At 42.6% G+C, this 57,671-nt stretch carries 50 protein-coding genes (2 of these 50 cut by a window edge); 41 read left to right on the top strand and 9 right to left on the bottom strand.

The features are described from left to right. Nucleotides 1-519, bottom strand: the 5' portion of a protein-coding gene (locus VSQ61_RS04260; RefSeq protein WP_334343200.1) for a glycosyltransferase. 510 nt of this gene lie to the left of the window's left edge; the window shows 519 of its 1,029 coding nt (coding positions 1-519); the start codon lies at nt 517-519; its stop codon lies beyond the left edge, outside the window. 132 nt (nt 520-651) lie between these two features. Here VSQ61_RS04260 and VSQ61_RS04255 point away from each other — a divergent pair, with 132 nt between their 5' ends. Continuing rightward, nucleotides 652-1,758 carry an acyltransferase gene (locus tag VSQ61_RS04255; RefSeq protein ID WP_334343199.1) on the top strand — a complete coding sequence of 369 codons (1,107 nt, stop codon included), beginning with the start codon at nt 652-654 and terminating at the stop codon, nt 1,756-1,758. Between the two features lie 86 nt (nt 1,759-1,844). Here VSQ61_RS04255 and VSQ61_RS04250 read toward each other — a convergent pair whose 3' ends face one another. Further along, complete coding sequence (locus VSQ61_RS04250; protein WP_334343198.1) at nt 1,845-3,446, bottom strand: hypothetical protein; 1,602 nt, start codon at nt 3,444-3,446, stop codon at nt 1,845-1,847. Nucleotides 3,447-3,598: 152 nt separating this feature from the next. Between VSQ61_RS04250 and VSQ61_RS04245 the strand changes: the two genes are divergently transcribed. From VSQ61_RS04245 to VSQ61_RS04215, 7 genes are all read left to right on the top strand, one after another. Next, on the top strand, nt 3,599-4,819 hold the full coding sequence (locus tag VSQ61_RS04245) for a glycosyltransferase family 4 protein (protein ID WP_334343197.1): 1,221 nt from the start codon (nt 3,599-3,601) through the stop codon (nt 4,817-4,819). Then, nucleotides 4,794-5,909: a glycosyltransferase family 4 protein gene (locus VSQ61_RS04240; RefSeq protein WP_334343196.1), complete on the top strand. Its 1,116-nt coding sequence runs from the start codon at nt 4,794-4,796 to the stop codon at nt 5,907-5,909. Before VSQ61_RS04245 ends, VSQ61_RS04240 begins: the two co-directional genes overlap by 26 nt. Nucleotides 5,910-5,944: 35 nt before the next feature. Continuing rightward, the gene (locus tag VSQ61_RS04235; protein ID WP_334343195.1) at nt 5,945-6,772 is read left to right on the top strand and encodes a glycosyltransferase family 2 protein; all 828 of its coding nucleotides are present in this window, start codon (nt 5,945-5,947) and stop codon (nt 6,770-6,772) included. Further along, entirely contained in the window at nt 6,769-7,437 is a 669-nt protein-coding gene (locus VSQ61_RS04230; RefSeq protein WP_334343194.1) for an acyltransferase, read from the top strand. The genes VSQ61_RS04235 and VSQ61_RS04230 overlap by 4 nt, the downstream gene beginning before the upstream one ends. Continuing rightward, entirely contained in the window at nt 7,434-9,173 is a 1,740-nt protein-coding gene (locus VSQ61_RS04225) for an ABC transporter ATP-binding protein (protein ID WP_334343193.1), read from the top strand. The genes VSQ61_RS04230 and VSQ61_RS04225 overlap by 4 nt, the downstream gene beginning before the upstream one ends. A 206-nt stretch (nt 9,174-9,379) precedes the next feature. Beyond that, nucleotides 9,380-10,222, top strand: coding sequence for an O-fucosyltransferase family protein (locus VSQ61_RS04220; protein WP_334343192.1), 843 nt, complete (start codon nt 9,380-9,382; stop codon nt 10,220-10,222). A 6-nt stretch (nt 10,223-10,228) separates the two neighbouring features. Beyond that, nucleotides 10,229-11,098 (top strand): alpha-1,2-fucosyltransferase, encoded by an 870-nt coding sequence (locus VSQ61_RS04215; protein ID WP_334343191.1) that lies wholly within the window; start codon nt 10,229-10,231, stop codon nt 11,096-11,098. On the opposite strand, the gene VSQ61_RS04210 is transcribed toward VSQ61_RS04215, so the two are convergent. Both VSQ61_RS04210 and VSQ61_RS04205 read right to left on the bottom strand, forming a co-directional pair. Beyond that, on the bottom strand, nt 11,076-12,497 hold the full coding sequence (locus VSQ61_RS04210) for a sugar transferase (RefSeq protein WP_334343190.1): 1,422 nt from the start codon (nt 12,495-12,497) through the stop codon (nt 11,076-11,078). The two genes, VSQ61_RS04215 and VSQ61_RS04210, sit on opposite strands and share 23 nt — an antisense overlap. 22 nt (nt 12,498-12,519) lie before the next feature. After that, the gene (locus tag VSQ61_RS04205) at nt 12,520-13,866 is read right to left on the bottom strand and encodes a DUF3329 domain-containing protein (protein ID WP_334343189.1); all 1,347 of its coding nucleotides are present in this window, start codon (nt 13,864-13,866) and stop codon (nt 12,520-12,522) included. Nucleotides 13,867-14,016: 150 nt separating this feature from the next. Here VSQ61_RS04205 and VSQ61_RS04200 point away from each other — a divergent pair, with 150 nt between their 5' ends. From VSQ61_RS04200 to VSQ61_RS04130, 15 genes are all read left to right on the top strand, one after another. Next, nucleotides 14,017-15,246 (top strand): O-antigen ligase family protein, encoded by a 1,230-nt coding sequence (locus VSQ61_RS04200; RefSeq protein WP_334343188.1) that lies wholly within the window; start codon nt 14,017-14,019, stop codon nt 15,244-15,246. Next, the gene (locus tag VSQ61_RS04195) at nt 15,243-17,111 is read left to right on the top strand and encodes a glycosyltransferase family protein (RefSeq protein ID WP_334343187.1); all 1,869 of its coding nucleotides are present in this window, start codon (nt 15,243-15,245) and stop codon (nt 17,109-17,111) included. The genes VSQ61_RS04200 and VSQ61_RS04195 overlap by 4 nt, the downstream gene beginning before the upstream one ends. An 86-nt stretch (nt 17,112-17,197) precedes the next feature. Continuing rightward, complete coding sequence (locus VSQ61_RS04190; protein ID WP_334343186.1) at nt 17,198-18,811, top strand: hypothetical protein; 1,614 nt, start codon at nt 17,198-17,200, stop codon at nt 18,809-18,811. 9 nt (nt 18,812-18,820) lie between these two features. Continuing rightward, nucleotides 18,821-19,600 carry a glucose-1-phosphate cytidylyltransferase gene (gene rfbF / locus VSQ61_RS04185; protein ID WP_334343185.1) on the top strand — a complete coding sequence of 260 codons (780 nt, stop codon included), beginning with the start codon at nt 18,821-18,823 and terminating at the stop codon, nt 19,598-19,600. Between the two features lie 60 nt (nt 19,601-19,660). Further along, the gene (rfbG, locus tag VSQ61_RS04180; RefSeq protein WP_334343184.1) at nt 19,661-20,743 is read left to right on the top strand and encodes a CDP-glucose 4,6-dehydratase; all 1,083 of its coding nucleotides are present in this window, start codon (nt 19,661-19,663) and stop codon (nt 20,741-20,743) included. Nucleotides 20,744-20,745: 2 nt separating this feature from the next. Next, nucleotides 20,746-22,089, top strand: a complete 1,344-nt coding sequence (gene rfbH / locus VSQ61_RS04175; RefSeq protein WP_334343183.1) for a lipopolysaccharide biosynthesis protein RfbH — start codon at nt 20,746-20,748, stop codon at nt 22,087-22,089. Further along, nucleotides 22,082-22,510: a GtrA family protein gene (locus VSQ61_RS04170; protein WP_334343182.1), complete on the top strand. Its 429-nt coding sequence runs from the start codon at nt 22,082-22,084 to the stop codon at nt 22,508-22,510. Before rfbH ends, VSQ61_RS04170 begins: the two co-directional genes overlap by 8 nt. 6 nt (nt 22,511-22,516) lie before the next feature. Continuing rightward, a complete protein-coding gene (locus VSQ61_RS04165; protein ID WP_334343181.1) occupies nt 22,517-24,127 on the top strand; it encodes an aldolase catalytic domain-containing protein in 1,611 nt (536 codons plus the stop codon). A gap of 88 nt (nt 24,128-24,215) precedes the next feature. Continuing rightward, on the top strand, nt 24,216-24,881 hold the full coding sequence (locus tag VSQ61_RS04160) for an SDR family NAD(P)-dependent oxidoreductase (RefSeq protein WP_334343180.1): 666 nt from the start codon (nt 24,216-24,218) through the stop codon (nt 24,879-24,881). Next, nucleotides 24,878-25,942, top strand: a complete 1,065-nt coding sequence (locus VSQ61_RS04155; protein WP_334343179.1) for an AroB-related putative sugar phosphate phospholyase (cyclizing) — start codon at nt 24,878-24,880, stop codon at nt 25,940-25,942. The genes VSQ61_RS04160 and VSQ61_RS04155 overlap by 4 nt, the downstream gene beginning before the upstream one ends. Before the next feature lie 14 nt (nt 25,943-25,956). After that, nucleotides 25,957-27,756 carry a thiamine pyrophosphate-binding protein gene (locus tag VSQ61_RS04150; RefSeq protein ID WP_334343178.1) on the top strand — a complete coding sequence of 600 codons (1,800 nt, stop codon included), beginning with the start codon at nt 25,957-25,959 and terminating at the stop codon, nt 27,754-27,756. Nucleotides 27,757-27,800: 44 nt separating this feature from the next. Continuing rightward, complete coding sequence (locus VSQ61_RS04145) at nt 27,801-28,724, top strand: NAD-dependent epimerase/dehydratase family protein (protein WP_334343177.1); 924 nt, start codon at nt 27,801-27,803, stop codon at nt 28,722-28,724. Next, nucleotides 28,721-29,653, top strand: coding sequence for a glycosyltransferase family 2 protein (locus VSQ61_RS04140; protein ID WP_334343176.1), 933 nt, complete (start codon nt 28,721-28,723; stop codon nt 29,651-29,653). The genes VSQ61_RS04145 and VSQ61_RS04140 overlap by 4 nt, the downstream gene beginning before the upstream one ends. Beyond that, nucleotides 29,650-31,605 (top strand): hypothetical protein, encoded by a 1,956-nt coding sequence (locus tag VSQ61_RS04135; protein ID WP_334343175.1) that lies wholly within the window; start codon nt 29,650-29,652, stop codon nt 31,603-31,605. Before VSQ61_RS04140 ends, VSQ61_RS04135 begins: the two co-directional genes overlap by 4 nt. 28 nt (nt 31,606-31,633) lie before the next feature. Further along, nucleotides 31,634-32,872: a glycosyltransferase 87 family protein gene (locus VSQ61_RS04130; protein WP_334343174.1), complete on the top strand. Its 1,239-nt coding sequence runs from the start codon at nt 31,634-31,636 to the stop codon at nt 32,870-32,872. A gap of 13 nt (nt 32,873-32,885) precedes the next feature. On the opposite strand, the gene VSQ61_RS04125 is transcribed toward VSQ61_RS04130, so the two are convergent. Together VSQ61_RS04125 and VSQ61_RS04120 are read right to left on the bottom strand one after the other, a co-directional pair. Then, nucleotides 32,886-33,800 carry an ATP-grasp fold amidoligase family protein gene (locus VSQ61_RS04125; RefSeq protein ID WP_334343173.1) on the bottom strand — a complete coding sequence of 305 codons (915 nt, stop codon included), beginning with the start codon at nt 33,798-33,800 and terminating at the stop codon, nt 32,886-32,888. A 35-nt stretch (nt 33,801-33,835) separates the two neighbouring features. After that, entirely contained in the window at nt 33,836-35,113 is a 1,278-nt protein-coding gene (locus tag VSQ61_RS04120; protein WP_334343172.1) for a glycosyltransferase, read from the bottom strand. 99 nt (nt 35,114-35,212) lie between these two features. Here VSQ61_RS04120 and VSQ61_RS04115 point away from each other — a divergent pair, with 99 nt between their 5' ends. Further along, a complete protein-coding gene (locus VSQ61_RS04115; protein ID WP_334343171.1) occupies nt 35,213-36,160 on the top strand; it encodes a hypothetical protein in 948 nt (315 codons plus the stop codon). Here the strand turns inward: VSQ61_RS04115 and VSQ61_RS04110 are convergent. Together VSQ61_RS04110 and VSQ61_RS04105 are read right to left on the bottom strand one after the other, a co-directional pair. After that, nucleotides 36,151-36,897 carry a hypothetical protein gene (locus VSQ61_RS04110; protein ID WP_334343170.1) on the bottom strand — a complete coding sequence of 249 codons (747 nt, stop codon included), beginning with the start codon at nt 36,895-36,897 and terminating at the stop codon, nt 36,151-36,153. The two genes, VSQ61_RS04115 and VSQ61_RS04110, sit on opposite strands and share 10 nt — an antisense overlap. A 73-nt stretch (nt 36,898-36,970) precedes the next feature. Continuing rightward, nucleotides 36,971-38,002 (bottom strand): DUF6077 domain-containing protein, encoded by a 1,032-nt coding sequence (locus VSQ61_RS04105; RefSeq protein WP_334343169.1) that lies wholly within the window; start codon nt 38,000-38,002, stop codon nt 36,971-36,973. A 398-nt stretch (nt 38,003-38,400) separates the two neighbouring features. Here VSQ61_RS04105 and VSQ61_RS04100 point away from each other — a divergent pair, with 398 nt between their 5' ends. The 17 genes from VSQ61_RS04100 (at nt 38,401) to VSQ61_RS04020 (ending at nt 57,418) form a co-directional block, all read left to right on the top strand. Continuing rightward, nucleotides 38,401-39,459 (top strand): acyltransferase family protein, encoded by a 1,059-nt coding sequence (locus VSQ61_RS04100; RefSeq protein ID WP_334343168.1) that lies wholly within the window; start codon nt 38,401-38,403, stop codon nt 39,457-39,459. A gap of 156 nt (nt 39,460-39,615) precedes the next feature. Further along, the gene (gene rfbB / locus VSQ61_RS04095) at nt 39,616-40,698 is read left to right on the top strand and encodes a dTDP-glucose 4,6-dehydratase (protein ID WP_334343167.1); all 1,083 of its coding nucleotides are present in this window, start codon (nt 39,616-39,618) and stop codon (nt 40,696-40,698) included. Nucleotides 40,699-40,869: 171 nt separating this feature from the next. Beyond that, nucleotides 40,870-41,739 (top strand): glucose-1-phosphate thymidylyltransferase RfbA, encoded by an 870-nt coding sequence (rfbA, locus tag VSQ61_RS04090; protein WP_334343166.1) that lies wholly within the window; start codon nt 40,870-40,872, stop codon nt 41,737-41,739. 86 nt (nt 41,740-41,825) lie between these two features. After that, nucleotides 41,826-42,398 carry a dTDP-4-dehydrorhamnose 3,5-epimerase gene (gene rfbC / locus VSQ61_RS04085; protein WP_334343165.1) on the top strand — a complete coding sequence of 191 codons (573 nt, stop codon included), beginning with the start codon at nt 41,826-41,828 and terminating at the stop codon, nt 42,396-42,398. Between the two features lies 1 nt (nt 42,399). Next, nucleotides 42,400-43,221, top strand: coding sequence for a hypothetical protein (locus tag VSQ61_RS04080; protein WP_334343164.1), 822 nt, complete (start codon nt 42,400-42,402; stop codon nt 43,219-43,221). Then, complete coding sequence (locus VSQ61_RS04075; RefSeq protein WP_334343163.1) at nt 43,208-43,996, top strand: ABC transporter permease; 789 nt, start codon at nt 43,208-43,210, stop codon at nt 43,994-43,996. Before VSQ61_RS04080 ends, VSQ61_RS04075 begins: the two co-directional genes overlap by 14 nt. Before the next feature lie 19 nt (nt 43,997-44,015). After that, a complete protein-coding gene (locus VSQ61_RS04070) occupies nt 44,016-44,762 on the top strand; it encodes an ABC transporter ATP-binding protein (RefSeq protein ID WP_334343162.1) in 747 nt (248 codons plus the stop codon). Nucleotides 44,763-44,828: 66 nt separating this feature from the next. Next, on the top strand, nt 44,829-46,790 hold the full coding sequence (locus VSQ61_RS04065; protein ID WP_334343161.1) for a glycosyltransferase family 2 protein: 1,962 nt from the start codon (nt 44,829-44,831) through the stop codon (nt 46,788-46,790). Nucleotides 46,791-46,829: 39 nt separating this feature from the next. Beyond that, a complete protein-coding gene (locus VSQ61_RS04060; RefSeq protein WP_334343160.1) occupies nt 46,830-48,584 on the top strand; it encodes a DUF6020 family protein in 1,755 nt (584 codons plus the stop codon). Beyond that, complete coding sequence (locus tag VSQ61_RS04055; protein ID WP_334343159.1) at nt 48,572-49,513, top strand: glycosyltransferase family 2 protein; 942 nt, start codon at nt 48,572-48,574, stop codon at nt 49,511-49,513. The genes VSQ61_RS04060 and VSQ61_RS04055 overlap by 13 nt, the downstream gene beginning before the upstream one ends. A 16-nt stretch (nt 49,514-49,529) precedes the next feature. Beyond that, nucleotides 49,530-51,260, top strand: coding sequence for a hypothetical protein (locus VSQ61_RS04050; protein ID WP_334343158.1), 1,731 nt, complete (start codon nt 49,530-49,532; stop codon nt 51,258-51,260). Nucleotides 51,261-51,268: 8 nt separating this feature from the next. Then, on the top strand, nt 51,269-53,104 hold the full coding sequence (locus VSQ61_RS04045) for a hypothetical protein (RefSeq protein ID WP_334343157.1): 1,836 nt from the start codon (nt 51,269-51,271) through the stop codon (nt 53,102-53,104). Continuing rightward, the gene (rffA, locus tag VSQ61_RS04040; protein WP_334343156.1) at nt 53,101-54,231 is read left to right on the top strand and encodes a dTDP-4-amino-4,6-dideoxygalactose transaminase; all 1,131 of its coding nucleotides are present in this window, start codon (nt 53,101-53,103) and stop codon (nt 54,229-54,231) included. The genes VSQ61_RS04045 and rffA overlap by 4 nt, the downstream gene beginning before the upstream one ends. Further along, on the top strand, nt 54,221-55,390 hold the full coding sequence (locus VSQ61_RS04035) for a hypothetical protein (protein ID WP_334343155.1): 1,170 nt from the start codon (nt 54,221-54,223) through the stop codon (nt 55,388-55,390). Before rffA ends, VSQ61_RS04035 begins: the two co-directional genes overlap by 11 nt. 213 nt (nt 55,391-55,603) lie before the next feature. Beyond that, nucleotides 55,604-56,743, top strand: a complete 1,140-nt coding sequence (locus tag VSQ61_RS04030; RefSeq protein WP_334343154.1) for an ATP-grasp domain-containing protein — start codon at nt 55,604-55,606, stop codon at nt 56,741-56,743. Beyond that, nucleotides 56,743-57,090, top strand: a complete 348-nt coding sequence (locus VSQ61_RS04025; RefSeq protein WP_334343153.1) for a DMT family transporter — start codon at nt 56,743-56,745, stop codon at nt 57,088-57,090. Before VSQ61_RS04030 ends, VSQ61_RS04025 begins: the two co-directional genes overlap by 1 nt. Then, a complete protein-coding gene (locus VSQ61_RS04020) occupies nt 57,080-57,418 on the top strand; it encodes an EamA family transporter (protein ID WP_334343152.1) in 339 nt (112 codons plus the stop codon). Before VSQ61_RS04025 ends, VSQ61_RS04020 begins: the two co-directional genes overlap by 11 nt. 5 nt (nt 57,419-57,423) lie before the next feature. On the opposite strand, the gene VSQ61_RS04015 is transcribed toward VSQ61_RS04020, so the two are convergent. After that, on the bottom strand, nt 57,424-57,671 hold the 3' portion of the coding sequence (locus VSQ61_RS04015) for a glycosyltransferase family 2 protein (RefSeq protein WP_334343151.1). Its footprint extends 712 nt past the window's final position; the window shows 248 of its 960 coding nt (coding positions 713-960); the start codon falls outside the window, past its right edge; the stop codon is at nt 57,424-57,426.

Below are 57,671 nucleotides of genomic sequence, written 5' to 3'. Positions count from 1 at the left end.
TGGAAGGGTAAGCGGCCTGTCCTGAGGAATAAAGTCTTCCGTATAATAATCAAAAATAGCAAGCGGAATCAACTGCGAGGTGCATCCAAGTTCAGACAGACGTTCTGCCATCCGCCTATTATGGCAGATAATGTAGTCGCATCGATTAAAACGCCTGATTTCCGACCTGATTTCATTTTTGTGCGCCTCTGCATCATCATATCTGATTGGAAAAACATCATGAATGAGATAGATGATTTTAAATCTTTTCATGCTCTTTATTCTTAAAACACCTTCTAAAACCTTTGATGAGGTCTGGAGAAAAAGAATATCATTTTTGTTTAGCCTGACAAAAAGCCTGCCGTAAATGCTTAATGCCAGCAACAGTTTTAAAAGCTTATTTTTTCGAAATTTACGCTTATCATTTTTGGCAATGGACTGAAATCCATTCTGCAATACGAATTGAGATACGTCCTCCCTGGCTTTGGAAGATGCATTGTACTCATTTAGCACATATTCTTCCAGTACATATTTCCTCATAATCAGTAATCCCTCTCAAGTATTTCTTATATCATAGCGGGATTTCGGAGATATTTCAAGAGAATAACTTGTAAAATCAGAAGATTCTGATAAAATAATAAATTATTGTTTCGTGCGTAGTAGGAGAAATAAATGAGAAAAGAACGTAATTTTGGAATAGATTTATTGAGAATTTTTTGTATGCACATGATTGTGTTGCATCATATTTTAGACTATTGTGGTATTAGTGCTGGAGTGGAACTATTTTCGGTGAATTATTCAATAGTTTGCTTATTACATGGTGTGAACCACTGTGCAGTGAATACTTATGCATTAATTACTGGTTATGTATATGTAGATTCAAATTATAAACTGTCTAATATCATAAAAATGTGGCTGCAGGTATTATTCTATACTGTTGGCTTTTTGGCTGTTTTTGCTGTTTTGGCACCAGAGACAGTGGACAGCAAAATTATTTTGAGTTCATTATTTCCGATGCTGAGCAATCATTACTGGTACTTTACACAGTATGTCTGTATGTTTTTCTTTATTCCGGTGTTAAATCTTATTTTGAATAATTGGAATCCACGAGAGTTTAAAAAATTTTTTCTTGCGGTTTTTTTGTTATTCTCATGCGTTAATGTAATTGCGTATACAAATCTTTTTAATGTTGCAGATGGGTTTAGTGTGGTATGGCTTTCCGTTATGTATTTAATTGGAGGGTATATTAAAAAAAATCCAGAGCATATTAAGCGTAATAAGAAGAAGTATATATTAATTTATACAATTTGTGTTATGATAACGGCAGCAAGCAGATGGAGCATTCAATTTGCCACTGCAAAAATACTGGGGGTGGCAAATAACGGTGGACGATTAATGGTATATACATCACCAACCATGATTTTTGCAGCGATTTCGTTACTAATCATTTTTTCAGAGCTATGCGTGAAAAGGATGCAGAAGTGGGTTCAATTTTTAGGACCATTAACCTTTAGTGTTTATATTATTCATAATAATCTTTTTCTCAAAAAATTGTATCCGGCTTTGCAAGGATTGTCAGAACCACTTTTAACGGCTAATCCCTTTATTTTTTTAGGGATAATTCTGTTAATTACAGTGGGCATTTATATGGGGTGCTCACTAATAGACTTTGTACGTTTGAAATTATTTCAATTTCTTCAAGTTGGCGTGTTTAGTGAATGGGCAGGCAAGAAGCTCTCAGCCATTAGTGACAAAGTATTAGATTCATTAGAATTGTAACAGGCAAGGGACGAAATAGAGCGTCAGCTATTATTTTGAAGGAATGTTCCGGTATTTGATGTGCGGCGGGTAGTTTCAATTTTGGCTTATACAGAAAATAAGTTGTGGTTATAGACCAGGATGATATAATTTTCAGCCTGATAGATTTCGTCCATTGTTTGAATGAGAAAGTGTTCCACAGAAACCATATGTTCATAGAGGGAACTGGAAACCACGATAAAATATTGTTCTACATTTTCCTGATCCCGATACCAATTTATATTTGTCTGATAAAAATGGATACTATAGAAGTCATCATTGATTAGAATATTGCGTACCTGAATGTCCGAATCAGTAATGACTGTTAAGGCAGCTGCTTCCCAGAATTCAGCATAGCCATAGGTGAGATTTTTCTCTTTTAGAAAGGCTGCAAGGGCAAAATGGGGATTTACAGCCAGATAATTTGACGGAAGGGATACAACTTCTGAAAAAATCAGCAGGCAGGTGGCGATGACGGTAAGAACAGATACACAGGCAAGGCGTTTCATGATTAGACCACGCTGTTCTGTGAGTACCCAATGAAAGAAAAAGGCTGTCATGACAGCAGAGGAGTATACAAGGGGAGAAAGTCTCCAGGTAAGATTTGACAGTTCCCCAAAGATCCATCCAAAAAGGATAACAGCAGTTAATGTCCAGTGAGTGAGCGTATATATACGAATCGCACGGGACTTTATTTTGGAATAGGATATTAACATAAATACGGGAATCCCCGCAAGAAAAATACCTGCGCATATTTTGAGCAGGACAGAGAAACCGGATAAGGAGACAATTGGGTCATTGGCGGCAGGGGCAGCGCCTAGAAGGGTCAGCCAGCTTGTAAATAACCGCAGAAAGTTGTCAGGCCAGTTGCTGATATCCGAGTAGATCAGGTAGCCATCCGCATATTCGGAGGGATAAGCGGATGCCAGATTAGTTCCCCACAGATAACCGACAACAGAAACAAGGAACAGAATCATAACAGAACACCAAAAGCCGGACGATTGTTTCAGGGAAAGAGGTTCCTGACGCAGAAGCTTCTCGCCTATGATTCCGGCAAAAAGCGGAATGACAGTGAGCGGCATGACGCTGTTGCCATTGGAAGCGCAGAGAAACATCCAAATGCACAGACGTATCAATTCGATTCGTTTTTGCCGGCTGTTTTCTGGGATAGGCTTTCTTGTATAATAAAAGAATAGGAGAAAACCAATCTGGATGCCTAAAACTCCGCAGCTGTAATAGAGAACGTGGCCCCAGAAGATTTCCCGAAGCTTGGCGCTGGAACTCAAAATAAGCAGTATAAAAGCACAGGAAAGGCAGCTTTCGTTTGTTGAAAAACGGATGATTTTAAAAAAGAAAAAGAGAGTAAGTGTAAATACAAGCAAAAACAAGCTCATTCCCAGAAGCTGCGTTTTCATAGATACGCCGAAGATACCAATGAAAGGAAGGAAAAACCATTGCCCTCCAAAAGGAAGGGTACAGGCATAAATAAAGTCCGGATTGAAAAAGCTTTTAGCGTCATAGGCGGCTTTTGCCCAATAAAGAGAATCGGCCCAGTCGGAGTTGAAGCTTCCTCTGCTTAACCAAAGTACAAAATATAAAGTTAAACCAAATGTAATGCCAAGAATGCACAGTGAGAAAATGTTTTTAAATTTGCTATTTGAAATCTCCATTACTGCAGGACCTTTCTTATATGCTATCATTAATTTAGCATTTGAAGGAGTATAAGTCAAGAAAAGAGAGCTTGCATCTATGTTTTTTTGTTATTTGCATGTTCTTGTGTTTTATGCTATGATAGCCATAACAAAATAACAGGGTATAGAATATGAAACAAAAAGAGCCATACCGGGTTTTAATCATTCATAATTATTACCAGATTCCGGGCGGGGAGGATACCGTTGTGAGCAATGAAAAGCGGCTGCTTGAGGAGCACGGACATGCCGCTTTTTTTTATATGCGTGAGAATCGGGAGATCAATGAATTTTCTCCCACGCAGAAGCTGTTTCTTCCTTTTTGCGCTGTGTTTTCACGAAAAACTTACAGTGATGTCAAAAAGTTAATAGAGAAAGAACATATTGATCTGGTACATGTACACAATACCTTAAGCCTTATCAGTCCGTCTGTATATTATGCTGCTTTTCAGTGTAAAGTACCAGTGATACAGACGATTCACAATTTTCGCCTGTTGTGTCCCGGCGCAACATTCGTGAGAAAGGGCGTTATCTGTGAGGAGTGTGTGGAAAAAGGGCTGTTTTGCTCCGTAAAAGGAAGATGTTACCGGAATTCCCTGCTCCAGACACTTGTGTGTGCGCTGACCCAGAAGGTACACCGCATGACGGGAGCTTACGGAAAAATATATTATATCAGTCTGACGGAGTTTAATAAGAAGAAGCTTTTGCAGTTAAACAACAGAGGGAAGAGGTTAATCGATCCGGATCATGTTTTTGTAAAGCCTAATTTTGTGCGGCAGGAGGGAGAAGTTCTTTCCATGTCGGAACGCAGAGATCAATTTTTGTATGTGGGAAGGCTGGATGTATTGAAAGGGATCAAGGTGCTCCTGGAGGCATGGAAGAAAATAAGCGGCAGTCTGCTGCTGATCTGCGGCACCGGTCCTGAAGAGTCCTGGGCGGCTGATTTTTTGAGGAAGAACGGCATGGATCATGTCCGCCTTCTGGGACAGGTCAGCCATGAACAGGTATTGGGCCTTTTGCGGGAATCAAGAGCACTGCTTATGCCTACACAGTGGTATGAGGGACAGCCTATGGTAATCCTGGAGAGCTACTCGGTGGGGACGCCTGTTGTGGGAAGCAGCCTGGGAAATGTGAAGGATATGATTATCGATGGGGTGACCGGGTGCACATTTCCCTGTGATGAGCCCCAAAAGCTTTGCCATGCCATTTTAAATCTCCCGGATTTTGATGCCGCTGTGATTCGCAGACATTTTGACGAGAGGTACGCAGAAGAGCGAAACTATGAAAAGCTTATGGAGATCTATGAACGATGCGTAGAGGATGTGCGAAATGAAAAGAGCAGTCATCATCACTAACATACCGGCGCCGTATAGGGTAGATTTTTTTTATTATCTGCAGACACAGGTGCCGGAAATGAAGTTTTATATTATCTATTCCAGCAGGACAGAGGATAACCGCAGATGGGAAGTGAATCAGGAAAAGATAAAAAATTCATTTTTTCTGGAGTCTTTCACAATTAAAGTAAAAAAGAGGTATGACACAAAATATATTCATATTCCGAGAGGCGTAAAGCAGGCATTGGCTCGGATACGGCCGGACGTAGTGATTGGATCGGAGTATAATCCTACTATAATACAAGCAGTGCGTTACTGCAAAAGGCGGAGGATTCCGTATGTGAGCTGGACAGATGGGACATTGTTTTCAGAGCGGAATATAAATCGGCTTCAGAAGGCTCTACGTAAATATGTGATTCGTTCGGCAGCGGCTTATATTGCCAGCAGCACGAAGTCAAAGGAAGCTCAGCAGTTTTATGGAGCAGATTCGGATAAAATCAGAATTAGCTATCTGACTGTAGATGTTGATCGGTACAGACAGGAGCGTTGCCGGACACAAGAGCGGCGATTGCTGTGTGTGGGAAGCCTGATTGAGCGCAAGGGTATGGATCTGCTGCTTCGGGCCTGTGCCCGTATACAGGAGCAGACATCCTGGCATCTGGTTTTGGCAGGACAGGGGCCGGAGGAAGCGGGCTTAAGGCGGCTTGCAAAAAGTCTGGGAATTGAAGAAAAGGTGGAATTACTCGGGCATTTAAATCAGAAGGAGCTGCTTCAAGAGTACAAAAAAAGCTTTTGCCTGGTGCTCCCTACCAGAGAGGATTGCTTTGCACTGGTGATTTTGGAGGCTATGTGCTCTGGTTTGCCGGTGATCTGCTCACAGTATGCGGACGGGGCTTATGATTTGATTGAAGAGGGAATAAACGGCTATATTGTAGATCCGTTGGATGAAGCTGCGTTCACTCAAAGGATTGAAGCTCTTTTGAAGGAGCCGGATGAGGCGTGGTTTATGGGAGAGAGGGCACGGGAAATGACAGAGAAATTTCGATTTTCCCGCGTGTCTCAGGGATTTTTGGAGGCTGTAGGCCTGGCGCTGCTTGGGAAGGAAGAGTAAAGGTACTGCCAGAGCGCAGCCGGAATAGAGGTATAATGAAAAAGAAGATTCTGGCAATCTTTACATGCTTTAACCGAAAAGAAAAAACGCTCTCCTGCATCAGGGGGCTTTTGGAGGAAAATCCGGGAATCAGCCTTGAGTTTCTTGCAGTAGATGACAAAAGCACGGACGGAACCGCTGAAGCATTGGAACAGATGGAATGTGTGACGGTGCTTTACGGGACGGGAGGATTGTATTATACGGGCGGAATGCGCAAAGGGATGCAATATGTGAAGCAGCAGGGCTTGACGTATGATTATCTGCTTCTTTTAAATGATGATGTGGTATTTTATCCGCATGCGCTTGAACGTATGGCGGAAGAATTGGCGGATGATGAGAACAGGGTATTGGTGGGGGCTGCCTGTGGAAGTGACGGGAAGCTGTCTTATGGCGGGGCGAAGAAGAAATCACGCTTTCGGCCATCCTTTCAGATAGTCATGTCGGAAGGGGAAAGGACCTTTTGCGATACCTTTAATGCCAACTGTGTGCTGCTTCCATGGAGGATATTTACAGAAGCTCCCGTTATGGACGGGCATTTCCGTCATTCCCTGGGAGATTTTGCTTATGGACTGACTTTGGGAAGTATGGGGTATGAGATTGAAACAGTTGATTTTTTTGTGGGAGTATGTGATGATAACCCGGCGGACGGAACGTGGAGGGATCCTAAGATTCCCAGAAAAAAGAGGATTCAGATGAAGGAATCTCCAAAGGGACTTCCGGCCGGAGAATGGTTTTATTTTGTGAGAACTTATTTTGGAACGGCAAGCGCATGTATTTATGCTGTGCTGCCTTATATAAAGATAATACTAGGGAGGCCTACATGAAGGAGTTTTTAAAATGCCACAGTCAGATACAGAGTTGGTTGTCCTGGCTTTATCGTTTTTTATACGGTACCCGGAAAAAAATAAAAGGGACAGGGAATCAGGTGCTCCTTCAGGGCAGCTTTTTAAAAAAGTGTAAAATTGAGATATTTGGTGATGATAATGTGATTGAGATTGGTGAGCGGTGTGTTTTTCAAAATTGTCATTTTTATATTAGAGGAAATCACAATCGAATCTGTATTGGAGAAGAGTGTAAATGTGCCGAATTGGAGATATGGGTGGAGGATGACTCCAATCAGACGAGTATCGGACACAATACCCGGGTAACGGGGCGGACGCACCTGGCAGTGACAGAGGGGAAGACGCTTCAGATTGGGGACAGATGTCTGCTGGCCAATGGGATCACCATGCGCACAGGAGACAGTCATTCCATATTCATGCAGGACAAGAGACGCTGCAATTATGCAGAAGATATCCGTATCGGAGCTCATGTTTGGATTGCGCAAGGAGTCTATATCTTAAAGGGCGTTTCTGTGGGAAGGGATTCTGTGATCGGAGCGGGAGCCGTGGTCACAAAGCCTGTGCCGGAAGAGACGGCGGCGGCAGGCAATCCGGCAAAGGTGATAAAGGAAGGGATTACCTGGGATAGTGAGAGGTTTATGGAATGAGGATGTTAAAAAGATTGCAGAAGATATTTGACAGAAAACAGAAATGGGAAATAGCGAAGCTTATGGTTCTGGTGGTGATAGGCGCTTTTTCAGAATTAGTAGGCGTAACTATTATTATACCATTTATAAATGTCATTACAACACCTGAAGAATTGATGCAGGAACCTATTGTGCAGAATATCTGTAAAGTGCTGAATATTACTAAGAGTAATCAGTTAATTATAGGTATTGCTGTTTTATTAAGCCTGATCTATGTTTTGAAAAATATCATTGCGCTTGTTTTAGCAGATCAGCAATATAAGTTTTCTTACTATGGAAGGCGTGATTTGAAAAACCGGATGATGCGATGCTATATGGCTCAGGAATATGCGTTTCATCAGGAAAACAACAGCGCAGATTTGATGCGGAATATTAATGGGGATACGGACATGTTCTATGAGACTGTTTTGAATATGCTTCAATTAGCCTCTGAAATATGTATTTGTATCGTGCTTGTTACCTTTTTGATTATAAGAGATCCGGGAATAACTCTTTGCGTGGCTTTCAGCATGGGGATTCTGGTATTTATTTTCCTGATAAAATTCAAGAAATCACTTTCCTTATTGGGGCATCAGAGAAGAATTTATACTTCTGCTATGACAAAATGTATGCAGCAGGGATTTGGAGGAATTAAAGAGATTAAGGTCTCCAATAAAGAGGAAGTGTTTTGCAGGAATTACGAAAAAAGTAATTTTATTTTTACAGAAGCTATGCGTAAAAATCTTTTGCTCAACGCAATTCCTAAGCCTATTATGGAGATGATTTGCATCAGCAGCTTAATGGCAGTGATTGCAGTGAAATTTTATATAAATTCTTACACAGGTGATTTTATTACAACCCTTGGTGTATTTGCAGTTGCGGCATTTAAACTTCTGCCATCTGTCAATAAAATATCCGGTTTTTTAGGCACAATTATTCATAATGGCGTGGTGGTAGACATTATTGCTGAGGAGTTAGAGCATATACGGATATTGGAACAAAATATTGGCGGGGAAAGAAAAGAGGCAGAGGAGGATATTTCCTTTGAAAGAGCGATTTGCCTGGATGATATAAGCTTCCATTATCCAAATGCAGAAGAGAATGTGTTAGAGCATGTGACACTAAAGATACCAAAAAATAAGTCGGTTGCTTTTATTGGACCGTCCGGGGCCGGAAAGACTACTCTGGTAGATTTGATTTTAGGAGTGATGAGTCCGACAGAGGGATATATACGAATTGACGATCAGGGACTTGGAGATAATGTGAAAAGATGGCATAAAAAGATAGGATATATTCCTCAGACAATTTATATGCTTGATGATACCATTAGAAATAATGTTAAATTTGAATTAACAGAAGAAAAAGATAATGATGCGGAAATTTGGGAGGCCCTGGAGGAAGCACAGTTGAAAGAATTTGTAGAGGGTCTTGAACATGGCCTCGACACAGTGATTGGAGAAGCAGGCACAAAAATTTCGGGCGGACAGCGCCAAAGAATCGGAATTGCCAGAGCCTTGTATCGTAAGCCGTCCGTGTTAGTATTGGATGAAGCAACATCTGCTTTGGACACAGAGACGGAGGCAGCTGTTATGGAGGCGATTACGCATCTTAAGGGAAGGATGACGATACTTATTATAGCTCACCGTTTAAGCACCATTGAAGGCTGTGAGATAGTGTATGAAATAAAAGACAGGAAAGCCATAAGGAAGCAGGGCTGAAGGAAAAGATGAATATCAGGGAATTTTACTATAAAGGAAAGGCAAAATTGAGATATCTTCTGTACAATCAAAATTTTGGAAAAAGATGGTATCCATATTTGTACAGTTCTTATTGGCATATGTATCTGCAGAGAAGGCAGCCGGAAGAAAGGTATCAAAATTATTTTTCCGCCCGGCCCAATCCGGGTGCTGGGATTGGACATCAAATGGCAAATTGGATAGCGGGTTATTGGTTTGCGAAACAGTTCGGACTGAGGTTTGCGCATATTCCTTTTTCGAATTCAAGAATTCCATATACAGAATCTTCATGGGAGGAGTTTTTAGGCTTTGGAAATGAAGAAACGTCACTGAAAGAACTGAAAAAGGAGCAGGGATATAAGATCGTTCGCCTGCCAATGTTTGGGGAGAAAAATGAGAAAGATTTATATATGATACGAAAAATTATTCGTTCTTATGCAGATCAAAAAGTGGTTTTCCTGGCGGAACAGGATCAATTTTATGAAGAGCAGTTTGGTGTCATGGATGTCATACAGAATAAATTTTATCATGCGCCGGTGAAAAGGCCACTGCTGATATATGAAGCATATAAAGGGATTCATATCGCAGTTCATATAAGAAGAGGGGATGTGACAGAAGCCTCATCAAACCCCAATATTCGTATGCGATGGCTGGATACAGACTATTATTGCAGGGTGCTGAGACAGCTTTTAAAGAATTTGTCGGGAAAAGATCCGCATATTTATATTTTTTCACAGGGGAAAAGAGAAGAATTTGAGGCATATTTTCCATTCCCAAATGTCCATTATTGTTTGGATATGACCGCACAGAACACTTTTTGGCACTTAACCCAGGCAGATATTCTGCTTATCAGTAAAAGCTCGTTTTCTTATAAGCCGGCTTTGCTGTCTGCCGGCATTGTGGTTGCGCCCCAAAATTTTTGGCATGGATATCCGGATTTAAGGCGTTGGATTATTGTGAATGAGGAAAATGATATTAAGGAAGAAGTATTTAATGATTTAGCAGAGCAGTTGAAAGAATTGGAGACTTAAAAGTATATGAAGATTATCGTTGATATGGCGGGAGGTTTTGGAAATCAATTATTTTGTTATTGCTTTGGATATGCTTTGTCAAGGGAAAAAAATGCGGAATTTGTGATTGATACAAGTATGCAGGATAATGGTATTGCCAGAAAATTGGAGCTTTTCAATTTTAAAGTGGTTTATGACAAAAGAATTTCTTATGTATATAAAAGAGACATAGTAAACAGAGCAGTTATTAATAAATTAAGACGAAAACAAGCAGTTGGGTGGAATACAGAATATTATGAAGAAAATCGTTCTATTCAATATGATCCAGAAGTGTTTTGCATTAGAAGGAATACTTTTTTTATGGGAAATTGGCAGTCAGAAAGATATTTTAAGAAATATAGAGAGGAACTGTTGCCGCTGTTGGCACCTGTTAAGAAAAGGACAGAGAATGTAAATATGATTATGGAACATGTGGCAGGTGAAGAGAGTGTGGCTGTTCATATCAGAAGAGGGGATTATCTCCAAATTAACGGAGATTTGCCCCTGAGTTATTATGAACAAGCTTTTTGCTCCATGCATGCCAAAATAGATAGTGGGTTATCATTTTATATTTTTTCGGATGATTTAGATTATTGCAGGAATTGTTTTAAAAATCATGAAAAAAAGTTTCATATTATCTATATGCAATATGAATCCGATAACACTACATTAGATGATTTGCTTATTATGAGTAAATGCAGACATATAATCACCGCAAATAGTTCCTACAGCTGGTGGGCGGCATGGTTAAATCAAAATCCGCATAAGATTGTAATTTGCCCGGAATGGGGGATGTGGTCAGGCGACTTTTACCCAGAGGAATGGGAAAAAATACCTATTTTGCCCCTTTCCCCATGATTACAACCCATACAGTCATAAGAAGAATCTTTATATCTGCCAGGAGAGACCAGTTGTCAATATATTCCAGGTCCAATTTTAAGATTTCCTGAAAATCTGTGATATCGTTTCTGCCGCTTACCTGCCAGAGGCCCGTAAGTCCGGGTTTGATGCTGAGTCTGCGGCGATAGTACAGCTCATATTGTTTGAACTCATCTACGGTAGGGGGGCGTGTCCCTACAAGACTCATCTGTCCCAAAAGTATATTAAAAAACTGCGGGAGCTCGTCAATGCTGGTTTTTCGTAAAAAAGCGCCGACCTTTGTGATGCGCGGATCATGCTCCATTTTGAAGAGAGGTCCGCTCATCTCGTTATCGGCCATCAGTTCCTGTTTTCTGTCCTCTGCATTGATATACATGGAACGGAACTTGTAAATCTTAAAATTTCTTCCGTTTTTTCCTACCCGAAGCTGTGAGAAAAATACAGGTCCCGGAGAGTCCAATTTGATTGCACAAGCTACAAAGGGAGTGATAAAAAGCGTGATAATACAGCCGACAAATGCTCCGAGAATATCAATCCCGCGCTTTATAAAAAGCCGGCGATAGTCAAAGGAATTGGCTTCATAGGATAAGACGGTGAAGCCGGCAAAGATTTCTGTTGTTTTATGGGCTACTACATTGTCAAAATAGTCAATATTTACATGCACCGTGATTCCCATACTTTCGAATTGCTGAATCAGCGTTTCCAGCTCCTGTTTGGAATAATCCGGCAGATGAAGGAAAACCTCGTCAACGACGGCAGTTGTAAGGATATCATACAGAGTGGACCGGTCTGCGATTACAGGGATATTATGGACAGCTGTGCCGGTTAAGCCCTTGTCCAAAATTGCAAGTCCTGAGATCTCAAAGCTCCATTCGGGAGCGGAAAGAAGGCGATCAAGAATTTTTTCCCCATAAGCGGCCGTAGTAATTACAATCAGCTTATTGCTGCTGTTGCTGTTTCGGTAAACTCTGGTAAAATACTGCTTGATAAGCAAATGGCAAATGTAAGTAAAGACGATATTATAAATAAAAAAATAGAAAAAGATAAGCCGGGAAAAATCCTCTGCAAATTTGGCAAAAAACAGAAAAAGGCTTAAAAATAAAATGAGAACACTGTTGTATTTGAATACGGCAACAAATTCTACAAAATATCCTCTTTGGAAAAATGCCGTATTCCAGTCAAATAAATAAGAGGAAAGCAGATGAAAGAATAGAATACATATAATCGTAGAGATATACGTTTCCGCATAAAGCCGGTAGCTGGCCGATACGCCTCTTGTAAAGACTGCCAGAACAAATGACAGAATGATGCACAGGCATTCAATTCCTAGGATAGTATAGTTCTGTATGATACGTTGTTTTTGATTAAGATTCGACATATGCTTTCCTCAAATCAGGACCCTATTCCTCCGCTTTTTCTTCCGGAAAAGCAACAATGGTGTGAAGTCCGAAATAATTACTGGTATTGCCGTTCAGCCAGTGTGTAGGATATCCCTGCAGATCCTCCAGCCCGTAAAGACCGTTGAATTTCGTTTTGGGTTCGATGCGGTAGGTAACAATGTCTAAGATTCCCGCGTCCCGCTGCATAAGAATAGAATCAATTCTTCTGTTATAAACACGGTAGGTATAGCCGATATCCAAAAGTCCGTAGCTATACTGAATGCAAAAGACGGCCAGCAGGCTGCATGCGATGCCGCAGGCCCATTTTACCGTATTTTCGTTTAATAGTAAAGAGGCACAGTAGAGAAGACCGGCGGTCAGGAACAGTACCGTGCCCAACGCAGCCCGTTCCGGATATTCTGTTACCACGAGCATAACATAATTGTTGGCCAAAGCGGTAATGCCGAACAGAGCGGCAATCCATTTCCGACAGGCTTCTGTATTCTGATAAAAGACAAGGACCAGAAGAAAAATGTAAGCAAGCAGGAAGGGAAGCAAATATTCATAAAGCATTTGGTTGCAGACACTGAGGCGTCCTCCATAAGTGAGGAGGAATCCCGTATTTTCGGAACTGCTTTCAAGACGGAGATAGTTGCCGGGAGCGGCAATCATAATAAGAAAGCTGACGATTTGCGAGCCGAAGCCAAGAAGCATCCAGCGAGGAAGCTTTTTGCCGAGCCTTCTTCCGGTAAGAAGCAGTATTCCTGTGAAAAAGATACCTGCCCCTGAGGTGTTTTCGTTTCCCCAGCCGGCCAGGAGGCCAAGTATGGGCATAAAGCCAATCAAAATTTTATTTGATAATAATTTTCCTGTCATAACATATTGGTAGTATGGCCAGATAAAGGTAAAAATAAAGACAGCCGGCCACAGATAATTGCAGGCGCCGATAAGCCAGAGAAAATCCTGTCCAAAGGCGGGCACAGCAAACCAAATACACAGATGTACGGCCAGATAAATAAGAAGATGTCCCTTTTTGGCATGAACTGAGGCATAGCGATAGATAAGATATGCCAGCCAGCAATAAGCGGCTGTGTTAAAAATGTTGAACACAGGCTTTCCGATCAGCAAAAATACCGTGGCAATAAAATGAGTGATAATCCGTCCGCCCCAGCTGAAATAATGAGCATACATGGATAAACATGCACCCCAAAGTGTAGTAATACTGCTGCGATCATACCAACTGAAGGTATAAGAGTAGTCGTCGGCCAGCATGGGAGTGAGAAGGTTAAAAAGCAGTATGGCAAAGCCAAAGCCGATTGTCATCAGGTAAAAAATAGTTTTTTTATTTTTAAAAAGATTGTTCAGCATATGAAAGGACTCCTATATTTTTTATGAAGATGAATGAACAATGAAAGTATAACAATTTTGCGGTTGAAAAGCAACTGCAACATTTCCTTGTCAAAGGCAAGAGATCTGTTATATACTAGTTGCAAATACAGAGAATGGAGTAATAGAAATATGAAGAGCCATAATAAAGGGCTGCAAGACCTGCTCTTGAAGCTTTTTTTAATAGTTTCACTTTTTTTCCCGGCATTCTACAGTATCTTTGATGCTGATTATTTAGCAGAGTATTTTGTCGGTCCTTCTGCCGCATATATGATCTTAGTTCTGTATCTGACATGTCAGCTTGTGCGGCTGCGGACAATGCCGGAGGGAAAAAGCTTTTGGATATTTCTGGGGATTATTCTTCTGTACAATGCTGTTTCATTCTATTATAATGCAAAATACCTTCACTGGTATTGGGAGCAGATTAATAATACAATCGCATTTTTCCTGCTTTTATTTTTGCTGGGATATGGGGTACAGATTCAGGATGAGACTGAAAAACTAATATCTTTTTTTATAAAGGCTGTTACGTGTTCTAATATTCTCAGTCTTATATATTTTGCGGCTGGTTATACCAGCTTTATTATCTGCAATAATCATCCGGTGTTTTATCGGGCGACAGATGATATATATTATTATGAATTCCGTCATTATTGGCTCTACAGCCATAAAAGCGACTATTCCGTTATGCTGCTTTGCTTTTTGGCCGTATGCCTGTGTTATAGAAAAGAATTTAAAAAGAAGTACGGCTTTTGGATAACAATGGCTGTTCTAGGCGTCGCTCTTGTAACAACCCATTCCTGGACAGGATATGTGGCAGGAGTAATATTAGTGGCAGCTGCAGTATTGGATTGTATGGATATGAAAAAGCTTTTAAAAAGCCGGCGGGGGAAACTGGCCATGTCATTGGCAGCAGCGTCAGGAGCGCTTGCAGGTGTAATTATGCTGAGCCAGAGAGATCTTTCTACTATAGGGGACAGGCTTCCTATATGGAGAGCCGTTGCGGGTGTCCTCAAAGAACGCCCCCAGGGCCTGGGGCTCAGATTTGGAGAATATCCAATTCTGACCGAGAAAGGTTTTACAGTGACAAATGCTCATAATGTATTCCTGAATCAAATGTTGCGTTTTTCGGTTCCGGCAGGTATCATTTTCACGGTATTAATTCTGATGATTGCAGGGTATTGCATTTATAAAAGCAGAACTTGGATGTCACTTGGCCTGTGGGTAGGCTTGCTTTTGCTGTTTAATATGGATTATTCTCTGCTTAATTATGAAGTGGCGATGGTATTGCTTTGTGCATATTTTGTATGCATTTTCCCGAGAGTCAGTAAAAAGAGGGAAGCGGTAGGAGAGGAGTTATGACAAAACAACGGGGATTTTTACGGAATCTGGCCGGACAGTGCACAATCGTTCTTTTTTTCCCGGCGGCATTTCTTATGCTGGCATTTTTGTCGGGAATGGGGCCGAGGACGCATGGGATCAGACATTTGGGCGCGGCGGTGCTTCTTGCGGCGGCAGTTGTTTTTATGCTGTTTTTATGGCTGTTTTTGCTTGTCAGGGATAAGAGGTCACTGGAGAGTCTAAAAAGCAAAATCAGCAGAGAGCGCTGGCTATATGGGATACTGCTTCTGTCCGGCATTTTAAGAAGCTTTAGCTTGAATGTTATGCAGCGCTGGGATGCAGGGGAGTATTACTATAGGCTTGGGACAGCCTGCGAGAATTTTGACTTTACATGGGAAGCCTTTTTGGAGCAGTTTTCTCTGTGCGGACATCCGACTCTGGGATTTGCGCCTATCTATGCCATAGGGGACTATCTGGCGCCGAGAAGAATCTGGGGTATGGAGCTGATGAATCTGGCACTGACATTGGCTGCCATAGCTTGTATTTATCAGATTCTGAAAAAAATTCTTCCGGAAGCAGGAGACAGGCGTTTGGGATTGTATACCTTGCTGGTTTCCTTCTGCCCTTTGTTCCTTGGCACCTTTCAGCAGTTTAATCCAGATACGGGAATTGCTTTGTTTGCAATTTTTGTGATCCATAGCTGTATCTACAGACAATATCTTCTTTTGTTTTTCTGGAGCTGTGTTGTAGTTCAGACAAAGGAAACGGGTATTGTTATGCAGGCAGGCCTTGTGCTTGGGCTGGTTTTCTATGACTTTTTTACAGAAAAGAAGGCCTTGAAGGTCAGGATTAAAACCGTGTGGAACAATCCCTGTACCTGGATAACAGGAGCCAGTGTGCTGCTTCAGCTTGGTTATATGAAGCTGATAGGAGGTCTTACCAAATGGGCCTCTCCGGAACAGCAGCAGTTTCGCTGGGATAGTGACGGAATGAACTGCTTTGGATTTCGGGGTGAATATATTTGGACAAAATGGAAGCAGTTTTTCATTTTGAATTTTAACTGGATCTATGTGCTGCTTATTATTCTTGGGATCCTTTTGGTGATTTTGGGCAGGAAGTATATACGAAGACTTCCGCAGGGAATGGTTCTTTTGTGGTCTGTGAGCGGCAGCCTGTTTTTATTTTTGAACTTGTATATTACAGGAGCTTTGGCGCGGTATAATCTTTTCTGTGATTTGGTATTGGCAATTACCGCCATTGCTGTGATAGAGAAAATCTTGCCTGAGAATTTCAGGCATACAACAGCGGCATTGTGCGCCGGACTTATGCTGCTTCAAAGCTTTTTGACCGTAGATCCCGTAAGCAGGCTGGTATTTCCTCATGTAAAGACTGGAACAGTGGATATGCTTTATATGCAGATGCCTTCAGAGGAACTCTATTACGGAGATCCAATAGTTTATAACTATCAATATACATTTATTGATAAGGCGCTGGATTCTATTCTTGCTGATACTTATCAGGGAGGACGGCTCAACATTGTACATTTTGGGGATACTTATGAGGACGGCGCTCATTTTGGCGGGAATTGGTATCAGGACTGGATTCCCTACCGGATAAGCTGGGACAAAGAGGCAAAAAAACGAGTTCATTATGAAAATGATGATACCGTCCGTATCAATGCCTTTGGGGAAGAGATGCTGAATGAAAGCTTTGAGAACGGTACGGCAGTCGGAATAGATACAGGCGTGCTGATTTTTCTGCCGCAGTTTGAATATCCTCAGGAGGAATGCTTGGATAAGCTAAGACCCTTCTTTGAAATAGGGGATAAAAAGACCTGGCGATCAATTTGGGGATGTGTGGATTACTATGAGCTGAGTGAAAAATAAGATTGCTTAATGAGTGTGCCTTGCACAACAAAAGTAAATGTGTTATAGTTCAAAAGAGATATTTGGGATAAGGGTATGTAGGAGCAATGAAGGAAAGCATAGAAGGAATAAAAAGACAAATAGATAAAATCAACAGAGAGAAAGCCTGGAGATGGTTTGCAGTTATATGGCTTGCGATTTTTCCTTTTTTGTGTTGTGCGGCTTATTGCCTGAAAACAGACAACCTGATCAGTGATCTGTATCTGCCAGCCGGGCTTTGGAACGATGATATTATCTATTATAAGGAAGTGGAAGGCATCGTCCACTATGGGATTCCCCAGGGGTACTTTGGTTACAGCGATACCCATGCTCTGGTGGGCTCTTTCTCTGTGTGGAGTCCGATGCTGTTGGTACCCTGGAGTATCTGGGGACTGTTTTTTGGATGGAATTATATGTCGCCCATCTGGTGCAACATCGTTATGATGATGCTGGGTATGGGCTTTTTTGCGTTCCTTGCGAAGCCGAACAAGAAGCAGGTATTTTGGCTTTCTGTGTTTTACGCGCTTTTTATCCGTCTGACTCGGTATGCCTTAAGCGCTCATGTGGAATCAACCGTGTATTTTATGGTGATGCTGCTCATGGCTCTTGTGTTTTATCTACGAAGAAAGGATGCTAGGCAGAAGCCGGCCCTGATTGCCATGATTGTGATTACCATGGTTCTTACGTGGATGCGTCCTTATTATATTATTTTTCTGGCGGTTCCCGGTTATTACCTTGTGAAAAAGAATCGGAAAAACAGCTGGGTGATGGCAGCGGTTACCATTGTAACGGCGGGGGTCTATTTTCTTATTTCCAAATACCTCTGTGCGGCTTATCTGGATGGCGGAACTCTTTTTGATACCGAATTTATTACCCGGTTTTTCACCCACGGATTCCTTTCCGGGGTTAAAAATGTTCTCTATATTCTCCTTGAAGGCTGTGATACTTTTATGAAGTATCTTGGGAGCGCTATTTCCACAGGACACTCTTTTGGGGAAAATGCAGGAATTTCCTTTGCTATTGTGTTTGTAGGATTTGTATACAAGCTTGTAATTGCCGTCAGGGAGAAGGATAAAGAGACAACCCTTCGGTATGGATACTGGACCAGTTTTTTTGTGATTATGTTTCTGGCGATTATCTTTATTTTCCGCATATCCAGCGGACAGAAGCATCTTCTGGGCTTTACGGTGATCGGAATTCTCCTGCTGGCTATGGATGGGCTGTCGGAGGGAAAGATGTGGATGATTGCCCTCATGTACAGCTATCTGTTCGTGATGATGACACTGGATTCCACCTCCTGGGACATCCCTTATGATATGGAGGGTGCCGTGCATGCAGAGCTTCAGGCAGGAGAGGAGGTACTTCATAAAGAGATTCAGATAAAAGAAGGAGGGCCGTCCTATGACAATACGATTATATGGGTGTTTGATGATGTGGTGAATGAGGAATATGTCTACAGCAGATGGCAGATGCTGTATGCATTGCCTCCCGGAATGGGAATCAATATGTGTCTGTTTGATAAAATCGAATCAGATTTCAGCAATATTCAGTCCAAATATATCTTTACCGTGCCCGGAGGCCATACAGAAAAGCATCTGAAAGAGCTGGGGGCAAGAAAGCTTGTAGAATATGGCGGCTGTGTAATATATGAACGAACTGACGGAAGATACAGGGAAAAGTGAGGAATGCAGATGAAAGCAGTAATATTGGCCGGAGGATTCGGAACCCGAATCAGCGAGGAGAGCCACCTAAAACCAAAGCCCATGATAGAGATCGGAGGAAAACCCATTCTCTGGCATATTATGAAGGGCTACTCTCATTATGGAATTCATGATTTTATTATCTGCTGCGGCTATAAGCAGCATGTGATAAAGGAGTGGTTTGCGGATTATTATCTCCATAACAGTGATGTGACCTTTGATTTTACTCAAAAGAATGAGATGACCGTGCATAATAATGTGGCGGAGCCCTGGCGGGTTACCCTTGTAGATACGGGGCTGAATACCATGACAGGCGGAAGAGTGAAGCGCGTACAGCCCTATATTGGGGAGGAATCCTTCTTTTTGACCTATGGAGACGGGGTGGCGGATGTAAATATCCCCAAGCTGCTTGCATTTCACCGCAGCCATGGAAGGATTGCAACCCTTACGACTGTGACTCTGGATCAGAGATTCGGCGTTCTGGAGGTGGAGGATGACGGGAGAATCGGCTCCTTCCGGGAGAAGGCGGAACAGGACGGAGGACGGATTAACGGCGGCTTCATGGTATTGGAGCCGGCCATCTTTGACTATTTAGAGGGGGATGAGACTGTCTTTGAGCAGAAGCCTCTGCAGACCTTAGTGGAAGAGGGACAGCTTATGGCTTATCGGCATAACGGCTTCTGGCAGTGTATGGATACAGCCAGGGAAAAGGAAAAGCTAGAGAAGCTGTGGGCTTTGGGAAAAGCCCCCTGGAAGATCTGGGAGGCTTAAAGAAATACTCTGGAAGAGAGGAATATTCATAGAGAAGAGGTTAAAAGGAGAGGTATATTGATGGAACAGGAGAATTGGCTGCAGTCAAATTTTTATAAGGGAAAGCGGGTGCTGGTGACCGGTCATACGGGATTTAAGGGCACCTGGCTATGCAGAATTCTTTTACAATTAGGTGCTCAGGTCACCGGCTATGCTTTAATGCCCCCCCCATTTTTGTCCCTGTTTGAAATTTCAGCAGTGTCGGATAAGATAAATTCCATAGAGGGAGATGTGAGAGATTTTGCCCGCTTAAAAGAAGTGTTTGAACAGGTTCAGCCGGAGATCGTGTTTCATTTGGCCGCTCAGCCGCTGGTAAGGCGTTCCTATGAAGCTCCGGTGGAGACTTATGAGACGAATGTAATGGGGACCGTACATGTCTGTGAATGTGTGCGGCTTTTTCCCTGTGTAAAGTCTTTTTTGAATGTGACAACGGATAAGGTCTACGAGAATAAGGAGTGGGCTTGGGGATACAGGGAGAATGAGCCGCTTGACGGATACGATCCTTATTCCAACAGCAAGTCCTGTTCGGAGCTGGTGACCCACAGCTATATCAATTCTTTTTTCAGGGATATGGATACGGCTGTTTCCACCGCACGGGCCGGAAACGTAATCGGCGGCGGAGACTTTGCGGACAATCGGATTATTCCGGATTGTATACGGGCGGCGGGTAAGAAAGAGCCGGTTGTCATTCGGAATCCCCATTCCACCAGACCCTATCAACATGTGCTGGAGCCCCTGTTTGTATATCTGACTATTGCGGCTATGCAGGCAATGGATAAGAGATATGCAGGCTTTTACAATGTGGGGCCGGATGATCGGGACTGTGTGTCTACCGGAGAATTGGCGGATTTGTTCTGTGAGAGCTGGGGAGAGGGCATGAGCTGGGTAAACCGGTATGACGGAGGTCCCCATGAGGCGAACTTCTTAAAGCTTGACTGCTCGAAGCTGAAAGCCGTCTTTGGCTGGAAGCCTGTATGGGATGTCCGTACAGCTGTGGAAAAAACGGTGGAATGGTCAAAGGCATGGATGAATGGCAATGATATGGAGCTTATTATGGAAAAACAGATTTTGGAATATAGAGATGAGAGAGAAAAGGAGTACTAGAGATGTTTGAGGATAAAACAGAGCAGCAGGCCAGGGAGGAGATTCTCACAGCAGTTAAAGCTTATTGTGATACTTTCCATAATAAGAAAGAGCCATTTATGGAGGGACAGCGGATTCCTTATGCTTCCCGGGTATATGATAACAGAGAAATGACAAATCTGGTAGACAGTGCATTGGAATTTTGGCTGACTTCCGGACGTTACACAGACGAGTTTGAGAAAAAATTAGGTGAATATCTGGGTGTACGTCATTGCTGTCTGGTGAATTCCGGGTCATCTGCTAATTTGAATGCATTTATGGCCCTTACCTCACCCTTACTAAAAGAGCGTCAGGTAAAACGGGGAGATGAGATTATTACAGTGGCAGCGGGCTTCCCAACTACCATTGCGCCAATGATCCAGTATGGGGCGGTCCCTGTTTTTGTAGATGTGACGATTCCCCAGTATAATATTGATGTAACAAAGCTGGAAGAGGCATATTCTGAAAAAACAAAGGCAGTGATGCTGGCTCATACCTTGGGCAACCCCTTTGACTTGAAAGCGGTAAAGGAGTTCTGTGAACGCCATAATCTGTGGCTGATTGAGGATAACTGCGACGCTTTGGGTTCCAGATATGTGATTGATGGAGAAGAGAAATTTACAGGAACCATTGGAGATATCGGAACCTCAAGCTTTTATCCGCCCCACCATATGACTATGGGGGAGGGAGGCGCTGTTTACACAGATAATCCCCTGCTCTATAAGATTATTAAATCTTTTCGTGACTGGGGCAGGGACTGCGTATGTCCCTCCGGACGCGACAACATGTGCGGCCATCGGTTTGACCGCCAGTATGGAGAGCTGCCCTTGGGATACGATCATAAGTATGTATACTCCCATTTTGGCTATAATCTGAAGGCTACCGATATGCAGGCGGCCATCGGCTGCGCTCAGCTTGACAAGTTTCCGGGATTTGTAGAGCGCAGGCGCAAAAATTTTGAACGGCTTAGAAACGGCCTTAACGGTATGGAGGATAAGCTGATTTTGCCAGAGCCCTGTGAAAACAGCAGGCCAAGCTGGTTCGGCTTTTTGCTGACCTGCAAGGAGGGCGTGAACCGGGAACAGGTGGTTCCTTATATCGAGAGCAAGGGAGTTCAGACCCGGATGCTGTTTGCGGGGAATATCATTAAGCATCCCTGCTTTGATGAAATGCGTGCAAAGAACAGCGGCTATCGGGTAGTTGGAGAGCTTCAAAACACGGATCGGATCATGCGGGATACCTTCTGGGTAGGCGTTTATCCGGGGATGACGGATGAAATGATTGATTATATGGCAAAGACCATCAGGGAAGCAGTGTCAGATGAGTGATAAGAAGAAAATGTGGTTTCAGTCATTGATTCAGTTTATTAAATTCGGCATTGTGGGATTATCCAATACCTTAATCTCTTATGTAGTGTATCTTATGGGAGTGCGGTTTGGAATGCATTACCTGCTTGCAAGTGTTTTGGGTTTTGTGATCAGTGTGCTGAATTCCTTTTACTGGAATAATAAATATGTTTTTCAGCAGGGCGACGAGGAAAGAAATCTTTGGCTGACTCTGGTAAAGACATTTATGGCTTACGCATCCACAGGACTGGTCCTGGCAAATATTCTATTGTATATCTGGGTAGATGTATTGAATATATCCGAATATCTGGGGCCGGTTATTAATCTGGTGATTACCGTACCTTTGAATTTTGTGATTAATAAACTATGGGCTTTCCGTGGGAAGCGTAAAGGTGGAGCTTGAGAGAAAATGATGAGAAATATAGAATTGTTAGACTGCACCCTCAGGGATGGAGGCTATCTAAATGACTGGGAGTTTGGCCATGATAATCTGGTAAATATTTTCGAGCGTCTGGTCAGCGCAGAAGCAGACATTATCGAGGTCGGATTTTTGGATGAGAGAAGAGACTTTGATCCGAATCGGAGCATTATGCCAGATACGGCCTCTGTGGAAAAGATTTATGGGGGCCTTGATCGGGGCAGCTCCATGGTTGTGGGAATGATTGATTATGGTACTTGTGGAATTTCTCAAATTCAGCCCTGCAAGGAAAGCTTTCTGGATGGAATCCGGGTGATTTTTAAGAAGCACCTGCGCCGGGAGGCCATTGCTTTCTGCAAAGAATTAAAGGCTTTGGGATACCAGGTTTTTTCCCAGGCGGTTTCCATTACAAGCTATACGGACGAAGAGTTTGCAGATTTATTGGATTTGGTGAATGATTTGGAGCCTTTTGCCATGTCCCTGGTAGATACTTATGGACTTTTATATGAAAAGGGGCTTTTGCATTATTTTAAGCAGGCGGATAAGATGCTGAAAAAGGGAATTGGCTTGGGGTATCATGCCCACAATAATTTTCAGCTTGGCTACGCTAATTGTATCTCCGTGCTGGCGCAGGAGACAAACCGCAAGGTGATTGTAGACGGAACCCTTTATGGAATGGGAAAGAGCGCAGGCAATGCGCCTCTGGAGCTTTTAGCTACTTATCTCAATGAAAACTTTGGGAAAGATTATAAGATCAGCCAGATGCTGGAAGCTATTGATGTAACGATTCTGGACATTTATAAGAAAATGCATTGGGGTTATTCTTTTACCTTTTTCCTTTCAGCCTCCAATGCATGTCATCCCAATTATGTCACTTACCTGCAGAATAAGAAAAAACTGTCTATTAAGTCTATCAATGAGATCTTGAGCAGTATTGCAGAAGAAAAGAAGCTCATGTATGACGGCGGATATATTGAAGACCTGTATCGGGAATATCAGAAAAAGGATTGTGATGATCGAAAAGCCAGAGAGGAATTGTACAGGCAGTTGAAGGACCGCAAAATTCTGCTGATTGGTCCGGGAAAAAGTATTCGAACTCAAAAGGACAGAATCGAAAAATGTATCAGGGAAAAACAGCCTCTGGTAATATCCATTAATTTTATACCAGATGATCTTTCCTGTGATTATGTATTTATGAGTAATGCCAAGCGGTATGTGCAGATGTCTACCATGCTCAGCAATCGGGCTTCTCATATTAAGACAATTGCTACATCCAATGTGACCTCTACCAAGACTTTTGACTATGTACTGCGGTATCAGGACTTGTTGGATGAGGAGGCTTTGATTGCAGATAATCCTATGCTGATGCTTTTGAAGCTTTTGAGAGAATATAGAGCAGGGGAGATTTATCTGGCAGGCTTTGACGGCTATTCCGTGATGGAAGAGCCGAATTATATTAATCCGAATATGGAATATTCCTATAGCACAGAGGTGGCGCAGGATATTAATCAGGATGTGATCATCAGTATGAAGAAGCTGGAGCTTGAGATGCCAGTGGTATTTGTGACAGACTCTTACTATGAAAGATCCTTTTCTGCATAGCAGAAAACTAAGTTTAGGGATGCATGTGGGTTTACTATAAAGTATAAAACGATTGTGATGTGAGAAAAGAAGAGGGGGAAACGTAAATATGCGGAAAGCATTGATAACAGGAGGATCCAGAGGAATCGGCAAAGCTACGGCGGAAAAGTTCCGAAGCTGCGGCTACGAAGTGGTTACTCCTACCAGACAGGAATTGAATCTGACAGATGGAGCATCTATTGCCGCTTATATTGAGAAAAATAAGGATGTCTATTTTGATGTGATTGTAAACAATGCAGGCTGCAATGATATCCATGAGATTGAGGACATTACGGATGAAGAGATTGAACAGATGATGGCCTTAAATCTTGTAGCCCCTATTAAGCTGATTCGGGGATTTGCAGGCAAAATGAAAGAAAACAATTATGGCAGAATCGTGAATATCGGTTCTATCTGGGCAGTAGTCTCAAAGCCTGGCCGCTGTGTTTACAGTGCCACAAAAAATGGAATTCATGGGGTAACTAACACTATGGCAGTGGAACTTGCACCCTATAATATTTTAGTAAATACTGTCTGCCCGGGATTTACCATGACAGAGCTGACGAAGAAGAATAATACGCCGGAACAGATAGCCGAGATTTCAAAGGACATTCCTATGCAGAGAATGGCCGAGCCCTGTGAGATGGCCGAGGTGATCTATTTCCTATGCAGTGAGCAGAATACCTATTTGACCGGTCAGAAGATTACGGTGGATGGAGGATTTTCGGAAAAATGATTATTAAATCAAGCACAAAAGACTACAGAGTTCAGATTGAGGACAGCTTTTCTTTTTTTGAGCCATTGCTTCAGACAGATAATACTCTGTTTGTGGTTGACAAAAAGCTGTATGGTTTGTATGAGAAAGAGCTGTTCGGCAAAATTCCAGAGGATAAATTGTATTTGATTGAGGCGCTGGAGGAAAATAAAACCATTGAGACGGCTCTTGGAGTCTGTGAAAAGATGACAGAGATCCCCGGCAAGCGCAATGCTCGTCTGGTTTCCTTTGGAGGGGGAATTATTCAGGATATCACAGGCTTTGCAGCGAATATTCTCTATCGGGGGATTCATTGGACTTTTGTTCCAACCACGCTTTTGGCGGCCTGCGACAGTTGTATCGGAGGAAAAACTTCCCTTAATTACAAATCTTTTAAGAACCTCTTAGGAACCTTTTATCCGCCGGAGAAGATCTATATTTGTCCGAAATTCTTTTTCACTTTGTCCCAGAAAGATTTTGAAAGCGGCCTGGGAGAGGTTGTAAAGTTCAATATTATGTCCGGTGAGGCAGGTCTTGAGCGGATAGAGTCTCAGATGGCAGGCCTTTTAGAGAGAAGACCGGAAGTAGTAGAAGAATTTCTCCGAACCTCTCTTGCTTTTAAAAAGGACTTTATTGAGGAGGATGAGTTTGATTGGGGAGTTCGGATTCATCTGAATTTTGCCCATACCTTTGGACATGCCTTTGAGACTATGAGCAAATATGAGATTCCTCATGGGACGGCTGTTGCCATGGGAATGATTGTGGCGGATCGGGTATCGCTTCACCGGGGCTGCATGGATGAAACGATTTGTACCCGGGCGGAACAGCTTTTGAAAAAGATCATTCATGTAAACCTGGATGGAATCGATTGGAACATGGATGAAGTGGTGAAAGCTATCCGCAAGGATAAAAAGCAGATTGATGATGCATTGACCTGTGTACTTTTGGAAGAAGATATGAAGCTTAAGGTAGTGCATGATCTGAAACGGGAAGAGATAGAGACGGCTGTGAGAGAGATGCTGCAGTTATTGCGTACAAAGTGAGAGGAGAACACAAAGTGAAAGTTAAGTTATCAGAGTATGTGGCGGATTTTCTGGTAAAGAGTAAGATAGAGCATGTATTTACTCTTACAGGTGGAGGTGCCATGCATCTGAATGATTCTTTTGGCCATAAGAAAGAGCTTGCCTGCATCTACAATCATCATGAGCAGGCATGCGCTATCGGTGCAGAGGCATATACCAGACTGACAGGAAAGCTGGCGGCTGTGTGTGTGACAAGCGGTCCGGGAGGAACCAATGCAATAACTGGCGTTTTGGGCGGATGGCTGGATTCCATTCCTATGTTTGTGATCTCTGGTCAGGTAAAGAGAGAGACCACCACTTGGTCTACAACCGTTCCTTTACGACAGTTGGGAGATCAGGAGTATAACATTGTTGCCTCAGTTGCTCCTATGACCAAGTATGCTCATATGGTAACAGAGCCAACAGAGATTCGGTATCATTTGGAGAAAGCGCTACATTTGTGTAAAAATGGAAGAGGCGGTCCCGTATGGCTGGATATTCCCCTGGATGTGCAGGCGGCGCCTATAGAGACAGAAGAGCTGAAAGGATTTGATCCCTCCGAATTGGAACAGCCAGAGGTACCGGTGTATGATGAGAGTCTTACAGAGCAGATTCTAAACAAGATCAAAGAGGCAAAGAAGCCAGTTGTATTTGCAGGCTCCGGAATCCGTCTGGGTAAGGCTCATGCAGAATTTCTGGCGGTGATTGAAAAGCTTAACATTCCTGTTGTGACAGCCTGGAATGCGCATGACAATCTCTGGGATGAGCATCCCCTTTACTGCGGACGGCCGGGAACTCTTGGAACAAGGGGAGGAAATTTCGTGGTACAGAACAGTGATCTGCTTCTGGTTCTGGGCTGCCGACTGAATATTCGGCAAATCAGCTACAATTATAAGGAATTTGCGCCGAATGCTTATAAGATTATCATAGATATCGATGAAAATGAGCTTAAGAAGCCGACTGTGAAAGCGGATCTTCCGGTTCATGCAGATGTAAAGGCGGTTCTGGAGGCTATCTTAAAAGCCGATTATCACAGGGAAAATGAGGAACATCAGAGATGGCTGGCGTGGTGCCGCCAGACAGACGCAAAATATCCGGCAGTTTTGCCAGGGTATCGTGCTCAGCAGTCGCCCTTGAATCCCTATGCATTTGTGGAGGAGTTGTCCAAGGTTATGGAGGAAGAAGATACAATTATCACCGGAAACGGAAGCGCCTGTGTAGTCACGTTCCAGGCAATGAAAATTAAGAAAGGACAGCGGTTGTTTACCAATTCCGGCTGTGCGGCTATGGGGTATGGATTTCCGGCAGCTATCGGAGGCTGTGTGGCACGAGGCGGAAAGCGTGTCATCTGCATTGATGGGGACGGAAGCTTCCAGATGAATCTTCAGGAGCTGCAGACGGTGGTATATAACCGGCTGAATCTGAAGCTGCTTTATCTGAATAATAACGGGTATCATTCCATTCGTCAGACACAGACGAATCTGTTCAAGCTGCCTTTGGTAGGCGTCTGTGACGGAAACGGTCTTAGCTTTCCGGAGGCAGAAAAGATAGCCGGGGCGTATGGGATTCCTTTTTACCGTATAGACAAACTGGACGAAGCAGAGGCAATATTGCGCAGGGCATTGACCACGGAGGGGCCTGTGTTCTGTGAGATTGTCTTGGATCCGGGACAGAATTTTGAGCCAAAGCTTTCCTCAAAGGTATTGCCAGACGGACGGATTGTGTCACCACCGATTGATGATATGTATCCTTTCCTGGAGCGGGAGGAATATGAGTCTAATCATTATGATTCATAGCTGCCAGTTCAAAAGATATTTTTTATAATTTGGTAGGGAGTTTTATGAAAACAGTTGTCATTACAGGCCCGACAGGTGCCATTGGAACCGCATTGATGGGAAATTTTATAGAAAAGGGGATTCATGTATATGCAGTAGTGCGCAAGGACTCCAGCCGTCTTGAACGGATTCCGGAAAGCCCGCTGATAACGCCGGTGCTTTTGGGCCTGGATGAGCTGCAGGGGCTTAAAAATCAGATTTCGGTAAGCTGTGATGTTTTTTATCATTTTGCATGGGCCGGAACTATTGGTGACGGAAGAAATGATGTTTATCTCCAGAATCAAAATGTGAAGTATACACTGGATGCTGTCAGGGCTGCGGCAGAGCTTGGCTGTAAAAGATTTGTGGGAGCCGGCTCTCAGGCGGAATATGGGCGCACAGAGGGGCTTTTAAGTCCGGATACGCCGGCATTTCCGGAAAACGGTTATGGAATGGCAAAACTCTGCGCCGGACATATGAGTCGTTTGCTCTGTGAACAGCTTGGAATAGAACATGTCTGGGGAAGAATCTTAAGCGTTTATGGTCCTCGTGACGGTGCAAAGACAATGATTATGTCTGCCATAGACAGTTTTTTGAGAGACCGATGTCCAAGGTTTACAAAAGGGGAACAGCTGTGGGATTACCTTTACTCAAAGGATGCTGCGCAAGCTATGTATCTTTTAGGGGAAAAGGGAGTGAATGGGAAGGTCTACTGTCTGGGAAGCGGTCATGCCAGACCATTGGCGGAATATATTACAATTTTGAGGAATTCTATTGATTCTGCCCTTAAGATGGAGCTTGGAGCCGTTCCCTATAGTCCGAAGCAGGTGATGTATCTTTGTGCGGATATTAAGACTTTGAGAGAAGACACAGGCTTTGAGCCGGAATATTCCTTTGAGCAGGGAATCAAGGAGACAATTGCCTGGTATCGGGAGGAAATGGGAAAATGAAAAAAATCAGTGTTTTGATTCCCTGTTATAATGAGGAAGAAAATGTAGTTCCCATCAGCAAGGCGGCGACGGATATTCTGGAGAAAGAACTGCCGGAGTATGATTATGAGCTGGTTTTCATTGATAATTATTCCACAGATCGTACAAGGGACCTGCTTCGTATGATATGCAGTCAAAATCCGAAGATCAAGGCTATTTTCAACGTGACGAATTTTGGGCAGTTTAATTCGCCTTACTATGGAATCTGCCAGACTACAGGGGACTGTACCATTGCCATGTCCTGCGATTTTCAGGATCCAGTGGAACTGATTCCTGTGTTTGTCCATGAATGGGAGAATGGGTATAAGATTGTCAGTGGAATCAAAAGTTCCAGCAAGGAGAATGGATTTATCTATTTCCTCCGCAGCATGTACTATAAAGTGATTAAAAATATGTCCTCGGTGGAGATGATTGAACATTTTACAGGTTTTGGGCTTTATGATAAAACCTTTGTAAAGCTTCTGCAGCAATTGGATGACCCGATTCCTTTTATTCGGGGAGTTGTGGCGGAGTACGGCTATAAGCGCAAGGATGTGGAGTATGAACAGCCCAAGCGGAGGGCAGGGAAGACTCATAACAACTGGTACAGTCTTTATGATGCGGCTATGCTGAGCTTTACTTCTTATACGAAAATTGGCCTGCGGCTGGCCACCTTTGCAGGGTTCCTGGGTTCGGCATTCAGTATTCTGGTGGCATTGGTTTATCTGGTGATGAAGCTGATCTGGTGGGAGCGGTTTCCGGCGGGTATGATACCAGTACTCATCGGCATTTTTGTGATTGGATCCATGCAGCTTTTCTTTATTGGCTTGTTGGGAGAATATATTATGAATATTAATACACGTGTGATGCATAAACCTCTTGTTGTGGAGGAAGAAAGGATTAACTTTTGAAGATGAAGAACGGGACGATTAACGGAACCTGGATATCAGGTTCTGCCGCAATGATTTTTGCAGGAATAGAACTGCTGCTGTTTCTGTTTGTTCCTGGAGTACGGGAATGGTTTCAAAAATTCAGCAATGAAAATATGGTGTTTTATGCTGTCTTTTTGATGACCTTTGCAATTGTGTTCTTAGGGGCAAATTGCTTTTTGTATAAAAGAGAATTTTCAATAAATATATCCCTACCGGTCCAATGGGGCCTGCTTTTGTTGGGATTGGCGGCGGGAATCGGGTTTTTGATGAAGATGATTATGAATGAGGGAAGAGTTTTAGGAGTATTGATTACAGATTTTGTCTGGCATAGAATCCCTTATATACTTAGCTTTCTAACCGTACTTGGAATTGCGTTTGTCTTGCTGTGGTGCTGGAGACAGGATGAAAAGAAGGAAAAAGGACATATTTTTTATGTGATTGATGTAATAATTGCAGCTGCGTCCGGATTTTCCTTGTATATTCCGAATTATTTGGCGGCAGATCCGCTGCATGGACACGCCTATTATAGCTCTATCTATGATGTGGCGCACGGTACGCCTTATGATGATTTGTTCACCAGTATCTACGGACATTATGCAATATTTCTCCGGTGGCCTGTAAAGATAATAGGAAACGGAAATATCAAGGATGCGGCATTACTGATGGCGCTTTTAGGTGGTTTGGCTACATTTTTGGCATTGTGGGCGCTTCATCAGAATATCCGGGATAATAAAGTACGTATCCTGGCGGCATTATCGATTGGATTTCCGGTGATTGGTACACGTTTAAACAATTATTGGCAGGTACAGCCTCACCGGGTATTATTTACTTGTATCTTTTTGTTTTATGGAGCAGTGTACAATAAGTATAAATTTAAGGGTGCAAAGATTTTTGGATATGTTTTAGCAACCTTAGCAATTGTTTGGAACACGGAGACAGGGTTAGTTTGTGCCGCAGCCTGGGTGGCTTTCCTTTGCTATGAATATACAAATGAAAAGGATTTTTTTAGAGGAAAGACGTTATTATTTTTGTTGATTCAGGTTTTAGCTGCTGTTGCCGCTTTTTTTGGGGCAGTAGTATTTGTGGGAATTTACAATTTAATTCATGGAGGAAGTTGGAATTCCCTTTCTACATTTTTGTATCCTCTTCTGACAAAAGAGTATATGGATGGCTTTTTGCGGATTGATCTTCCGAATTTTATCAGTGCATATATGCTTGTGCTGGTATTGTTCCTAATGGGAATGGTGTGGAGCCTGGCACATCACAGAATTTTTCGGAGAGAACAGGCAGTGAAGAGGGAAGCGGACAGGGCTTTTGTTTTTCTTGCTTCAGTATTGGGATTGGGGCAAATTACCTATTTTATGAATCGGGCAGTATATTATAATTTGGATTTGATTCATGTAGTAGTCGTGGTTTTGCTGTGCATATTTTTGGATCACAATATTTTTGCCTGGAAAGAATTTAGGAAAAACGGATTTCAGGGAGTGGGAATGAAGAATGGATTCCGAGGAGTAATGGTTGTATGGATGACCGTGATTTTAGTAGGTACATCCTTAGGAACGATTATGCAGGGCGGTTATCATATATGCTTGAGAGGAGAACGGGAGTATCAGGATTTAAGTAAAGTCTATGAGCTTTTAGATGAGATCAAAAAAGATGTCCCAATCAATACATTTGGCTTTGGACAAGGGGTTCCGGAGTTGTATGGATTGATGGAATGGGATACGAGATGCCATGTAATTGATTTTTCGGATAGAACAGAGCAGCAGCTTCAATATGTCAGAGAGAGATTGGAAAATGAGGATTCCTTTTTTGCATATATTCAGGATGCTGAATTTATTCTGGAGGAACAGCAGGGGATTTGGCACAGATATAAGTCTTATGAATATGCGGGCGATGAATATGGAGCCTTTTTGAGAGTGAGTTATTAATGGAAGAAGAATCCGGGAGGAGAGTGTAATGGCAGTTAAAAAGGATAAAGCGTTTGTCATTTTAATGGGGATTCTGATTTTGCTTTTTCTGCGTGGATTTCATATCGATATTCATGGGGATCAAGGCGCTGTCTTTTTTGGAAGAACAGATAATTATATGGCGGATTATTACAATGTAGCCAAATTTTCATCAGCAAGAAATCCATATAATTACGGGGTAGAGGATGATATGATCGATGCGGTTGATAGGGAATATCCTCCGCTGGCTTATGTATTGGGGTATTGCTGGTCAAGAACGGCCGACTACTTGACTCTTCCGGGCCAGGAAGCGGGAAATACGGATCTGGGAACAGCAACTTCCGCCTTGTATATGTTTTCTGTTTCTGCTTTATTTCTGCTTTTGATTTATGACACGCTCGAAAAACAAAAGGTTTATAAAATGCTTATTGTATTTTGCTTGATGATGTCCGGAATATTTATTTTTTCTTATGAAAGAGGAAATAATATTTTTTTGGCAGCCTCATGCAGTATAATTTTTGTTTTTAATTACAATCATAAAAATAAAGTAATTAGAGAATGTTCTTATATAGCCTTAGCGATTGCAGCGGGAATTAAAGTGTATCCGGCGTTATTAGGAATTTTGCTGATTTTTGACAAAAACTACAGAGGAGCCTTCAGGCTGATAATCTATGGTATTGCTTTTGCATTCCTGCCGTTTTTATTTTTCAAAGGGGGATTCTTTAATCTTCCTATTCTGCTTCGAAATTCGAAGATGAGTGTAGAAAGATATTCAATGTTTGCCTTTTCCAGATTTAATTATAGATTTTGGGTAGCTCAGATTCAAGATCCTGTTCTTCAAACGAGAATGTATACAATCGTAGGAGTTCTTAATAAGATTCTTTGCTGTGCAGCTGTGGCGGCAAGTTATCTTCAGAAAAAACCATGGAAGCGTATTATGCTGCTTTTGCTTGTTATGATTATGTTTCCCGTTAACAGTTCTCCGTATACAGGATTATACTTATATATTGGTATCGTAATGTTCTTGAATGAAGATGAATGGTCTGTTCTGGATGCAGTTTATCTGCTGCTGATCGTTATGATTTTAAATCCATTTCAGGTTATCATCAACGAATGCAACTATACCACATGGGCGATGAATCTGTCGGCGTCTGTTCTGTTTCTTTTATTGTGCGTGGAGACACTTTATCCTGTGGTGAAAGGCTTTTTTGAGTCAAAAAATAGAGACAGAATAAAAGTGCAGAATTGAATACTGCACTTTTTCATTCTGGAACAGAAGGAAGAATTATCTTGTTGCTCAGCGCCTGGTTTCCTTCCGGAGTATAATCAGAGTCCGTTCCGGCAAGCGGCGTAAAGGTCATTTCTCCAAAATAAACGTTATCCTCCATTACATAAAAGTCCATTCTGACAAACGGGAATCCTGCGGAAAGCTTTTCGGCATAAGAAAGAAGGCTCTTAAGGCAGGCGGGTTTGGCAAAGGTCTTTTTGTTTTCATAAAGCGTACTTATGATCCATTTCATAAGATTCCATTCCCTGTCAAAAAGAAAGTATTTGCAATGACCTGTTTCCCGTTCTGTACAAAGCATAATATATTCTGCCTTACCGTTATAGCAATAGATTTTATAGTCATCCGGCAAAAATCCAGATGCAGGCTGAAGATATTTTTCGCATATAATGAGTGGCTTAATATTGTGATATTGCATTTCTGCAAAGGATAGGGAATAATCCTCCTTTAACCATGCGCTCAATTTTTTCTCGGTTTCTTTTATATCCAATGTATCTTTATCGCTGCATACAATATTATATCCGGAACCATGGTTGCACTTTAATACAAATTGTTTCGGAAGAGCTTTCCATGGAATGTCAGAGGGGGCTTCATATATACCAAGGCAATCAATTAGAATCTCGTTGCAGCCAAGCTTTTTGACATAGTCTCTTACCTTGACCTTATCGGCACATTGACAAACTAATGGGTTTTTATAATATGTGTTCAGTTTTAACCAAATTAACTTTTCGTTGAATTCGGTGGGATTTTTCAAATTCGGCCATTTTCCCAGCGCCTGCTTATATCTGATTTTGCTGACTGCGGCCGGAGAAAAGGGTGTTAACCTTTTCATAGACCAGTCCATAAAAGAGTAATATGTTTTCCGAATAAAGCTTGTTTGACTGATTCTCATTTTTTTACCTCGTCATTGATAGATTAAATTCATGTTCAAGTATGATGATAGATTTCTTCATAGGTCTGAATCAGAGCTTTTAAATTTTGCTGCGGATCATGAGTTCTCTGGGCATGCTTTCTGGCTGCTGCGGAAAACTGCAGTGCTAATGTATCATTGTCAAATATGCGGCTGATATAATGTGCAATCATGTAGTATTCCTCATAAGGATACAAAAAGCCTTCTGCGCCGTGTTTAAGCATATTTTTTACACCGCCGACATCTGAGGATATACATGGTAAGCCTAAAAGCATGGCTTCACCCAACGAATTTGGCGAGTTTTCGATCGAAGAAGGTGATAAAAATACGTGTGCATGCAAAAATGCACGGCACATAGCCTGCTCATCCAGCTCCCGCCCAAGGAATACAATATGCTCCTTCAAGTGATATTTTTGTATTAATTTTTTGATATAGATTAAGTAATAATTTTGCTTTAAACGGTTTTTAAATTCCATTTTGTCTAAAGGGCTTTTGCCTGTTGTATAAACCTTTAAATCAGGATAACACCTTAACAGTATGGGCAGAGCTTCCAGCAATAGGTGAAAGCCTTTGATGGGGTAGTCCCATTGGCTGACAAAGATGGAATGGCGCTCGCAGCTTTCCAGAGACCATCTGTTTTCATAAAAAGTGCGGCGCAGAATTCGATTGCAGGAATGATAGACTGCATCTGGATTAATCGCTTCAGCACATGCTTTATCCCAATCAGTCCGGCCCAATACATGGGATACTTTCTTTAGAGCTTCTATTTCTAATGCCCCCCGTTTCCGGTATTTTTCGCAGGCATGAAATATATTATCTTTTTTGATAATATCCCGAAGGGAGTAAGAATGCACGACTTTTTCCGGTAATGCGGCAAAGTAATGATATGCATAGATAGAAGTAAGACCTTGAATATCTATAACAATATGATTTAATAGATTTGCTCGTTCACAAGCACGCACCATTGCAAGGCAGTGAGGAAATTCTGTTCCGAAAATATGGATAATATCGGGATTTGCTTTTTTCAGCACAGAAAAAAGATAGTCTTCGGTAGCCTGACAAAAGGTGTAATTCTTTCCGCTCAAGGGAAAGGCATAGTATGTGATTCCAGCAACACTTCCCTCCACAGGAACAGCTTGGGTTAAAATAGGAAAGGAAACAGAAAAGTCTATATTTTCCTGCTTTATTAATTCTTCGGACATAGCAGTCAGCCATCCGTTGATGCTGCGAGGGGGCAGAGACAGATTTTTTGCAATTTTAGGAAGCATAATATTACATAACCATAATATTTTCATAAGGGTCTCCATTCTGATGCTGCAGATAAGAGCAGGTCTTGCGGACACATTTTTCGTGTGTTATAATTGGCACATCAACTCAGAAAGCAGGAAATATGAATGTTATCGCTTTTTATCTGGTATTGGGCTAAGGCAAAAGCCAGGCTTCTCTCAAACTGTGTTCACAAATATGGAACGGACAGGTATCATCAGGTTAAGAGAAGGTACGCAGGAAGGACAATTTATAATATATCTGATACGAACCTGGCATTAAAGAATTTAATTTACAGTGATGAGCCGTTTATGGCTGCCAGGTTCGGAGCAAATGAGATCTGTGCAATGGCTGTATATGATTTCCATATTAATTCCAAAATGGACAAGATTACATTTGAATTGTGTAAAGGTGCAGGATTTTTTATTCAGTCCGAAAACGATATGGAGGACTTTTCCAGACTTATGAAAGAATCCTGCTCTTATATTGATTATCTGGCAATTTGGTATAAGCCTTTTGAAGCTTACTATATTCGAACAAAAATGCGAAAGGATATCATTCTTTCGTGGCTGAGACATTTTGAACCATGGTACAGCGATGAGCCCTGGACAAAGGCTCTGAGCGGAAAAAGGGTGTTGGTTATTCACCCCTTTACCGATACTATTCGTTCCCAATATGCAAGAAGAACTAAACTGTTTGCCAATCAGGACATGCTCCCTGAATTTGAGCTTCACACGCTAAAAGCGGTTCAGACAATTGCCTGGCAGAAGGATTCGCGCTTTCAAAACTGGTTTGAGGCCCTTGAATATATGTATGAAGAAGCTATGAAAACCGAATTTGATATTGCCCTAATCGGTTGCGGGGCTTATGGCTTTCCCTTAGCCGCCAAGCTTAAAGCAGCAGGCAAACAGGCTGTGCATATGGGAGGGATGCTGCAAATCCTTTTCGGCATAAAAGGAAAACGATGGGATCAAGATGCCAAAGTGTCTTTGCTTTATAATAAATATTGGGTATCTCCGTCTGAAAGTGAAATTCCGGAAAAAGCATCTGTTGTTGAAAACGGATGCTATTGGTAAAATTCACTTTTTTCATTAACAAAGATAATGCACCGGTTGTCGCCGCGATAAAAATGAAAACCATAATCTTCCCAATTTCCCTGTATAGTTTGATTTTTATCCTGTCCGATAGCAACAAAATCGCAGCCGCTGCTTTGAACCAAAGGTCCAAGGACTGCAAGATCCGGATAATCTTTGGCTAATTCTACGGAAATTGCGTCCGGGCCGTTCCTTTCGTTGACTAAGGTAATCGTCGGATTATATTGACGAATAAAAGGAACCAGCCAATCGGCACCGACAATGTAGGCGCCGTCGGGAAGCCACTTTGCAGTATCGACACTTTCCTGAGTAAGCTTGTATGGGTTGGTAACCGGATAAAAATTAGGCTCTTTCAGCATATAGGAGCCGAATTGTGTGGAACAAAACAGCAGAACCAAGAATAAACACAGCCTTTTAACACCTTGTAAATGCGTGATAACAGTAGTAGCCGTATAGCAGAAAAGAGGTACAAGGGGTACTAACCAAAAAATACGGAAATACGTACCTTGGCTTAAACAATAGTGCAGAATTTTGCCTGATACAGGGCAGATGTATAAAAAGAAAAGAAACAGTGTACCCCAAAGAAAAAATGTTCTCCATAGAGATGATTTATCTTTAAAATAAAGATAGATCAGGCAAATAGGAACAAGATAGAGGATAGGGCTGCTTTCCATTACAATAGCTAATTCACTGATAGCGAGGGAAAAAGTTTCTTTCATTAATTATAGTCATTCCTTTCGTGTGACAACCGGAAAATATCATAAGAATAGTTCTTCGAAGTTATCAATATATTTAGCACATCCATAAATAAAATATTCCCAGTAATAAACAGGGCGTACAGCTTAGTACTGTTTTAAAGAAAAAGGCAGGCTTTTTGGTCTTTAAAACCCATAAGAAACTAAGAGAACCAGCCAAAACTGGGATAAACATAATACTCATAGGTGTATGCAGACAGGCAGCCAGAGCATTTATAAACAGTAATATCCAATCTCCGAAAAAACCGTCATGCTTAATTAAACGAAGCATTAAATACAGAATTGCAGGCAAAGAGATGCTTGATAGGATCGCCTTACCCATCCACGGGGCCAAAAGCAGATAGCTGCTACCGAGCGTATGGATATTAGGTAAAAACATATGCATAACTGCAGCAAAGATCAAAAAATATCCCTGTGCTTCCGTATCCTTCGGAAAAAGGCATCGTCCCATAAGCATGTAAACAAGATAAGCAAAGGAAATCGTGATAAACGGAAGTACGGTATGGGCAATAATAGCCACAGGAATATGAAACCAATTTCCCAATAATGCATAAAAAATTGCCCACAGCGAAAGAGCATATCGAGGCAGCATGCCTGTTCCTACTCCCTTTTCAGGATTGATTTTGAATATCTGATTCGTTTGGATTGCATCACTGGCAATAGGCACATAAAAAGCATCGTCCCATTCGAAGTAAGTATAGTGATGTATATAATATAACTGAAAAATAATAATAATGATGGCAATCATGGTGGTCCAGGATATATATGATTTCCAGTTTTTCACAGAATCAGAAAAGATTTCCAGCATCCTCTTCCGGAAAAACAAAGAGGCAATGCATCCGGCTATTAAGAGAAATCCATATAAAAAAGATAAAACCTGAAAAGAAATATTCAAAAATGTGATTGGAACCAAAAGCAATTCTAAAAGTGCCCATACAGTGAGGGTTCCGGTAAAGATATTCAGAATAACTGTCGATTCTTTTTGACGGCACAGGCAGTTTACTAAATGTCCAATCAAAAAAGCGACGATAAAAAAAACGGATGAAATTAAAAGGATGGTCCATTTCATGGCTGTACAAGAATCCTTCCTTGAAAAATAATTGGTGTTAAATATATCATATACCTTTTAAAAAGTCAAGGATGGTAAGACATTTGACACGGAAATCGTCCTCTCTTTCTGCCTCTTTATCAGATTGAGTGCCAGTTTTCGTACCATTGTTCAGATTTTGATGTATGTTTTTGTCCTCTGTCCGACACTGATTTTCTGAAAAGTTCACATCTAACAGCCAGTGCATCGTTTCCACAAATCTGGTTGCTCTTTTTATTGGTTTGATGCTATAATATCTCTGTCTATAGGGACGGATGGGTAACTCTTTAATATCCGCCGGTTTTTAGATTATCTAAAGGATACGAAAAAATAGATTTATAAATGAAAAAGTCTAGATTGTTATAATGAGGGGATGGAATATGGGTAAACGGATAGTTTGGATTGATATTGCGAAGGGACTGGGTATTTTATTAGTTATTGCAGGTCATTTGTTTTTATATGATTCTAAAATAAGTGCAATTATTTTCAGCTTTCATATGCCTCTTTTTTTCTTTTTTGCCGGAATGCTGGAGCATGATGGTGATTTGAACTTTTCAGAATATCTTAAAAAAGGAATAAAGAAATTACTTTTGCCGTGGGCAATATTTTTTATTGTGGGTTTAGCGGTTACATTGGGTATTCCAGCATGGAGAGCAAATTTTAATGCCGCCGATACTCCTGTGGCTTTTTATACTTTAACAGCAGACTATGTCCATGTGGGCCAGATTTGGTTTTTATCATGTTTATTTGGTGTTAAAATATTTTTTTATTTTTTTAATAAGCTTGTGATAAAAAGTAATAATATGCCATTCATATTTTTATCTCTTTCCGGGCTTACAATTGTACAGATGATTTTAAGATTATTTGCAAATACATATTTGCCGTATCATATACTACCTTTTCAATTAGGAAGCGCGTTTATAGGACTTGTTTTTTATGTTGCGGGATATTTTTACAAAAATTACAGAGATGAACTTTCAAAAACTGTTCGTTTCTGGAATTTTGTTGTTTGCTTGGCATTGGTTTTATATTCTCCCCACAATGAACATGTGAATATAGCAAGTATGGATCTAAAGAATAATTATTTCTTTTATATTTTTGCGTTTGCCGGTATATTCTTGACGATTTCGGCATCAAAGTTTATTGCGGATTTATCCTGGAAGTGGGCGGAACCAGGGAAGAATCTGCTACAGTATATTGGAAAGAATTCTATGTATATGTTTGCACTTCATAGTTTTGGACTTTATTTATGGGAATATCTTCTATCTGTCTACAGAAATGACTCTACAATATTAATTATGGAAAATATAAGGAGACGGGATTGCATTACGGGAACTGTTTTTGTCTTAGTGTTTACGTTGGGCATTGTATTTTGTCTCAAAGCCGTTTATAAAATAATTTGTGAACATATGGCGTTTCTGCCTTCTGAACGGAAATGATTTTTAATAAAAGGTGTTAAAGTATACGCCGAATTTTAAATTTGGTTGCCCTCTTTTCCATTTAATGCTATAATACTTATATCTATGGAGCCGGACAGATCCAAGATGTCCGGCTCTGCTATATAAAAAAGCAAATATTCTGGAGGAAATTATTTCATGAGAACTTATCTCGTTACCGGAGGAGCCGGATTCATTGGTTCTAACTATATTCACTATATGTTTCGCAAGTATGGTGACAGCATCCGTATTATCAATGTAGATGCCCTCACCTATGCGGGGAATCTGGAGAACCTGAAGGATGTGGAAAGTCAGGAGAATTATACTTTCATCCGGGCAGATATCCGTGACAGAGAATCCATTGAAAAGATATTTGAAGAAAATGACATCGACCGTGTAGTCCACTTTGCAGCAGAGAGCCATGTGGATCGCAGCATCCGCAACCCGGAGATTTTTGTGGAAACGAATGTTCTTGGCACGTTGGTAATGCTGAATGCGGCTAAGAAAGCATGGGAGCTTCCGGACGGAACTTATGGGGAGGACAAGCGTTTTTTATATGTATCTACCGATGAAGTGTATGGATCTCTGGAAGAAGGGGATACCTATTTCTATGAGACAACTCCTTTTGCGCCTCACAGTCCCTATTCAGCCAGCAAGGCTTCCGGCGATATGCTGACTAAGGCTTATTGGGATACCTACAAGTTCCCAATTAATATCACAAGCTGCAGCAACAACTATGGTCCCTATCAGTTTCCGGAAAAGCTGATTCCCTTAATTATCAACAATGCTTTACAGGGAAAGAAGCTTCCGGTCTACGGTGACGGCAAGAATGTCCGTGACTGGCTATATGTAGATGACCATGCCAAGGCCATTGACATGGTACAGGAAAAGGGGCGTCTGGGAGAGCGCTACAATATTGGCGGTCATAATGAAAAGCAGAATATAGAGATTGTCAATATTATTCTGGAAACCCTGCAGGAGATGCTTCCTGAGGATGATCCAAGAAAGTCTCTGATCAGCAAAGACCTGATTACTTATGTGGAGGATCGAAAGGGCCATGATCGCCGATACGCCATTGCTCCGGATAAGATCAAAGAGGAGATTGGCTGGTATCCGGAAACCATGTTCAAAGAGGGTATTCGTCTCACAATACAGTGGTTTTTTGAGCATGAGGATTGGATGAAAAATGTAACCAGCGGCGATTATCAGAAGTATTATGAAGAAATGTACCGGGTAAAATAATATAATGAGTGCGGCGGCTCTTAACAATGGCGCTGATTACTTAATAGCTGCTGTACCAACACAGGGACAGACACAAAGAAAGGTGCCTGTCCCTCACGTACGTTAAAAAAGAGCAATCTCTAGATAAGCGGCATTGTTCAAGGGATTACAGAACTTAAAATGGAGGTTTTTATGAAAGGAATTATTCTGGCAGGCGGAGCCGGAACCAGACTTTATCCGCTGACAAAAGCAATATCAAAGCAGATTATGCCGGTATATGATAAACCTATGATCTACTATCCTCTATCTACCTTGATGCTGGCAGGCATTCGGGAGGTGCTGATTATCTCCACACCCCGGGATTTGCCTGTGTTCGAGGAACTGCTGGGAGATGGATCTCAGCTTGGTATGGAGATGCACTATGCCATACAGGAATACCCCAGAGGACTGGCAGACGCCTTTATCATTGGAGAAAAATTCATTGGAACTGATCATGTAGCGCTGGTTTTGGGAGATAATATCTTCTATGGGCAAAGCTTTTCAAAGGTTCTGAGAGCTGCTGCCGCCCGGACAGAAGGTGCCACTATATTTGGATATTATGTAAAAGATCCGAGAGAATACGGTGTTGTGGCCTTCAATAAGGAGGGAAAAGCTCTCTCTATCGAAGAAAAGCCGGTGAATCCCAAGTCAAATTATGCGGTGCCGGGTCTCTATTTCTATGATAATGATGTAGTAGAGATAGCCAAAAACGTAAAACCGTCCACAAGAGGTGAAATTGAGATTACCAGTGTCAATAATGAATACCTTCGCTGCGGCACGCTTCATGTGGAAACATTGGGCAGGGGCTTTGCATGGCTGGATACCGGAAATCATGATGCGCTTCTGGATGCCGCCGATTTCGTGGCTGCTTTTCAGAAACGTCAGGGGCTTTATATCTCCTGTATAGAGGAGATTGCCTACAAACAGGGCTTCATAAATAAGGATCAGCTCTTAAAACTGGCTGCTCCCTTGATGAAAACGGCCTACGGCCAATATCTGACTGATGTGGCCAACGGCCTGTAAAATTAAGAAAACTGACATATAAACAACCTAATAAAAACATTGTGCGGATAATCCGTCTTAGATTAATCCAAGGGAGAAAACAGACAATGTCCAAAATAACAGTAGAAACCTGCCCTATTGAGGGACTGAAAATTATAACCCCGTCCGTTTTCGGCGATGAACGAGGCTATTTTATGGAAACCTACAACTATAATGACTTTAAGGAAGCCGGGATTGATATGGAGTTCGTTCAGGACAACCAGTCTGCTTCAAAAAAAGGAGTGTTACGGGGATTGCACTTTCAGATTAATCATCCCCAGGATAAAATTGTCCGGGTGATCAGCGGAGAAGTTTTTGACGTAGCTGTAGATCTCAGGGAAGGCTCTCCCTCCTACGGGCAGTGGTACGGCGTTATCTTGTCAGCAGAGAACAAAAAGCAATTCTTTATCCCTAAGAATTTTGCCCACGGTTTTCTTGTTCTGTCCGATTCTGCAGAGTTTGCCTACAAATGTACTGACTTCTACCACGCCAATGATGAAGGCGGCCTTGCATGGAATGATCCGGATATTGGTGTAGAGTGGCCCATTCCAGAGGGAATGGAACTTATCATATCCGAGAAGGATCGGAAATGGGGCGGCATTCAGCAGTTGGCAGGCGTGTCTGGAAAGAGGAAAAAATAACATGGAAGAAAGCAGACAGCTTACAGCCGAGGTATTTATAGATACAGGAAAGGACTTCCGCCCAGAAGATTCCCTGCAGGCAGAGTACCCCTGTGCATTAGGAGAAACAGTTACTTTAGAATTTGATTTGAGTGTTTTTGAGCGTACTTGCGGCTTTCGCTTTGATCCCCTGCTGGAAGACAGCAGTATGATCAAGCTTCTTTATATCACCCTTACCTATGAGGATGGAGAATCCAAAACAATAGAATGGAACCGTATCAAGACTAACAGTGATGTAGACTTTGAGCCCATCTTTGCTTATCTTCATAAAGATCCTAAGTTTTTTGTTGATGAAGCTCTCTGCCTGAAACTTGTTAAAGCAAAGGTAAGTTTTCAGGTGTTAGAGCTGGGGGTAGGAGAAAAGGAATACTGGCAGGAGATCAAAAAGCACAGCATATCTGAGAAAGAAAAAGCACAGCTTTTGAATAAGCTGGAGCTGGCCATGAACCAGAATCGTGTTCTGGAACAGGAAAACCGCAGGCTGAAGATTGAGGAGGCGGACATCTACGCTACTGGTATCTGGAAGCTTCAGCATGACGCAAGGGGGCCCATGAAGGTTATTTTCGGAAAGGGAAATATTCTGACCTTTTTGGCTGCAGTTTATCTTGCTCTTTGCTCTGAGCTTTTTATTTTTAACAATGCTTATTATTCCACACCCCGTCCAAACGAGCAGATTCTTTGTTTTAGCTTCTTCCGCTTCGGCATGGTGTGGCTGGGGGCGTTTGTGCTGATTGCAGTCATCAACGGACTGATTCAGAAAGGATACCGACGTGAGCTTACTTAGCGTTTTTGTAAAATACAGAAATCTTATTAGCCAGCTTGTAATGAGAGATATCAAAACAAAATACCGCCGATCTATTCTGGGCTTACTGTGGACTGTACTGAATCCGCTGCTGATGATGACAGTACTTTCCGTTGTATTTTCCTACTTCTTTTCTAAATATGGACAGATTGATAATTTTCCAGTGTATCTGCTCTGCGGACAGCTGATTTTTAACTTTTTCAATGAGTCCACCAGTATTGCTATGGGCTCCATTATACACAGCGGAGAGCTGATTAAAAAGGTCTATGTGCCAAAATACCTGTTTCCTATTTCCAAGGTTATGTCCAGCGGTGTTAATCTAATGGCTTCCATGATTGCATTGATTATTGTGATGCTTGTTACAAGGGCCAGGGTGACACCTACGATTTTGTTGGCATTGTTTCCGCTTTTGTATGTACTGCTGTTTTCCACAGGTGTCAGCCTGTTTTTGGCAGCTGCAGCAGTGAGCTTTCGGGATTTGATGCATCTTTATGGGGTAATTACTACAGCATGGATGTACCTGACTCCAATGATTTATCCCATAGAAATTTTAGATGGTGCGCCGGCCTGGGTAAGGATGATTGTGAATATTAATCCGCTGACGGGCTTTATTAAGATATTCCGCTGCGTAGTTTTGGACGGCGTGACAGCTCCGGCCATTCTCCATGTACAGAGTCTTATCTGGTGTGCGGTGGCTCTTGCGATTGGTTCCGCAGTGTTTAAAAAGGCTCAGGACGGCTTCATATTAAAGATTTAGGAGAGGAAGACAGGGAGCAATGAAGATAGAGAATGCCATAGAGGTAAAGGATGTGTCCATGTGCTTCAACCTCTCACGGGAAAAGGTAGACAGCATCAAAGAATATATTATTAAGGCATTAAAACGGCAGCTTTTTTATGAAGAATTCTGGGCCTTAAATGATGTAAGCTTTGAGATACGTAAAGGGGATTCCGTAGGGCTGGTGGGGATGAACGGTTCCGGAAAGAGTACGATGTTAAAGATCATTGCCGGTGTGCTTCGGCCTACCAAGGGCACGGTGGAGACTGCGGGAACCATTGCGCCCATGATAGAGCTGGGAGCGGGCTTCGACCATGATCTGACAGCCAGGGAAAATATTTTTCTCAACGGAGCCCTGATCGGCTATCCGAAGGAGATGCTGGAAGAGCGGTTTAACGATATCATTGCCTTTGCCGGGCTGGAACGCTTTGTGGACGTACCGATTAAGAACTTTTCTTCCGGTATGCTGGCCCGTCTGGGATTTTCCATCGCAACCATTGTTGATGCGGACATTTTGATTGTGGATGAGATTCTGGCTGTCGGGGACTATCAATTTCAGAATAAGTGTAAGAAGCGTATCCGGGAAATGATGGAGAAAAACACCACGGTGCTTTTCGTATCCCACAGTATTGAGCAGGTGAAGGAGATCTGCAATAAGGCTATTTGGATTGATCACGGTCATGTCCGCATGATGGGAGAGGCCGAGGAGGTCTGCGACGCTTATGAGGACCCAGCCGAAAAAATGTAAGAGGCTTCCGCCGGTGCCGGTGACATAACGATAAAGCTGTGAAACAGCTGTTTAGGAGAACGGAATATGGATAACACGGAAATGCAGAATGATTATAAAAAATTGTATGAAGCCGAGCGGGAGAAGACAGAAGTTCTCTTAAGTAAGATTGAGGAATCAGAAAAGGAGATTGAGGAGCTTCGCTTTAAGCTTGACCGGATTAAGAACAGCTTTGCATGGAAGCTGTCTACCCCCATGCGCAAAGGACTTCATTTTTATGAAAAAACCAAATATCGGCTCACCCGGTATGGATCGATTCCGGGACTTATGCGGAAGGTACGCAGTAAGATTCAGGAGCGCAAAAACATGAAGCGCCATGGAACAGCCAGTTTTCCTTCGCCGGAGGAGGCGTTAAGGCAGCGGGAGACTGTTTTTGAGAAAAAGGTAAAGTTCAGCATTTTGGTGCCTCTTTACAACACGCCGGAAAAGTTCCTTACAGATATGGTGGATTCTGTAAAAAAACAGACCTATGAGAATTGGGAGCTGTGTCTGGCGGACGGCAGCGATCATGAACATGCTTATGTGGGAGAGATCTGCAAGAGATATGCGAAGGATGACAAGCGTATTATTTATCATGTGCTGGATCACAACTATGGAATCTCCGGGAATACCAATGAATGCCTGAAGCTGGCTGCCGGAGATTATATCGGCCTTTTTGATCATGACGATGTTCTGCATCCGGCAGCTCTTTTTGAGTATGCAAAAGCTATCAATGAGGAAGGGGCGGACTATATCTACTGCGATGAGATTACTTTTGAGGGTGATAGCATTGATCACATGATTGTGCTGCACTTTAAGCCGGATTTTGCCATTGATAATCTGAGGGGTAATAATTATATCTGCCATTTTTCTGCATTTTCCAGAGAGCTTCTGGATGAGGCAGGAGTATTCCGAAGTCAATATGACGGAAGTCAGGATCATGATATGATTCTTCGGCTTACCGCAAAGGCGAAGAAGGTTTATCATGTGCCAAAGGCCCTATATTACTGGAGATCCCATAAGGCTTCCGTGGCTCAGGATATCAATGCCAAGACCTATGCGGTGGATGCGGCCAAGAGGGCAGTTCACGATCACATTCTGGAGGTCTATGGAATGGATGCCAAGGTGGAGAGCACCCGGGCATTTCCGACAATCTTCCGGATTCGCTATCCGCTGTTTGAAAAGCCTTTGATTTCTATTATCATTCCCAACCGGGATCACATGGAGGATTTGTCCCGTTGCGTGGAGTCCATCATCAATAAGTCTACCTATCCTGATTATGAGATTATTGTAGTGGAAAATAACAGTGAGACAAAGGAAATTTATGATTATTACAAGGCACTGGAGCACAATGAACGAATTCATATAGTGAAGTATGAGGGGGACTTTAACTATTCCCGTATCAATAACTTCGGAATATCCTTTGCCAGGGGAAAATATGTACTTTTGCTGAACAATGATATGAAGGTGATCACCCGGGAATGGATGGAAGAGCTTCTTATGTATGCCCAGAGACCAGATGTTGCGGCAGTGGGCGGTAAGCTTTACTATGCGGACAATTCCATTCAGCATGCAGGCATTGTCATTGGGCTGGGCGCCCATCGGGCGGCCGGACATACTCATTATAAGGATGATAAGATGCATCTGGGCTATATGGGGCGGCTCTGTTATGCTCAGGATGTAACGGCTGTGACAGGAGCGTGTCTCCTGGTGGGAAGGGAACAGTATGATCAGGTGGGAGGTCTGGATGAGAACTTCAGTGTGGCTTTCAATGATGTGGATTTCTGCCTGAAGCTTAGAAAAGCTGGTTATTTGAATGTGTTCACTCCGTTTTGTGAGCTGTTTCATTATGAGTCCAAGACCAGAGGCATGGAGGAAGGTGAAAAACTGAAGCGCTTCCAGAATGAGGTTGCGCTATTCCGTGAAAAATGGAAGGAAGAGCTGGAAGCAGGGGATCCTTACTTTAATCCGAATTTCTCATTGGATTATTCGGATTATACCATTAAGTGATCCGTATATTGCAGCATTAAATAACAGGAGATATAGACCATGATAAGTAGGATATATGGAATCATAGAAAAAATCGCAGCAGTATTCGCAGCGTTTTTGGCTGTAGTGGGTTTTAATCTGCTTTATGGTGTACGTGGGGAAAGTACCATGTTCTCCAACAGTGTCTTTTCCATGTCTGTTTTTGGTGCATTTCTTTTCTTATACCATTATATTGTTAGTAAGAGTTTGGATCGAAGGACTCTCATGTATGGTTTGGCAGGCGGTTTTTTGGCGGCACTTTTAACCAGTATGGGGGTTTCTCTGAATTATTTAGATACGATTTGGTCTAAAAATACATTTTGGGCTATTCCATGTCTTACGCCGTTTTTTGGAGGATGTATCAGCCTGGCTCTTTTTTATCTGAAAGATGGCTTCAGCAGACCAGGGAAAGATGATGAAATTGGATCCCGGTGGTTTCTTTTTTGCTGGCTGCTCTTATTTTTATCCTGGGTTCCAGTGCTTTTGGCCTCTTGGCCTGGTATTTTTTCCTATGATTCGGGGTTACAGCTTGGCTCCTTTGTGGACAAAAGGGTGTCAGGACATCATCCTATTCTTCATACGTTTCTGTTGGGAATCTGCAGATGGGCAGGGGTGAAGCTATTTGAAAGCAAAAATGCAGGAGCAGTTTTGTATTCTCTGATTCAGATGCTTCTGATGTCGGGGATGTATGCTTATGTTTGCTGCTACTTAAAAAAGAAACGATCTCCTAAATGGCTTCAGACAGGAACTTTTATATTTCTGGCTTTTCATCCGGTAAATAGCCTTATGGCTTTATGCGCTACGAAGGATTCCATTTTTACAGCTTTGTTTGCTGTATTTCTGGTACAGCTTTTTGAGATAGCAGAGGACAGGGAACGATTTTTTTCTTCGGTAAAATGGCAGGCTGTTTTTTGTCTGAGCGTGTTTCTTCTTTTTGCCTTCCGAAATAATGCTTTCCATGCGTTTGTGCTCAGTGCACCCTTTTTCATGTGGACCTTTCAGAAACACTGGAAGCGTATGGGGTTAATGATACTTATTTGTCTGGGGCTTTACGGATTATATACAGGTCCGGTTTATAAAGCGCTTGGAGTGGAAAAGGGAGACCCAAGAGAAATGTGCTGTGTGCTGATGCAGTCGGCAGCCCGGGTTTATAATCTGGATTATCTGGGGTTGACAGAGGAAGAGAAAGAGACGTTTCTTTCGATTATCAGGGAGGAAGGAATGGATTCTTACTTATCCTGGTTTGCAGATCCGGTAAAGCAGCACTTCAACGGCGAAAAATTTGTTCAAAATCCGGGGCCGTTTTTAAAAACATGGTTTTCTGTGGGGATGCGGCATAAAAAGATTTATATAGATTCCTTTTTGACTAATACCTATGGATACTGGTACCCGGGAAATTCAGATCATGGGAGAAATTATCTGGAATATTTCTGCTCGGAGGTTCGTGAGGATGTGGATGTAGTGATGGTATCGAAGCTTCCGGTATTGTCAGAATTTTATCGGAAAATCAGCCAGGAGCATTCTTATAAAAAGCTTCCTGTTGTGTCAGCTACTTTTAATTTGGGCGTATATACCTGGCTTTTATTGTTTGCATTTCTGCTGTTGCTTTATCGAAGACAATATAAGGAATTGTTTCTTGGAATTCCATTGTTTATGTATCTTTTGACTACAATGCTGGGACCGATAGTGACCATGCGGTATCATTATCCGTTGATTGCATGCGGACCGCTGATTATTTTTCTTATATGGAGGAGAGATAAGGAATGGATAAAATAGCCGTACTGATTCCCTGCTATAATGAGAGCAAAACAGTAAAAAAAGTAGTAGAGGATTTTCGGCGGGAGCTTCCGGAAGCGGTAGTTTATGTCTATGATAATAATTCCACCGACGGAACGGATGAGATCGCAAAAGCTGCAGGAGTTACAGTGCGTTACGAGCATCAGCAGGGCAAAGGAAATGTAATACGCCGGATGTTCCGGGAGGTGGATGCCCGGGTTTATGTGATGGTGGACGGTGATGACACTTATCCGGCCGAGGCGGCGCCGGAGATGGTAAAAAGAATTTTGGAAGACCAGGCGGATATGGTAGTAGGAGATCGTCTTTCTTCGACCTACTACACAGAAAATAAGCGTCCCTTCCATAATTTCGGCAATTTCTTAGTAAAGAATTGTATCAATCGCTTTTTTGATACCAATATCCAGGACATTATGACAGGATACAGAGCCTTCAGTTATTCCTTTGTAAAAACCTTTCCTGTACTCTCTCATGGCTTTGATATTGAGACAGAGATGAGTATTCATGCGGCGGACAAGCATATGCAGGTGGACAATGTGATTGTGGATTATCGGGATCGCCCGGAAGGCAGCGTGTCCAAGCTGAATACCTTTTCAGATGGCTTTAAGGTATTGTTGCGTATTCTGAATTTGTATAAAAATTATAAGCCTTTTTGCTTTTTCTCTATTTTGTCAGCCGTTTTAGGGGCTTTGGGTATTGGATTTTTGATTCCGGTGATAGTGGAATATGTGGAGATAGGTCTGGTTCCTAAGTTCCCAACCTTGATTGTGTGTTGCTTTGTGCTGATAGCAGCACTCCAATCGCTCTTTGCAGGATTGGTTTTGCAGAGCATAGAGCAGAAGAATAAGCAGGATTTTGAGATGCTGCTGATTCAGGTACAAAATATGTATGAGGAAAAGTGCAAGCGCTGAGAAAGGGAGCAGATATATGAGAAAAGACAGATATGGAGCAGGCCTTAGTCTGGCCGCTTCTCTTGTTCTTTCTGTTTTTTGCGGCTTTGCGGTTTATGCGGCTATGGGTTTTGTATATGCCATTGGCGATGATGTGATTATGCGCGATATAGTCAGCGGAGCATTTACCGGGAAGCCGGACGGACATGCGATTTTTATGAAATATGCTCTTGGCTTTGTACTTAGCCGGTTCTATCTGCTTAACAATCATATAGATTGGTATGGATTCTTTATGGCAGGAACCCTGTTTCTGGCCCTGGCAGTGATTTTATACAGAGGGCTGTCGGCAGAAAAGAGCCTCCTTTGGAAAGGAGCTTATGCAGGGGTGGCTGTGGGGCTTTTTACTGCAGTGATGGTATTTCATGCGGCGCAGTTTGAGTGGACAGTCAGTGCAGCTATGCTGGGTGCATCTGGCCTGTATCTTTATGCTACAGGTACGAAGCAGGGGAAGGGACAGTACATTCTGGAGGAAATTCTTATCTGGCTGCTTCTCTTTTTGACCTTCTGTATTCGGCCAGATGTGTTTTTTATGGTTATGCCGGGCTTTGGCATATCTTTTTTGTGGAAATTTGTTAAAAGCGGGAAAGAGAGGAAGATTTGTTTTCAAGAGCTTATTTTGCCTGCGGCTGTATTTTTGACAGCAGGAGTCGTGACACTGATAGAAGCAAGTGCTTATGGAGAAGAAGGGTGGAAGGAATTTCAGAAATTCCAGGCAGCTCGTACGCAGGTTTATGATTATTCAGGCATTCCTTCCTTTGAGGCGAACCCGGCTTTTTTTGAAGAGTTGGGGCTTAGTGAGCATGAGGCCCGCAATCTGCGTCATTATGCCCTCTATCTCATAGAGGGAATGGATAGAGAGATGATGGAAGCCTTAAGTGAGGAATCTATGCGTCAAAATGCTTTGGAGACAAGGCTTTTCGGTCGTATGAAAGAGGGAATCACTTTGGCATGGGGGCAGTTTGTTCACAAGGAGTATTTTCCAGCCAGTCTGCCGACGCTGCTGTTTTTCATTGGGATTCTGGTATTAGCGTTTTTGTATGAAAGAAGGGCACTGGTTCCATTAGCGTTATTTTGGGGAGCTGAGGGCATATTTTGGCTGGCACTTGGATTTGTGGGACGTCTGCCGGAGCGAGTGGCATTTTCTCTCCACCTGATTGCTTTGCTTGCCATGGGGGCTTATTTTTATAGATTGTATCAGAAGGCGGAATCAAGAATTCCACAGAAGGGAAAGGCTGCGGCAGTATCGGGCATCCTTGTACTTTGTCTGGCAGCGGCCGTGTTCCAGTGGAAAACTGCTGCGGCATCAAATGCAGAGAAAATAGCCAGGGACGGCAATTATCAGCTATTCAAGACGGCCTGTAAGGAAGAACCGGAGAATATTTATTTTGTTGAAACCTTTATGGCAGAACCTGTCGGCGGGGCTGCAGTCACAGGAAGGGGAGATTTCAGGCAGAATAACTGCGTTACGCTGGGAGACTGGTACAGCACATCGCCGCTTGATGAGGAGCGCTTTGAAGCCCTTGGAATTGAGAATGCGGAGGAAACGATTTTGACCAATCCCAATGCTTATTTGGTGGTGAGGGATGTGGAGGATACGGGCTTTCTCGGAAGCTATTTTGCATATAAATATCCAAAGCTTTCCCTTGTCTTAAGGGATGTAAAGGTGATAGAAGACAGATATTATTATCTGTATCAGGTACAGAGGTGAAGATGCCCATGAGACAGACAGGAAAAAGGCGCTTGGCGGCTCTTTTGCTTTCTTTTTTGATAACAGGAATTTATTTTGTGCTTGCTTATCAGAGTATTCCTTTTATCTATGACATTAATGATGATGTGGCTATGCGTAATGTGGCAGCAGGTGTGATTACCGGGTCGCCGGATGCCCATCTGCTTCATATGAAATATGTTCTCGGCCTTGTGATTGCTGGATGCTATCGGATGATTCCCGGCTTTGACTGGTATGGTATGGTCTTGATCGGGATTATGCTTTTTGCCTTGGCAATGATTTTGTACCGGGGGCTGGCTTCTAAGCAGGGACTTCTTTGGAAGCTTTGCTATTCAGTAATTGCTCTGCTTTTGTTTACCTGTGCAGGTCTCCGGCATGTAGCTGCTTTTCAGTGGACAGTAACGGCGGCCATAGCAGGAGCAGCAGGAATCTATCTGTTCTATACAGCTGATAAGGGGAATCGTTTTTGGGACTGGGCGGAGGAAGGAATAGGCGCCTTCTTGATTTTGCTTTCTCTGGCAGTTCGGGATGATGTGTTTTTAATGGTGCTGCCTTTGGCGGCTCTGTGTTTTTGGGGGAAATACGGTTCTGTCCAAAAAACGGAAACTGTAAAAGGAATCCAGTGGAAACCCTGGCAGACTCTAAAAATACATTGCAAGGGGTGGAGTATCACTCTGGAACATATGGGTATTCTTATGGGACTGGCAGCAGGAATTTTGATTCTTATGGGGGCAGAGGCTCTTGCATACAGCTCGCCGGAGTGGAGGGAGTTTTGCGTCTACAATGTGAATCGGGAAGCCATTATGGATTATTATGGTCTGGAGAATTATGAGGAGGATCCGGAATTTTTTGATTCGCTGGGAATCACCAAGGAAGAAGCAGAAAACCTGCAGCGGTATTCCCTTTATCTGGTAGATGATTTGTACAGCGAAAAGATGGCAGTTCTTTCTGAGCATTTCCGGGAGGTATATATCAGGGAGCATCCTTTGAAACAGCGGATTTCTACGGCAGTTCAAAAGATTGATGAGCACCTGGGAAAGGATAGCTATCATCCGGTGAATCTTTTGTGTCTGGTGATGGCGGCAGTGGTTTTGGGTTTTTGCTGCGGAAAAAACAGGAGACAACTGGGCCTGGCTATATTTCTTACAGGTATCTGGGCGCTTTATTGGTTTTACCTGGGCTACAGGAACCGCATTGTGGAACGGGTAGGCTTTGCTTTGTATCTATTGATGCTTTTGACTATGCTGGCGATCTGGTATCGGACAGTCTTTTTAGAGAATAGAGAAAAAGGAGCGGGAAGCAGGAGAGAAAAGCTTCCGGGGAGGGTCTTGGCGGCAGGAGCCTGTGTGGTTCTGGCTTTGCTTTCCGGGCCGGAATGGAAGTCTGTGAAGGAGAATAATACGGAAAGACGGGATTACAATCTGGAATTTCTGGATGTAAACCGCTACATGGCAGAGCATATGGAAAATGTCTACTTCATGACTACCTTTTCCATTGAAACCTATACGGATAACTTTACAATTTCCAGGGACTTTGCTTTTACTAACCTGTTATCGGTGGGAGGATGGCATACCTTTTCTCCCCTGGAGAATGTGAAGAATGAGAAGCTTGGGATTACAGATCCAAAACGGGACATGGCAGAGACAGAAGGTGTATATTTGATTTCTCTGGAGCAGGTGAATCTGCGTTACATGGATCGTTACTATGAGAGTGTCTATGGGAATGAATATCAGGGAATGGAGCTTGTAGATAAGCTGGACTATGGAGAACGGATTTTTGAAGTGTATCGGCTTCATACAGATTCTCAGGAAGGAAAGAAGAAATGATTGGATTTAATGTAGCTCCCTTTACGGGAAAGGAATTTGACTATATTCGGCAGGCTATTGAGGCGGAGCATATCTGTGGAGACGGAATGTTTACGAAAAAATGCAATGGCTGGATTGAAGAACGGACGGGGACGGCCAAAGCCCTTCTGACTACTTCCTGCACGCATGCAACAGAGATGGCGGCCCTGCTTCTTAATATTCAGCCGGGGGATGAGGTGATTATGCCTTCCTATACCTTTGTATCTACAGCCAACGCCTTTGTCTTGCGAGGAGCGGTTCCTGTGTTTGTGGATATTCGTCCGGACACCATGAACCTGGATGAGAATTTGATTGAAGAAGCTATTACTGAGAAGACCAGGGCGATTGTACCTGTCCACTATGCAGGTGTTGCCTGTGAGATGGATAAAATTATGGAGCTGGCCAGCAAATACCGTTTGGCAGTAGTGGAGGATGCGGCTCAGGGCGTGTGCTCTTTTTATAAAGGGAAGGCGTTGGGGACTATGGGAGACTATGGCTGCTTCAGCTTTCATGAGACAAAAAATTTTTCTATGGGAGAAGGGGGAGCCCTGCTGATTCGGGATTCAGAGCATGTTGAGGATGCGGAAATTCTCAGGGAAAAGGGAACCAACCGCTCAAAGTTTTTTCGGGGGCAGGTGGATAAATATACTTGGGTGAATCAGGGAAGTTCTTATCTGCCCAGTGATATGAATGCAGCTTATCTGTGGGCGCAGCTGGAGCTTGCCGACCAGATTACGGCGGATCGGATGAAGAGCTGGAACGCTTATAATGAGCAGCTAAAGCCCTTGAAGGATCAGGGAAGGATTGAGCTTCCGTCAGTGCCGGAGGATTGTGTGCATAATGCACATATGTTTTACCTGAAGGCAAAGGATCTGGAGGAACGCACGAAGCTGATTGCCTATCTGAAAGAGGCAGAGATTCAGACTGTTTTTCATTACGTCCCCCTCCACACAGGAGAGGCAGGGAAGAAGCTGGGACGGTTTTCCGGTGTGGATCGCTATACGACGAAAGAGAGTGAGCGGATCTTACGGCTTCCTATGTACTATGGGCTTAGGGATGAACAGGTTTCTTATATTTCAGAGAGGATTAAGGAGTTTTATGAGAGATAACAGGCAGAAGGTGCCGGGAATGTGGCTGTGTGCCGGGATACTTTTTGTGCTGACCTTTGTTATGGTAAAGGTGGAGATGGGGAAAGGGCATGAGGTATTGCTGTACAGCGATTTTGCCACCCATTCCTCCTGGGCAGTAGGAGAGTTTACAGATCCCTTGTATGACAAATTTTATTCCTATCCGGTTTGGCATCTGGCAGTACGGATTGTGAACCGATTGCTTCCTATTGGCAGAGAGTATGCGGGGGCACTGGTTACAGCCTGCTGCATAGGGCTGCTGGCTGCCATTCTGTACCAGTTTTTATGGAAAGAATTAAAGGAACAGCTATCAAAGATGAATATTGTCTTTTTGACTATTGGGCTTCTGATATTGACAGCTCTTTATATGCCGTGGTTTAACAGAGAAGTCTATTTGGGACAGAGCAGCCCGACCATTTGGCACAATCCCACGAATATGGCGGTAAAGCCTGTTTCCCTGATAGCATTTTTATATTTTCTGAAGCTTTATCCCGAAAAGGAGAGAGAAAAATGGTTCGATTTTGCAGGTTTTGCGGCAATTTTGCTGCTTAGCTGTTTTGTGAAGCCATCTTTTATGCAGGGCTTTCTGCCGGCAGTTGTCTTGTTCCTTTTATTGGAGCTTATACGGACGAAAGGGGAAAGCTTTTGGATTAGCCTAAAGCTGGGGGCTGCCTTTATTCCATCTGGCATATATTTTCTTATTCAGTTTTTTTCGGTGTTCGGAGAAGGGACGGACAGGGGGATTGGATTGCAGCCTTTTGCAGTAATGAAGCTGGATACGGCTCATCCTTTGATTTCTATGGTGCAGGCAGTTGCTTTTCCTCTTTTTGTTTTGTGCATTTTTGGGGGAAAGCAGATTTGGAAGGATAAACCCTTACTGTTTTCCCTGCTTTTTTACTTGACATCACTTTTGGAATTTATTCTTTTGATCGAAGTAAATGAGCCGGCCTCCGGCAATTTTGAGTGGGGGCTGCAGTTAGCCATGTTCACTTTTTTTGTAATGACGGCGGTTCGTTTTTATCAGCAGATAGGAAAAAAACAGTGGGTAAAGATAGTGGGAAATGGGCTGTTTCTTTATCATATTGGTTCGGGGATTTATTATTATGTTTATCTTTTGATATTAAGCCCGCTGCAGTGCTAGTACAACGAATATTAAGTTATTGGCAGTTTGACTTGCCTATTTTCCTGATAGCACTACTCCCCAAGCTTCGCCGTAGCCACCGCTACGACTGCGTTTGTGAAGCAGCACTCTCAGAAAAATATTCTGCGTCAAACTATCCAAAACTTAATTTTCGTTGTACTAGTACACGGGTGTACTAAGCTGTCCGCGCATGAAGCTACAGGAGGCAAGAGCATGAAAAAAATAGTAATCATAGGAGCTAACAGCTTTCAGAATCCTTTGATTCTGAAAGCAAAAGAAATGGGCTTTGAAACCCATGTGTTTGCCTGGCAGGATGGCTCAGTGGGGGAACAGACAGCAGATTTCTTTTATCCTGTCAGCATTGTGGAAAGAGAAGTAATTCTGGAGCACTGCAGGGAGATTAAACCGGATGCCATAACCTCCATTGGCTCGGACCTGGCAATGCTGACAGTAAACTATATAGCAGAAAAGCTTGGACTTCCTGGTAATTCTATGGCGTGCACGCTGGTATCTACCAATAAATATGAGATGCGGAAGGCTTTTGAGAAAGCATGTGTTCCGGTTCCGCATTTTCGGGAAGCGGATCTGGATACAAGTGCAGAGGAATTTTTGGGTTTTTCGCTTCCTGTCATTGTAAAACCGACGGATCGTTCGGGAAGCAGGGGGATTACAAAGTTAGAGAACTGGGAAGCTTTTGCAGAGGCAGTAAAGCTTTCTGTAGAAAATTCTTTTGAGAAAAAGGCAATTGTGGAGGAGTATTTGGAAGGAGAAGAGTATAGCTGTGAATGTATTTCCTATAAGGGAAGCCATTATTTTTTGGCATTGACAAAAAAATATACCACAGGCCATCCTCACTTTATTGAGACAGGCCACCTGGAGCCCGCAGGCTGCACCCTGGAGCAGATGGAAGTGATCAAAAAAGAGGTATTTCGGGCCCTTGATGCTCTTGGGGTGGAAAACGGAGCTTCTCATACCGAATTTATGCTGGATGGGAACAATCAGGTACGGATTATTGAGATTGGGGCCCGTATGGGCGGCGACTGTATTGGTTCGGATTTGGTGCCTTTGTCAACAGGATATGATTACGTGCGGATGGTAATTGATGTGGCCTGTGGAAAAAAGCCGGAATTTGTACAAGCCGGTAAGAAAGGCGCTGCCTGTATCCGATTTGTTTTCACCCATCAGGATCTGGAGCATCTTAAGTATCTTAAGAAGGAGCTGCCAGAGCACATTCACTTTATCAGTGAGATGGAGCCAATCCAGGAAGGGCGGGTAAAGGATAGCTCCACAAGGTTTGGTTACTATATTTTGACCTTTGAAAGCTTAGAAGAGGCAAAGGAGTATCTGACATAATGAAAAAGATTTCTGTAAAAACGATTCTGGTCCTGCAACTGGTGGTTACGATTTATACTTTATCCAGTGTGGCGGCGAAGTTGGCCTCCGGTTATGAGGCATTAAGTTTGCCGTTCTTCTTTTTTTATGGGATTGAGATTCTGATTCTGGGTGTTTATGCCATTGCATGGCAGCAGATTATAAAACGCTGTGATCTGTCTGTGGCTTATGCCAACCGTTCTATGGCGATTCTGTGGTCGCTGATTTGGACTGTTGTTTTTTTTCATGAGGCGCTGACCATAAAAAATATCATAGGAGTGTTCATTGTTTTCGCAGGAACAATGATTGTGAACAGTGATGGTGAATAAGTATCTATTGTTGCTGGTGCTGTCCGTGATGGTGGCATCCTTTTCCCAAATTCTTTTGAAGAAAAGCGCCGGAAAAGCTTATGCATCTGTGCTGAAGGAATATTTGAATCCTTTGGTTATTACAGGTTATGGGATGATGGTTTTATCCACCCTGCTGACTGTGGGGGGATATGCCGGATTGGAGTATAAAAACGGTGCTGTTATAGAAGCATTAGGCTTTGTACTGGTAATGTTTCTTAGCCGTGTCTTTTTTGGAGAAAAAATTACAAAGAAAAAGCTGTTGGGAAACAGCTTGATTCTTCTGGGAATACTGGTTTTTTACAGCTAAGTCTTTTAGCTTTGGGGCTGATCCGGAGATTTTGAATCGGTGTTTTGTAAGATCTCCCGAACGGTATATTGGGGCGCATTGTTGATGCTGATATAGATGCGTCCAATGTATTCGCCGATAAGTCCAAGCATGACCAGAATCAGACCTCCAATAAAAAAGATAGAGGCGATGATGGAACTCCAGCCCATTTCAATGGTAGAATCCACCAGCTTGCGGATGACCACGTAAAGGCCGTAGCAGAAACCCAAAAAAG

It is taken from the genome of Candidatus Merdisoma sp. JLR.KK006, assembly GCF_036941035.1.
GTDB lineage: Bacteria > Bacillota > Clostridia > Lachnospirales > Lachnospiraceae > Laedolimicola.
Note: the sequence above shows the minus strand (reverse complement) of the source record. Positions and strands in the feature narration are given on the sequence as shown.

What these genes read in the sequence shown, in the direction of transcription:
- VSQ61_RS04255 (WP_334343199.1), top strand. Translation starts at nt 652, where the DNA reads ATGAGAAAAGAACGTAATTTTGGAATAGATTTATTGAGAATTTTTTGT.
- VSQ61_RS04250 (WP_334343198.1), bottom strand. Translation starts at nt 3,446, where the DNA reads ATGGAGATTTCAAATAGCAAATTTAAAAACATTTTCTCACTGTGCATT.
- VSQ61_RS04245 (WP_334343197.1), top strand. Translation starts at nt 3,599, where the DNA reads ATGAAACAAAAAGAGCCATACCGGGTTTTAATCATTCATAATTATTAC.
- VSQ61_RS04240 (WP_334343196.1), top strand. Translation starts at nt 4,794, where the DNA reads ATGAAAAGAGCAGTCATCATCACTAACATACCGGCGCCGTATAGGGTA.
- VSQ61_RS04235 (WP_334343195.1), top strand. Translation starts at nt 5,945, where the DNA reads ATGAAAAAGAAGATTCTGGCAATCTTTACATGCTTTAACCGAAAAGAA.
- VSQ61_RS04230 (WP_334343194.1), top strand. Translation starts at nt 6,769, where the DNA reads ATGAAGGAGTTTTTAAAATGCCACAGTCAGATACAGAGTTGGTTGTCC.
- VSQ61_RS04225 (WP_334343193.1), top strand. Translation starts at nt 7,434, where the DNA reads ATGAGGATGTTAAAAAGATTGCAGAAGATATTTGACAGAAAACAGAAA.
- VSQ61_RS04220 (WP_334343192.1), top strand. Translation starts at nt 9,380, where the DNA reads ATGGCAAATTGGATAGCGGGTTATTGGTTTGCGAAACAGTTCGGACTG.
- VSQ61_RS04215 (WP_334343191.1), top strand. Translation starts at nt 10,229, where the DNA reads ATGAAGATTATCGTTGATATGGCGGGAGGTTTTGGAAATCAATTATTT.
- VSQ61_RS04210 (WP_334343190.1), bottom strand. Translation starts at nt 12,497, where the DNA reads ATGTCGAATCTTAATCAAAAACAACGTATCATACAGAACTATACTATC.
- VSQ61_RS04205 (WP_334343189.1), bottom strand. Translation starts at nt 13,866, where the DNA reads ATGCTGAACAATCTTTTTAAAAATAAAAAAACTATTTTTTACCTGATG.
- VSQ61_RS04200 (WP_334343188.1), top strand. Translation starts at nt 14,017, where the DNA reads ATGAAGAGCCATAATAAAGGGCTGCAAGACCTGCTCTTGAAGCTTTTT.
- VSQ61_RS04195 (WP_334343187.1), top strand. Translation starts at nt 15,243, where the DNA reads ATGACAAAACAACGGGGATTTTTACGGAATCTGGCCGGACAGTGCACA.
- VSQ61_RS04190 (WP_334343186.1), top strand. Translation starts at nt 17,198, where the DNA reads ATGAAGGAAAGCATAGAAGGAATAAAAAGACAAATAGATAAAATCAAC.
- rfbF (WP_334343185.1), top strand. Translation starts at nt 18,821, where the DNA reads ATGAAAGCAGTAATATTGGCCGGAGGATTCGGAACCCGAATCAGCGAG.
- rfbG (WP_334343184.1), top strand. Translation starts at nt 19,661, where the DNA reads ATGGAACAGGAGAATTGGCTGCAGTCAAATTTTTATAAGGGAAAGCGG.
- rfbH (WP_334343183.1), top strand. Translation starts at nt 20,746, where the DNA reads ATGTTTGAGGATAAAACAGAGCAGCAGGCCAGGGAGGAGATTCTCACA.
- VSQ61_RS04170 (WP_334343182.1), top strand. Translation starts at nt 22,082, where the DNA reads ATGAGTGATAAGAAGAAAATGTGGTTTCAGTCATTGATTCAGTTTATT.
- VSQ61_RS04165 (WP_334343181.1), top strand. Translation starts at nt 22,517, where the DNA reads ATGATGAGAAATATAGAATTGTTAGACTGCACCCTCAGGGATGGAGGC.
- VSQ61_RS04160 (WP_334343180.1), top strand. Translation starts at nt 24,216, where the DNA reads ATGCGGAAAGCATTGATAACAGGAGGATCCAGAGGAATCGGCAAAGCT.
- VSQ61_RS04155 (WP_334343179.1), top strand. Translation starts at nt 24,878, where the DNA reads ATGATTATTAAATCAAGCACAAAAGACTACAGAGTTCAGATTGAGGAC.
- VSQ61_RS04145 (WP_334343177.1), top strand. Translation starts at nt 27,801, where the DNA reads ATGAAAACAGTTGTCATTACAGGCCCGACAGGTGCCATTGGAACCGCA.
- VSQ61_RS04140 (WP_334343176.1), top strand. Translation starts at nt 28,721, where the DNA reads ATGAAAAAAATCAGTGTTTTGATTCCCTGTTATAATGAGGAAGAAAAT.
- VSQ61_RS04130 (WP_334343174.1), top strand. Translation starts at nt 31,634, where the DNA reads ATGGCAGTTAAAAAGGATAAAGCGTTTGTCATTTTAATGGGGATTCTG.
- VSQ61_RS04125 (WP_334343173.1), bottom strand. Translation starts at nt 33,800, where the DNA reads ATGAGAATCAGTCAAACAAGCTTTATTCGGAAAACATATTACTCTTTT.
- VSQ61_RS04120 (WP_334343172.1), bottom strand. Translation starts at nt 35,113, where the DNA reads ATGAAAATATTATGGTTATGTAATATTATGCTTCCTAAAATTGCAAAA.
- VSQ61_RS04115 (WP_334343171.1), top strand. Translation starts at nt 35,213, where the DNA reads ATGTTATCGCTTTTTATCTGGTATTGGGCTAAGGCAAAAGCCAGGCTT.
- VSQ61_RS04110 (WP_334343170.1), bottom strand. Translation starts at nt 36,897, where the DNA reads ATGAAAGAAACTTTTTCCCTCGCTATCAGTGAATTAGCTATTGTAATG.
- VSQ61_RS04105 (WP_334343169.1), bottom strand. Translation starts at nt 38,002, where the DNA reads ATGAAATGGACCATCCTTTTAATTTCATCCGTTTTTTTTATCGTCGCT.
- VSQ61_RS04100 (WP_334343168.1), top strand. Translation starts at nt 38,401, where the DNA reads ATGGGTAAACGGATAGTTTGGATTGATATTGCGAAGGGACTGGGTATT.
- rfbB (WP_334343167.1), top strand. Translation starts at nt 39,616, where the DNA reads ATGAGAACTTATCTCGTTACCGGAGGAGCCGGATTCATTGGTTCTAAC.
- rfbA (WP_334343166.1), top strand. Translation starts at nt 40,870, where the DNA reads ATGAAAGGAATTATTCTGGCAGGCGGAGCCGGAACCAGACTTTATCCG.
- rfbC (WP_334343165.1), top strand. Translation starts at nt 41,826, where the DNA reads ATGTCCAAAATAACAGTAGAAACCTGCCCTATTGAGGGACTGAAAATT.
- VSQ61_RS04080 (WP_334343164.1), top strand. Translation starts at nt 42,400, where the DNA reads ATGGAAGAAAGCAGACAGCTTACAGCCGAGGTATTTATAGATACAGGA.
- VSQ61_RS04070 (WP_334343162.1), top strand. Translation starts at nt 44,016, where the DNA reads ATGAAGATAGAGAATGCCATAGAGGTAAAGGATGTGTCCATGTGCTTC.
- VSQ61_RS04065 (WP_334343161.1), top strand. Translation starts at nt 44,829, where the DNA reads ATGGATAACACGGAAATGCAGAATGATTATAAAAAATTGTATGAAGCC.
- VSQ61_RS04060 (WP_334343160.1), top strand. Translation starts at nt 46,830, where the DNA reads ATGATAAGTAGGATATATGGAATCATAGAAAAAATCGCAGCAGTATTC.
- VSQ61_RS04055 (WP_334343159.1), top strand. Translation starts at nt 48,572, where the DNA reads ATGGATAAAATAGCCGTACTGATTCCCTGCTATAATGAGAGCAAAACA.
- VSQ61_RS04050 (WP_334343158.1), top strand. Translation starts at nt 49,530, where the DNA reads ATGAGAAAAGACAGATATGGAGCAGGCCTTAGTCTGGCCGCTTCTCTT.
- VSQ61_RS04045 (WP_334343157.1), top strand. Translation starts at nt 51,269, where the DNA reads ATGAGACAGACAGGAAAAAGGCGCTTGGCGGCTCTTTTGCTTTCTTTT.
- rffA (WP_334343156.1), top strand. Translation starts at nt 53,101, where the DNA reads ATGATTGGATTTAATGTAGCTCCCTTTACGGGAAAGGAATTTGACTAT.
- VSQ61_RS04035 (WP_334343155.1), top strand. Translation starts at nt 54,221, where the DNA reads ATGAGAGATAACAGGCAGAAGGTGCCGGGAATGTGGCTGTGTGCCGGG.
- VSQ61_RS04030 (WP_334343154.1), top strand. Translation starts at nt 55,604, where the DNA reads ATGAAAAAAATAGTAATCATAGGAGCTAACAGCTTTCAGAATCCTTTG.
- VSQ61_RS04025 (WP_334343153.1), top strand. Translation starts at nt 56,743, where the DNA reads ATGAAAAAGATTTCTGTAAAAACGATTCTGGTCCTGCAACTGGTGGTT.
- VSQ61_RS04020 (WP_334343152.1), top strand. Translation starts at nt 57,080, where the DNA reads ATGGTGAATAAGTATCTATTGTTGCTGGTGCTGTCCGTGATGGTGGCA.